Raw genomic sequence first — 57,671 nt, forward strand, 5'->3', positions numbered from 1 at the left:
CCTTAGCATACTCAAAAACATTATGGCAAAGCACCACGTCAAAGGAAGCATCTTTAAATTTCCTTAACTCTTGTAATCCTCCAATAATTTGATTGTATCTACTTTTGCAAAAAGTTTTTCTAACCATTTCACTATTTGGCTCTATTGCAACAACCTCATTATTTTTTGCCAAATGCTCTGCTGTAATTCCAAAGCCACTTCCAAAATCCAAGACCTTAAAGCCTTTCACTTTATTTAGCTGTTGAAAAACCACTTTATAGAAAAGTTTTCCCCACGGCTTTTTTGTATATTCTAAATAATTTTTTAAATTACTATCCATCTTATCCTCCTAAAGCTTCTCTTTTAATTTTACACCTTATTCAGACTTTATTCCATATTTTTTTAATTTGTCTAATTTTTGTATCAGGCTGTTTTCCATTATTTTACTTTTATTAATACTTATCTCATAGTTATTTTCAAATTCTCTGGATAAATCAATAATATATGATCTTGTAGGTGTTTCGCTTATCTCTATAGACAATAAAATCCATCCTGCATCTAAAAGAAGTACTCTCAACTTTTCCTTAAAAAATTTGCATATGTTTTCTAAGGTTGGATTTAGTGTTGTAAAAGGTTCAACTTCGTTTATATATAAATCTTGATATTTTTTAATATAGTCTTCAACATACTTTTCCACGTCATTGAAGATAATAAAATCCTCCTCAAGCTTTATAGTATATATAATAATTTCCCAGGTATGTGGATGTTCTTCCCCTAGCACCCCGTTTATATATATTGAATGAGAGGCATTGAGGTAAAACTTAAATTTATATTCATCATAATGCAAAGCTTACCCTCCCTTACAAATTTACCTTTTCAAAGGCAGATCTTAAATTCATAATAGTTTCTCCATCCTCCTCCTTCTTCACTGAAATTCCAAATCTCAAAGCACAACTAGTTTTCCCCCTAATATCATCCATAAGTTTAAAAGCCTCTTCTCTATTTGTGTTCACCTTTACTACTACGAATTTGTTGTAATCAATTCTTGAAACAATTTCATTACCATACAGTGATTTTGCTGTTTCACATAGATTTCTTTCAGAAGCATTTCTAACCTCAAGTACAATAAATGCTATAGGTAAAAATGCTGATATATTTAGCTTCTTTAAACATTTATAAAAAAATTCCATATTGTATACTCCTGTTAAAGAATCATGTATACTTGCTCTTTTTAAAATGCCTTCTTCCTTTGCTAACTTTTCTATAAATTTTTCTATTTCAATATTTTTATTCCTTAGAGTTTTTTTCATAACCTGAAGATTATTAAATGACACGTATAAATGCATAGCAAAAGCAAAGGAAATACATAGTAAACATGCAGTAAATAATAAAGAAATTATATATATTCTTGTTGTATGCTGATCAAAACAAGTTTCATTCATAAGATAAGTTTCTGAGGTTGAAGCTCCAACAATATAAGTATCATTTCCAACCTTAAAAGGGTACCAGGCTAAAATTTCTTTCCCTACGGAATTATCCTTAACTACTTCATCATATCCTGCTTCTCCCCTTAAAATGCTTCTTTTCATATTAGATAAATCATAACCTCCTTTATACTCAAGCATAGAAAAGAATTGTTTTAAACTTTTATTATTATAACTTGACGTTATGCTGTCATTTCTTTCAAAAATAACTCCTTTACTGCTGTACAAAAACATGTAATTATTTTTAGAATTAACTTCTTTTTTAAGTACTTTTTTTTCTTCTGAGGTTTTAAAGGAAGCTTGAACCTTATCTGATATTTCAACTACTCTTAAGTACTGCTGTTTCATAAATGCCTTTATTATATTGCTTCTACTTGTGTTCACTTCATTTATAATGAAATACCACAGAATAGAAATTGAAATTACATTTATAATAAATACGCTGAATATCTTAACTAAAAATTTTCTTTTCATTAATCATTCACCAAATGCCTTATTTTTTCTATTTTTTTACAAACCAATCTAAAATCTGAATTTACAACCTTTAAAAATGCATCCAGTTCTTCACTTAAGTTTAAAGTTCGCCATCTACTTTTAATTTTTATACTGTTAATCATTCCAGCAAAGCGTATCCAAAATATACAAAAATTATAAATGGGCATTAAAAATATATAGATTTTTTTGCTTTTATAATATTTTCTTATATTTTTATATTGTTTAAGATAACACTTTACATTTAAATAGAATAAAAAAGCCGACATAACATATAGTGCATATATTATGACCATAGATCCTCCCACAAGGTATATTGGATAATTCATAAAAAACAAAAATATTATAGCAAAGTACCATATCATTCTTGGAAAAGCAAAGGTATGATCGTACATAAGCACTCTCACCATAAAATTCCCAAAAAAACCTAAGGAAGATTTCATTTTATCCTTAAAAAACATATGAGAAACTTCGATTTCTCCTCTTTGCCATCTCTGCCTTTGAGTATAGAGCTTGTTTAAATTGTCTATTGGGTCTACAAGAAATATTGAGTTATAAGAGAGATATACTTTTTGTTTAAGTAGCTTTCTAATTTGAAAAGTTATATGGGTATCCTCACAAACAGTTTTGCTATTATAAAGCTGAGTTTTTAAAATGGTTGACTTCCTAAAGGCTGAAAATGCACCAGACAGGGTATATATACTGTCAAGCTCCGATTGAAAATTTCTTCCTGCTAAAAAAGCTTGAGCATACTCAAAAAATTCGCACCTTCTTATATGTTTTAAAAATACTTCTTTCGTGTTTTCTATTGCCCTTATATTGCTTAAGACCACTCCTGTCATGCAGTGAATATTAGCATTATTTTCAAATCTAACTATCATATTTTTTATTGCATCCTTATGGATTATTCCATCACTGTCCACATGAATTATATACTTCCCACTGCTATTAAAAAGAGCTGCATTTAAAGCTTTAGACTTTCCCTGTTTCGAATTCATATATCTCATAGAGAGGTCTTCGAATTCCTTTTGACACTGTGCAAAAACCTGAAAACTATTATCTTGACTCATATTATTTACTATGATTAGGTCTATAAGCTTTGTTGGATAGCTGCAATAATATAGAGATTCAATACATTCTTTTAAAGTATGCTCCGAATTATATACAGGTACTATTATGGTTATTTCAGGAAACGTGCCAACAAAATTCTTCTTATTCACACTGAAGTTTTTTTTATATAAAATAATAAATCCAAAAACCGCCGGTAAAATCTCCATTATAAAGGGTATTATAATCCACGCCATCCAAAACACAATTTCTCTTAAGCTTTTACTTAACAGTATACTCATAAGAAATATTACCTACCTTTTGTCTTTTTATCTGTGCTTTAGTAAATATATGAAAGTATAAAATAATAGAAAGCACATAAAAAATAATTCTTCCAAATATAGTATGTGCAAAATAAAACATACTATCTCCATAAAAATGAACTATGCTGCATATTATAAAAATTCTTAATATATTAGCAAAAAATATCCAAAGGAAGCCTGTTATACTGTACATTATTTTCTCTAGAACGTTGTATAGTGGAAAAAACCACAAAAGAGATAAATACGCAAAAACCTCTATAATTCCAGAGCACTCATAATCAATGTACATGGAGATATTGGAATTAAGTGAGGATATAAATATAAATCCATAATCCGGAAAGGATTTAAAATATCCAGTAACCCCTCCTAAAATCCCTGAAACTGTAGTTATCCAAAGAGTTAAAATATCTACCCCTTCCTTTTGAAATGTTATAAGAATAAAAAAGAATAGAAAAACAGATCCTATCAAGAACTTAAAAAAATAGAGCTTTGCACGTGTTAAAACAGATATAATATAGAGCCATAAAATAAAAAGAATAGTGATTATAACTTTCATAGCCTTCCTCTTATTTTCACAAAGGTAGCAGCTATAGCTATTACTGAACATAGTGCAATTCCTAAATAAGGTCCTGTACTTCCTATTTCGAAGGTAATGTACTTTTCTCCTAGATCAGGTATTTTAAGACTAACATTTTCAATACCCACTGCTCCCTCTTTTTTAAATTCTGTTAAAGGTATTTTAAATTCCGCTTCATCACTAGTTTTTCCATCACTGTTACTTCCACGGACAACATACCCATCTTGTGATACTGCCTTGTACCCTCCATCCATATCATAGACCGTTATTCTTCCAACTTTAGGAGTGTCCGGAACAATCTGAAGATGCTTATCTACATTACTACTCCCATTAAAATGACATTCTACAACATAGTTTTGTAATCTCTGTCCTCCCTTTGTTGCCATTTTTATATACATATATAAGTAATTATCATCTGTAATTTCCTTAACTTGATGAACTTGTTCTGGAACAACACTACCATATCTCAAATAAATTATTGGTTTATCATTCCAATCATCAAAATATCCGTCTAAACTTATTGGTGTTGCCGCAGCACTTACACTTACAGGCAGCAAAATTATAGCTGTTATAAATACACAAAAGAAACTTTTAAGTATTTTTTTCAATACCTTCACCCTTCCCCTTAAATACAAAGCTAATCAATATAATAAATCCAATTATCCCCATAAGCGATACCGCTATTCCCTTCCTTAAATATGGATAATCTATTAAAATATTTGTTACACCCTTTTTATCTACATTTAAAAGATTTTGATCTTTATATATTTTTTTATCTCCTTTATAGGCATCTAAATATGCTAAAGTTGTATTAACATTATTTTTAGGTGAATTTATCCTTATTGAATTTTTACCATAGCTTATATCTATAGGTACGATTTCTCTTTTAGGCGTATTTAAAAAACTTTTTCCTATTATTCTACTCATTATGTCAATGGATTTATGGTCTTCATTTGTCATTCCATTGAACAATAAATTAAAACCCAGAAAATACACATTTTTATTTTTTTTAGTTCCCGTACCCAAAAAAGCAAGCTTCTTATCTTTTACCCATGAAAAGCCTTGAATTTCAGGAAGCTTTTCAAGATAAACTGTATTCCATTTTTTATATTCTTCTTTAAATACAACTTTTTCCTCATATTTTTCTTTATCAAAAAATAAATTAGGCATTCTATTATTAAAGGTTATTGGCTCTGAGGTTACTCCCAAAAATATCATTCTATTTGTAATATTATCAGCTGGTATTCTGTTCATATCTATAATTACTTTAACGCCATTTTCACTTAACTTAGTTATCATTTTCTCAGCTTCAGCTCTAAGGTTATAAGAAAATCCCGATAAATAAATAACTTTATATTTCATAAGCTCCTTTAATGAGTAGTCTTCAATATTATCAGAACTTCCTTTTCTAAAGTCTGGATATAAAAGTGGCAAACTTTCTGATGATTTTCCTATACAAAGCCCCTCGTATTCCGTAATAACGCCAAAGGCTTTAGGTGTATTTAAGTGAAATATATAACTGTCATCATTTTGAAAATAAAGTTTGTAACCAAGAAGTCCTGCTGCATATACTATATCTTTAAAATTATCCTTACCCTTCTTAAGTACAGATTTTCTTAACACTACAGTATCACAGCCCATTTCCATTGATCTGTCAAACATATATTTGTAATATCCATTTTCCATAGCTGTATTTAGTAAAACAATATTATTTGCAGTTGCTGCTCCCTGCCATGCCCATCCATAAGAATAAGTCGATTTATTTTCTCCATTACAAATATAGTATGAAGCATAGGATGCGAAGGTACTATCATCTAAAAGAGAAATTCTTTGCTGTGTTATGTCTTTAGCTTTTGAAAGTACTTTTTCACTATCTAGATTTCTTCCCTCTGGGTATAGCGAAAATCTAAAGGACAACATACTATCAGCTATTATAATAATAATTACTGTTATTTTTATATATTTCTTTAAACTTTTCCAATTCAAAAAACTTATTATAAAAAGTGCATAGGCTATTGGTGCAAATCTTATCATCCAAAATAGTTGATTCAAGGGAAGTTTTGATACTATAGGTAAAAATGCTGTAGTACTGGCTAAAAGAATAATTACTGAGGTTATAAAACCAGGCAAGCTTTTCTTTTTAGAAAGCACTATACCAAACAAAGCCACCAAAAATATAGATAGGCCATAATAGAACATGCCATTTTTCCCATCAGGTGTAAGCCTTATAAATGGATTTAATGCTACTGCAAATTTAGCACTAAAAAACTTCATAACTTCGCTTGTAGCATCACTATTCATAGAAGTAAGACCACCTTTAAGCGCTGGGTAAAGCCACACTCCACAAATTGCAATTCCCATAAACATTGCAATTATACATTGAATAGGTTTTAAGATTTTCTTGAATATAATGGAATAAATGAATAGAAACATAAATGACGCTACGCCTACCATTGCTGATATCATAAGATGTGTGAAAGTAATAAGCGTCATAAATAATGTCATAGGTAGTATTGACCACTTCTTGTCATACTCTACAAAGTCCCACAAGAAGTAAAATAGATAAGGCAATAATACTGTTATTACTGCTCTTGGAATATTTCCCTCATAAAAAAGCACCTTTAAGTTCTCCGGAAGAAAAAACCATAGTATTCCCAGAACAAGTGCAGTAAATACACATTTTTCTCTTATACCCCAGATAAGCCACCCCAAGGCTCCAATCAAAAATAACAAAATAATAAAAATAAGATAAGCATTTAAAGTATTTCCTGACATTAAAAATTCACAAACTGAAAATACATAATATGATAGTGGCGCCCAATACCTAAAAGGCTGAACTCCATTGTACCAATACTTTGTAAATAACGGATATAGATTTCCCTGTCTTAAATTTTTGTATAGAAACTCTCCCTTAAATATATGACCATAAGTATCTATACCCCAGGGATATCCTCCTACGTTCCATAAATAATATAGAAGCGCTACTGCTGAAAAAATAATACAAATTACTGAAATAACTACTCTCTTCTTCACTGAATATTTTTTAGTTATATCATTATTTACTTTTCTATGTGCCCTTACTTCTTCTATTTCTATTTCTTTTTCTCTTACTTCCTCTTCTACTACTTTTTCTTCTCTTTCATGTTCTTTAAATCCTTTAATTAACTCCTCTGTACACAAGGTAAGAATTCCATCTAATATAACTTTTTTTACTTTGTTTTCATGTCTTTTCTTGTCTTTTTTACTATATGAATTTACAACATAAACTCTAGAAGGAGTCTCACTTATTTCTAATTTAATAAGCTGAACTTTTTTCTTATCAAATACTTTTGTAAACTCCTCAAATAAAACATTTCCTATATTCTCTAGAGTAGGCTCTATTTTATTAAAAGGTTCTACTTTATTAAGCTCTTTTTCTTCATATCTTTTTAAGTAATCTTCAACTACTCTCTCCATCTTGTTATATAGTAAAAACGTATCGTAATACACTTTAACCCTAAGAGAAATTATAAAAGTATGCGCATGTACTGTTCCTCTTTTATTATTAATTAAAACACTATGGGAGGCATTTAATTTAAATTTATATATATATCCTTCAAACTCCACTAAAACCTCCTTTAAACATTTATGAATTTTAATTACATATTAACATTATTTTTCAAATTATTCAATCTTAACCCGTCACTATTTTTCATATGATTCTCATTATTTTTCACAGTATTACTTTATTATTATACTTTTTTCAATTTAATGTGGTAAAATAAATTATGTCTTACCCCGCATACAATAAGGAAAATACTTACATTGCATATTAAAAAAACTTTACTTTTTAAAATTTTTTACGAATTACAATGTATAAGCATTTTTACATTATATAAGGAGTAAAATACTAACATTAATATATTCTATTCAAAACAATAAGGAGTTTACGCATGAGACATATTTTCAACATTTTAAAAATATACAAACGTGATCTTAAAAGTATTATAAAAAATCCCATTGCCTTACTAATAATAACTGGTATATGTATTCTTCCTTCACTATACGCTTGGATAAATATAAAGGCTTGTTGGAATCCTTATGAACATACTAGCACTATACCAGTTGCAGTAGTCAATAATGATAAAGGCACTCCCTTTAGAGGCAAAAATTTAAATATGGGAAATCAAATTGTAGAAAGCTTGAAAAAGAATCATAAAATAGGTTGGGTTTTTGTAAATTCAGCTGATGCAAATATGGGAATTGTAGATGGAAGCTATACTGCCATGATTGAGATTCCAAGTAATTTTTCTTCAAGATTTACAAGTATTCTTGATAGCTCTCCAAAAAAGCCTGAAATTATATATAAGGTAAATACAAAAGAGAATCCTGTAGCAGGAAAAATAACTGGAGTTGCCAAGGATACTCTAAGCAATGAAATAACTACAGAATTTATAGCTACTGTCAACAAAACTATATTCTCTTCTCTTAACAAGGTTGGTGGAGAGGCAGAGAAAAACAAGAGCAATATTCTAAAATTAAAAAACAATATAGTAAATGTAAATACAAATATGGATTTTATATTATCTGCACTTAGCAGTATAAATAATAATTCCTCTAACTTGAGCTCTTTTTTAACCCAAATAAAATCTACAATACCAAGCGTTCAAAACAGCCTCGGTATTATTTCAAATACTAACACTCAAAACAAAAATATGCTTAAGCAGACTCAAAGCACTTTAAATAGTTCTCTTGACAATGTAGCTCTTAATTTAAATGGTGCTGAAGCTTCAACTTACAGAGTAAAAACCTTAGCTGATTCACTGAACACAAAATTTACAAGTTATAATTCATCTGAAATTTATTCTAATATATCGAAAGCTAATTCTGAGCTGGAAAATCTAAATAACTCCATAAGTTCAATTATAGATTTTCTTCAAAAAATGAATGAAACAGCTAGCAACAAATCTCTGTCCGATATGTTAGTTCAATTAAAAGACACTCAAACTTCAATTGCAACTGAAAAATCAAATTTAGACAGTCTTCAGAAAAAACTTCTTAATAGTAACGACTTAGACAGTAGCTTGGTTTCTTCTATAACTAATTTAGCTAATAATATAAATACTCAGATGATAAATTCTAACAAACAATACTCAACTAGTGTACGTGGTCCTTTAAATTCTATAGCAAATAATTTAATTTCTAGTACAGATGATGCTTCCTCTATGCTTGGTACTGCACATGATTTGAACAATCAAATAAATAATCTTTTAAAAACCTCAATAGATGGCAGTAATCTATCCTCTAAGGTTTCTTTAGATTTAAAAAATAGACTAGTACAGTTTAAGGATATAATTTCACTTTTAAGCGATAAATTGCAAGAAACTAACAACGATGACCTCGTACAAATTATAAGTATTCTGCAGAGTAATCCAAATTTTATGGGTAATTTTATATCAACACCCTTTAGTATAAAAGATGAATCCATATACAGCATACCAAATTATGGTTCCGGTATGGCTCCTGTTTATACTGTACTTGCAATTTGGGTTGGATGTTTACTTTTGGTATCCCTGTTAAAAACAAAAGTACCACACTTTGAGGGCTACGAAGAATTGACCTTAAGAGAAAAACACTTTGGAAAGATGTTAACCTTTATGACTCTAAGCTTAATACAAGCCTTTATAGTATCTGTCGGTGACCTAGTACTTTTAAATGTTTATACTGTAAATGCCGCTTTACTAATTGCTTTTTCATTAGTATCAGGACTTACTTTCTGCATTATAGTATTCACCTTAGTTTCAGTCCTTGGAAACATAGGCAAGGCAGTAAGTATTGTATTTTTAATAGTTCAAATCGCAGGTAGCGGTTCTACTTATCCTATACAGGTAGATCCTTTAATCTTTAGAATCATGCAACCTCTATTTCCATTTACCTACAGCGTTGGTGGCTTTAGAGAGGCCATTGCCGGTCCTTTAATTAGCCGTGTAATGCTTGATTTTATAGCTTTAATCTTAATATCAATTTTCTTTCTTTTATTTGGTTTCTTCTTTAAACGTCCTCTTAATAGGATAGTTTCAAAGTTTGAATCAGGCTTTAAAAAATCAGGTATAGGTGAATAACTTTAGGAGGGGATTACATGAAAAAAATTTTCAGAGTATTTTTAAGAGACTTAAAGAGCATTAGAAAAAGCCCTTCTGCTATTATAATGGTTTTAGGCTTATGTTTTTTACCTTCTTTGTATGCGTGGATAAACATAAAAGCATGTTGGGATCCTTATGCCAATACGGGAAATATCCCTGTTGCCGTTGTAAATGAAGATCAAGGCGCAATTTTTAACAATAAAAAAATAAATGCAGGTAATGAAATTGTAGCTGAATTAAAAAAGAATAAATCCATAGATTGGACATTTGTAGATGAATGGCAGGGAAATTATGGTTTAAATGAAGGAAAGTATTATGCCCTTTTAGACATACCAAGCAATTTTTCAAGTGGTCTTGTAAGCCTAACAACTCCAACCCCAGAAAAACCTGCTATTGTTTACAGGGGAAATGAGAAGCTCAATGCCATAGCTTCAAAAATAACTAACACTGCTAAGGATCATTTAGCAGAGGAATTAAAGGTTAATTTTGTAAATACCGTTACAAAAGAAGCACTAAAGTTAATAAAATCTAATAGTAACACTCTTAATAAGTCAAATATTGTAGCACTTAAAGAGACTCTAAATGAGGCCACTAAAAATCTTGGTGATACTCAAAATCAGATACAAAATGCAAACAAAAGTGCAGAAAATATAAGTGCCTATTTATCTAGGCTTCAAACAAATTTGCCTAAAATAACAGATCAAATAACTAAGCTTCAAAATGCTGCTGAGAGCAGTAAGGATTTAATATCACAGACAAAGCAGACTTTAACTACTTCCTCTAATAACTTAAATAATGATATGGTAGATGTTCAAGCTAAAAATGGTCAGTTTCAAGCTCTGCTTAGTCAGTTAAAAAATTCGGATGGTTCAACTTCAGATTTAGATAATATAGTAAATCAATTGATTAATATAAATAGTTCCATGAACTCCATTTTAAAATCGGATTTAGATTACCTTCAATCTATTATAAAGACTAATCCAAATCCCAATATAAATTCACTAATAAATAGTTTTCAGGGATTAGATTCTTCTGTTAATAATGCTTCTACTTCTTTAAACCAGCTAAAAACTTCTGTTGATTCAGGTGCACCAAAGGATACAATAAATGGTGAGATTGATGCATTGTCTAATTTGACAAATCAGCTTTCACTTAGCATGTTAAATTCATCAAACAGCCTTTACTCTACAGTATTGCCTGTTTTAAATAACATAGGTGATAATTTAAATAATAACTTGACTGACATAAGCGGTGTTTTAGAGAGTACGAAAGTTGTAGTTCCAGAACTTAATGCCTTAGCAAACTATGGTATAGCAAGTAGTCAGCTTTCTGTAAATCAAGCAAATGAGTTAAACAATAAACTTTCATCCCTATCTTTAGACTTAAACAATATAAACAACAAAATGAATTCTTTAAGTGATGATGATATAAATAGTCTAACTAAGCTTTTGTCCATGAACACAGATGAACTTGCAAGCTTTATCTCCTCACCGCTTATAACAAAAGAAGTTGATGTATACGGTCAGGGAGTATTTGGTGTTGGTTTAACACCTTTTTATTCTGTACTTGCAATTTGGGTTGGAGTTCTACTGTTGTCCTCATTACTTACAACAGAATTTAAAAACTCAACCCAAAAGGATCGCCTAAATATTTGGCAAAAACATTTTGGTAAGATGCTTCTATTTTTAATATTATCACTTATTCAAAGTACGATTATAGTCCTTGGAGATGTATATTTACTTGGTGTAAATCCACAAAATATGCTTATGCTTCTAATCTTTGGATGGATATGCTCAGTTACCTTCACATTTATTATATTTACCTTAGTTGCTATCTTTGGTAATGTAGGTAAAGCTATCGCAGTTGTAATAATGGTATTTCAAATTGCAGGAGCTGGAGGTATATATCCAATACAAACAAATCCTAAAATTTTTGGAATGCTTGAACCTCTTTGGCCTTTTACTTACGGAATAAACGGTTTTAGAGAAGCTATTTCTGGTCCAATATGGAGTACTGTTTATAAAAATATTTTAGCTTTAGGCTGTTTTGTTGTATTTTTCTTCTGTATGACGGTTTTAAAGAAACCTTTCCATAAGCTAACAAAAACTATGGAACATAAATTTAAAGAATCTGGATTGTAAAATATGAAGGACACTGGCTCAAACCCAGTGTCCTATTAATTGCTGTTAGTTTCCTAAATTAAAATACTACTTAAATACTTATTATTATAAATGAAATATAACTTATACCTAAATCTTAACAAAAAAACTTGACTAGTATTCTAATATATGATATATTATTACATGTTGATGCGCCGAAGTGGTGGAATTGGCAGACGCAACGGACTCAAAATCCGTCGGTAGTGATACCATGCGGGTTCGACTCCCGCCTCCGGCACTAAGAATTTTCAAGGCTTTAGAGAGTATTATTAATTTAATGCTCTCTTTTATTTTTATTAATTTGTCATCACATTGTCATCAAATTAAATACTATATATTAAAGCTCTTAAATATCTATAGATATTTAAACAGCTCTAGTGGGTAGCAAATAAATTTTGCTACCCTTATTTTATTTAGAGGAATATTGAACTTTATGTAGAAATTAACTTTATTACATAATTTTTAGGAGGTTATATTATGGCGTTTAAAGAGGATTTACAAAAATTATCAATACAAATTAATGAAAGAAAAGTACATATAACTAATGAGGAAATGACAAAACAAGCTCTTATTATTCCACTCTTACAAGTACTTGGATTCGACGTATTCAACCCATTAGAAATACGTCCTGAATATGTAGCTGATTTCGGAAAGAAAAAAGGAGAAAAAGTCGACTATGCTCTTTTTAAAGATAATGTTCCCATCGCATTTTTAGAAGCCAAGTCAATTGATGAAGATTTGTCTAATCACGACGCTCAACTTTCAAGATACTTTAATGCAGTCCCAGAAGTTAAAATTGGTATATTAACCAATGGAATACATTATAAATTTTTCACAGATTTAACTGCTGATAATATTATGGATGACGAACCATTTTTAGTTTTTGATATAACCAATATGAGTGATTCTGACATTGAGAATGTATCAAAGTTTAAAAAAGAATCTTTTGATACAGATTATTTAGTTAAATATGCAGAAGAGCTTGTATACACTTCTGCATTAAATGATACTCTAAAAGACCTATTCAAAAATCCAAGTGATGAATTTGTAAGATTTTTGATAAAAGATTTTAGTAATATACGTGTAACCAATAATGTATTGGAAAGATTCAGACCAATAGTAAAAAAAGCAATTTCAAATGCTGTATTAGATATTGTTAGTAAAGGCCTACTTCAACAAGAAGCTGCTGCAATAAATGATGATTCTAAAATTATTGATGTCCAAAATTCTAGTGATGAATCTAAAAATAACACATTATCTCGTGAACGTCAAAAAAAAGAAATTATAACCACTAAGGAAGAATTAGAAACATTTGATATTGTAAAATCTATTCTTAAGAATGCAAATAAAAATTTAGATAATATTAATTATAAAGACACCACAAGTTATTTCTCTATTTTTAACAAAAATTCAACCAAATGGTTTATACGAATTCAATTAGATATGGCAAATAAAAACATACTAACTAAATTACCTATCGAAAAAGCTCAGGAACTTGCAGAAGATTTTAAAATAGAACAAGCACCTAAAGGTATAGGTGAATCAAGAATTTATATAAATTCACATTTAGATATAAAAAAACTTGATAAACTAATTATATCTTGCTTCGAGGAATTAGAATAAAATATTAATTCTTTAGGTTTATGTTTTTATTGTATAAAATTATTTTTAGTGTCAATAATTTTAATAGATAACTTAATAGAGTCCCCTCCCCTCTCGTTGAGACAAGCTAATTTCTTAATATTTCCAAAGAAATATTCGGTAGGGTAGGGACTTTATGTATAAATTAACTTAACTTGGAAATAATAAAATAGGTAGAAAAAAAATAAATACTCTTCTTAATTAAATATGTATAGTAAAAAGGACTTAGAAATTAATCTAAGCCTTTTTTCGTTATACTTTAATATTCAAATTCAACCAGATCCTCAATCTTACAGTTTAAAATACTGCATAAAAACATAAGATTCTTAAGTGTTATACTGCAAAACTTTCTCTTATCCCGATAATTTATTAACGTAGTCCTACTTATTCCAGTACGCTTTGACAGTTCTGTATCTGTACGTATTCCTGCCTTTGCTTTGCATACATCCAAATTTATATGTTTAATTTTCATTTCATCACCCACCTAATATAATATATTAAATTGGGCTTAACATTATGATAAGTGAATTAAACATATTGTCTAATTCACTTATCAAATGTTTTTATTTCCCCTTTTCATTCTTAAATATAACTCCTACTCCCGACAATCCAAAAACTACAGATATAATTATAAAAATCATCATAGTTCTTCCTTGCAATTTTGATGCTATAATCGCTGCTACAATACTTATTATAATAAAGACTACACCTAATATTTTCATTTCAATATCTCCTGAAATTAGTTTTATTGTTGTTTAATATGTGTACATATTACAAAAATATTTCTTTAACAAAATACTATCAAATTCATATATTATAATTGAAGATATTTTTCATCCTGAATTTTCATTTCTAATTTTTACTAATTAACACACTTTACAAAAATAACAAATTCCTTAGTGTGCATACTATTTATTTTTTAACACATATTAATTAAGTAGTAAGAATCAGATCTCCAAATATAGTCAGTTCAAATAAAAGCTCCTCATGAATAGGGGCTTTTATTTTTATAAATATTTTTCTATTTTAAAACAAAAGCACCCATAATAGGTGCTTTTCAGTAATCTACTTATATTTATAATCGAGGGATTTGACACGTGCTGAAAACTATAACTTAATAATGAGCAAGTCAGTTGCATACATATTATAAACCTAATACGAATATATTATACGCTATATTAAAATTCATTTCTTATATATTTAGAAAGGTAACCCAAAACAATCAGGTTACCTTTTATATAAAAAATTCAAAAATAAAGGAAGGTTTTTATAAACACTTATATTATACATCTAATACATTTTTATGTAAAATTACATTTATTTATAATTAATAACAAATACAGTAATTTTTCAACTATTAAATCGTATTCGTAATTCAAGTATTTTACATTTAATCGTCGTAGATTGTTTTATTTGGAAAATTACAATAAAATCCAGTTAAATACATGATTTAACATTTATTTTAATAAGTTGTACACTTTATTTGTATTAAAAATACATTTAATCAAATTTAAGGGGGATTCAAAAATGAAAAACTTAAAATTAAAAGCTTTATCTTTAGGAATTGTTTCTACTGTCTTAATTTCTTCTAGTGCTTTTGCTGCTACACCAGCAGTTATACAAAATCATCCTGCTAACAATTCTTTGAATACTATCAAAAATAATTCAAATACGCCATATGTCTCATCATATAATATTATAGGGTATAATGATGATGTGCATTTTAATCCTAAAACGGACTCGCCATATAAAATGAATTCTGTGCATACAGATGGCACACCAAATGACGTTTTTTATTGGGCAAAAGATTCAAGTGCTACTGTATATATAGAAACTTTAACTGTTGGTTATGGTGCTGGTAATCCATATAACACTGTTGATAATTCTTACGATTCTCCAGAGACAGTATATTCTACCTTTGACACTAATCGATCTTATAATCTATTAAGGTTTATTAATATTACACAAGGATATCACACAATAAAAAGTGCACTTGTTAATAATGCCTTTGATGCTCCTATTAAAAGCTTCATTCCTTCAATAAATATAAGAGTATCTAAATTATCAGCTTATGCCTTAAATGGTACAGTACCTAAAAACGTTGAACTTACATTTAAAATGCCTAAAAAAGTAGATCCAAATGTTAATCTCTATGACTATGTTGGAGTTTGTGAAACTAATACTAGTACACCAATAATGACATTAATTACATTAGCGCCAGATGGTCAAACTATAATAGTAGATTCTTCAACTCGTGTATATTCATCAAATACTGATTACATGCTTGAAATTAATCCTGGTATAAAATTCACAGATGGTACTGAATCATTAGAATCAACTCTTCTTGAGTTTGTAACAAATGACACTATCCAACAACCCGCAGCTAATTCATTTATGAATTCAAAAAAATATTCTTCATCATCAATTAACATCAATAGTAAAAATCCTCTATCTACCAAAAACATACGAACAAATTCAAATATTAGTTTAGATAATGCAACAAAATATTTTGATAATTTCAAACAAAAACATCACTCAAAATAGATACACTTTAGTAAAGATACCACCATATTATTTAATTTATGGTGGCTCTTTTATATTATTTTACAGTAATTAACACTGTGTTGAAGTTATTATTTTTGCATTATTAATTTATAAAACTGTGGCTTTTATCATATTATAAATTTCTTAGTCTGTAAGTCCTGTTTCTTCTATTAATTCCAACACTTTGTTATTCTTTAGAATTCCATCCCAGTTAAATTCTTTTCCTATCTGCTCAACGGCAACCATAGCCTATTGTAGCCAAACCACATCCTTATTATATTGTTCAATGCCCATACTTTGATTTAATTGCCTTATTGAAACCTCTAAAATAGTTTCTATAACAGCACCTGGCCATAACATTACTATTTGATTTATAACTATTATAACTAGTTCTTTCATCTCTCATTCCTTCAAAATTTCATTGTACCTAAAAAACACCATAGCTTCCCCTTATCCTAACAATTTTCATTCAATAATTTTTTCCAAGTAACAGTTCCCACAACTCTATACTGAATGTATCATGCCTTTTTGCTTTAAGTAGTCCTCAAACTGCCTTACATTATAGCTTATTTTATCATTACTTTGTCTAAATAAATTCAGGCATTCATGAGCACTGATTAGAAGATAATTTGATTAATTTCAAATTGTCCTCTAATTTGTTTTTTGAGTCAACATATTGAATAATATATAATAAAATTCTTAATGATAACAAATTAATTTTTGTTGTCCATATTTTATTTAAAGAAATATTTAAAATCAATTCTTTCATATCAAGCCAAACAATTTATAGTTATGTTTTAGACAAAATAAAAAGCCCTATTTTTAATACTTTAAATATTTGTACGTCTCTTTTTAATATGGTAATATTTTGTTAAAAGGAGGAATCAATATGCATAATCATACTTATTTACAAGAACGTATTGATAAATTATCAATGCTATATATGGAACATCATTATGATATTAAATCAATGCCAATTGACGAATTCGTAAAGACATTTGATAAAATTTCCAATGAAATAATCAATTTTCTTAACTATTCTAAATAATTGTTATTGCCCTATTGTAATTGATATTTTATTGAGTATCTTTTGCTGAACTAACGGCCATGCCGTTTAATAATTTAACTATTAGTTCAGCAAAAGATATCTCTTTACTATTGAATAAAAGCAAAACACCGTAAAATTCATTTCTGAATATTACGATGTTAAAAATTCTTGTTTATTTATACAAAAAAATATTACATTAAGTTAAAGTTTGAAATGCTTTAGCAACTTTCATCGCAAAATGTAAAGGTGGCTCTACTGACTCAAAATGAATATACATAATTCTTGGATTATCAAATAACCAATGATTATGCACTGCGGTTACAATTATACCTTGCCTTTGGAGTATAGAAGAAAATCTATATATTTCCCTAGGGAGAATTACAGTTTCCCCCAAATTTAATGTATTACCCTGCTGATCCATATCCTCATAAGAGAACATAGCTGCCAAAGTTAACCCAGAAGTGCTAGTCCTCCCTAAAATATTTATCTTTAAATTATCTCTTAAGCGTATAACAGAACATGAGCCATCTTTTGAGTCCATAATATTGCTATTAAGTATCTGAGCAAATTGTCTACAAAGATTATCTGCCATTAAAAACCTCCAGATAATACTAATTACATATTTATAATATGATAAGTTTACACACTTGTGATTTAATTTATATGAATTACAACATTTCTTATATAATAAAAACAAAAGACCGATGAATTTCACTTCACCGATCTCTTAATATTGTATAAGTACTATTCTAAATATTAATTTGTAGCATCATTGTCAACTTTACTCTCTATTACATTTCTTATATTAGTTGGTACTGCTGAAAGGAAATTATAACCTGTCAAAGACTGAATAGTATTCACACTAACTCTGTAGCTAGTCCATGGTTTACTAGAACATGATTGATCATTTGGTATTACTACAGATATTACTCTAGTTGAATTTGTTATTCTGTTAACATCATTAGTTCCATTAGGTAAAACTACAATTATCTTCCATGTCTTTGCTGGTACCACAACACCATTTCCTACGGTAGTCATATATCCATGAGAGCCAGTTCCTCCCATTCCATAGCCTCCATCCATAATATATAACTCATTACCCCCTGACACAAGTGTACGCTCATATTCTTCTAACTTTTCCCAAGTAATTTCATTATTATTTGGAGCTTGAGGAATCATGTTATCCATAAAAAATGTTGCCTGATTGTCGGAAATTGAATTCGTACGATCCCCTGAAGGGCACATATGTCCTCTATCAAATCCAGTACCTGAAAATTCACTTGCTGTAACCTCATACCATCCTAATGGCAATGTAGTATCTGGTCTAAAATCATCTTGACGACGGACACTTCCAAGATTAGATGAATCTAAATGCCAGCTTGTCCAATTAGGTTCGTGTTTACTATTATTATATGAGAAATCATATTGAGGTTTAGCCATCAAATAGTTATTAGAATTTGATATATCGCTAGTGGCTCCACTTGGATTACCTAATAACATATTATCATTATCCTTGCCAGTATTATTGTTGTTATTATTATTGTTATTATTTCCCCCATTGCCTTGTGATGAAGAGTTTTGTGGATTTATATTACTTGTTATATAAAAATCTTCTGAATTATTGTCAGTGTCCCAACCATTACCTTGACCTTGAATTTCTGTTCCATTATCATCTTTACGCTCTGCACATGTGGTATTAGAAAGTGCACCTACTGAAGAAGTTTCTGATTCATCCGCAGAACCATACCCCACAAAATCCACAACATTTGAATCTTCAGGGCCTGATACTGATGTTGTATCTTTCGCTAATGCAACCTTTCCATTAGTTGCACTTAGGTTTATATCTCCTGTTGCATCTGCATTAGGCAAATCTACAGTTCCACTGCCACCACTTGCTTCTTTAATTAAAAAATATTTATGAGCATCGATGCTGCCTGATAAATTTGTAATATTATTGAATGAACCTGAAGTAGAAGCATACTGAACTGACCAGCCTGACAAATCTACTGTTGAGCTAGTGGGATTATAGATTTCAATAAAATCATTTTTGTAGGATGAACCACTGTTACCACCACCACCATAAATTTCACTTATAACAAGGTGTGATGAAGCAGCATAAGTTCTAACATTACTAGATAATCCTTGTATAGCACTAGAGAACACAGAACATGCAAGTAATAATATTGCAATCTTTTTTTTCATTTTTTACTCCCCTTAATAAATTTTATATTTTTTAAATAATTCTAATAAACAAACTAATATCATTTTTTTCATAGTATTAAGCTATAATTATTTCAAATAAAAACAGCGTACATAAACTTATATAAATTTCATTACTACTTGTTTACAATATTCATTCGTTTACAGTATTTATTTACAACTATAGCAGTTTATTGTTACAAATTGATTATTAATACGTTAATTAGACGTTAATTGGATTATTAATTAAATATGCTAATTTTAAAGCAGAACCAATACCATTTATAATTAATTATTGTAAATTTTAGTTTTTTAAGTAATTATAACTTATAATTTAATATATTTCAAGGGTTAAAAATGCGAATATTGTTTAATCTTGCCATATTAATTTGCACATTTCGTAATTTGCATAACTATAAAAGGGGCTGTTGCAAAACTAAAAAATAGTTTTGCAATAGCTCCTTTGTTGTATATAAAAAATGTGAGTTCCGAAGAACTCACATTGATTGTATAATTAAATTATGAACGTAACTAAATTATACACAAAAAATTATAATCAATTTAATGATAATTTGCAACTTATATTACCATTAAATTTAGAAAACTTAATACCAGAAGATGATTCGGTTCGTTTGCTAAGCTATTTGTTGGAGGGATTAAATTATAAAAAATTGTACAAGGCGTATTCTTCCATAGGAAGAAAATCAGCAGTTGAACCCAAAATCATGTTCAAAATAATATCTTATGCTTATTCTCAAAATATTTATTCAAGTAGAAAGATAGAAAAAGCATGCAAAAGAGATATAAATTTCAAATGGCTACTTCAAGGCTTTAAAGCACCTGATCACGCTACTATAAGTAGATTTCGAAAAAAATATCTTTCAAATGAAGTGATTGAAGATTTATTTTATCAACAAGTTAACTATTTAGCTAAAGAAAAAGAATTATTATTTGAAAATGTATTTATCGATGGTACTAAAATTGAGGCAAATGCCAACCGATATACTTTTGTTTGGAAGAAAGCTATTTATAAAAATGAAGGTAAGATGTTTGATAAAATTATTGCTCTTGTTAAAACCATTAATCTTGAAAGATTAATGAAATTCACTATTGAGAGAGAAACTTTGATTGATGATATAAACAAAATTCTTCAATGGCTTTTATTTGAAAAAGAAAAAAGAAATATAGAGTTTGTTCATGGAATCGGTAAAAGAAAAACTGCAATTCAAAAGTGGATAGAACAACTATCACAATATAAAGAAAGACAAGAAAAATATAATTTAAGTAAGAAAATATTTTCAAAAAGAAATAGCTATTCTAAAACTGATACTGATGCAACTTTCATGCATATGAAAGATGATCATATGAGAAATGGTCAATTAAAACCTGCCTATAATGTACAAATAGCAGTTGATAGTGAATATGTAACTGGTGTTGGAGTATTTGATGATAGAAATGATATAGCAACATTAATACCAATGATTACTAATATGCAAGAAAAAATTGGTCATAAATATACTAATGTGATTGCAGATTCTGGTTACGAAAGTGAAGAAAACTATTTGTTTTTAGAGTCTAATAATCAAATACCATATATAAAACCTCAAACTTATGAGAAATGGAAAAAAAGAAGTTTTAAAAACGACATCAGTAAGCGTGAAAATATGAAATATGATGTTAAAACAGATACATATATTTGTCATAATAATAGAAAATTATTCCCATCATATATTATTCATAAAAAATCTGCAAGTGGGTATACGTCTGAGGTTACTGTTTATGAATGTGAAAATTGCGATAACTGCACTTTGAAATCAAAGTGCACAAAAGCAAAGAATAACCGAAAAATGCAGGTTTCAAAGACTTTTATTAAAAAGCGTCAAATTTCATACAACAATATCAAAACTGAATTGGGAACTAAATTGAGAATGAACAGATCTATTCAAGTTGAAGGTGCGTTTGGAATTTTAAAAAGCGACTATGAATTCAAAAGATTTTTAACACGTGGAAAAAATAGTGTAAAAACTGAATTTATTTTGCTTTGTTTTGGATATAACATTAACAAATTACATTTAAAAATCCAAAATGAAAGAACTCAAAAGTATCTTCACGAATTAAAAACTATTTCCTAATTATGGAATAATATAGTTAGGTTTATTTTAGTGCGTCAAAATCTCATGGAAATTCAAATAATTAATATAGTATTTAAAATATTAGGCAATTTTATAGCTTAAACAAAAAAAGAGCATCGCTCATGATTAATTTTAATCATTTTGCGACACTCCCTTTTATAAGCTTATTTTTATATTCAAAAAAAATTCTGACCAATAAGTGATAAAAATGTATATACTATGCCAAATACAACACACACTGTTACAGACAACCATTTGGGATTAAAAATTTCTTTTTCTATAGCTAAGAATATTGATAAACTTAAAAAAGCAAAACCAATAACTCCGTATATAGCTTCAACTAATTCTGCATTATTTATAAATCCACAAGTAAGATAAGTATAAATGAATGTAAATACCAATCCTATTATTAATAATTCTGCATATCTTTTTCTCTTAAATTTCAATCCTGCTGCTATTCCAGTGATAACAACAAAAATTCCTACAATTATTATAAATATTTCTTCAATCATATTCTCCCCCCCAGTATAATACAAAATTATATTTACATTTTTGTCCCAATACCGTATAGTATAAATTTTACCATAAAATACCGTATTATACTTGAAATTATTCCATTTTTATAAAATAATATAATTATATACTAGAGGAGGTAATTCTATTGAATATTACAAAACATAAAAATACAATCTACGAAGTAATTTCAGCTTTATTAGCTTTAACTTCATCTACTATGTTAATTATAGAATTGTCATTTAATTTATCCGTTACAGTTGAATACATATTTGATATTATTGATAATATTATTTTAATCATTTTTGCAATAGACTATTTCTTAAGACTTTACCTTTCAAAAGATAAAAAGAAATTTTTTAAAGAGAATATAATAGATTTACTTTCTATCATTCCTTTTAATTCAATTTTTCAAGGCTTTAGAATACTCAAAATATCAAAATTATTAAAATTTGCAAAGCTGCTTAAATTTCTGAAATTATTTAGAGCTTTTTCTCTATTGTTAAGATTCAAAAAATATTCCAGAAGCTTTATTAAAACAAACAATTTTCAATATGCAATTTACACTACAATGTTTGTATTAATTACTGGAACAATAGGAATGCATTTTGCAGAAGGACTTTCCTTCGGAAATGCTCTTTGGTGGAGTTTTGTTACTATAACTACTGTTGGATATGGAGACATATCTCCTTCTACTACATTTGGACGAATACTTGCAAGTATACTTATGCTAGTTGGTATAGGCTTTTTAAGTATGCTTACAGGAACTATCTCCACCTTTTTCCTTACTAAAAAAACTGATACAAGCTATAGAAATGAGTTAATCGAAAATATAAAATGTAAGCTGGATAATTTTGATAAGTTGAATACTGAGGATATAGATGATATTTGCACTATACTAAAGGCTCTCAAAAAATAATTTTAAAATAAAAACTTTTCAGCTTTTCTAAGTAAATTCCATATATTGAGTTCTACATTTGATAACACTATTTCTGTAATATCTTCTTTGGGATAATATTTTATTGTATTAGATACTCCTGCATTACTTCCATCCTTTGTAATATAAATTATTTCACTTGTGTTAGCATCTAAAACAAACTCAAATCCAAAGCCCATATATTTAACACTGCCATCAATACGCTTCCTATGCATTTCTTTAGGTAACAGAATTTCATTTGTAAAAAGTGTACTTAATAATTTATTACTGATAACTGCCTTCATAAATTTATTTAAATCATAGACTGTTGAGTACGCTCCACCATCAGCTGCACCCTTTGGAGGATATGAATATATATTTTTTCTTAAGCCTATAGCATTTCCTTTATCATCTAGTTTTTTCGTATATCCTTCTGCAACATTTTCATTTATGTCATCCATCGAAAAAAAACCAGTGTCTTTCATACATGCTTTTTCAAATATATTTTTGTTAACATAGTTATAATAGCTACTTCCTGTGATTTTTTCTATAACTAAACCTAATAAAATATATGCACAATTATTATATCTACATCCTTTGCCGGGCTCAAAATTCATTGGTTTTTCAATAAATTGTGGAAGAAAATCTCTAAGTTTTCTTACTGAATAACACGGCTTTTCCTTCCAAATATCTTCATACTTTTCTCCTGCTTCTTCATCTGCATCATCACCAATTCCTGACGTATGTGTTAAAAGTTGATATATAGTTACTTCTTTAGAGATTGTGGTTTCACCTATGTCAATTATATCTAAAACTTTATCATTTAATGAAAGAAGTTTTTTTTCCACTAATTGAAATATACTTACAGCTGTAAAAAGCTTAGTTATAGAGGCTGTATCAAATCTAGTCAGCACATTGTTTTCTACATTGTGCCCTATATGAGAATATCCACATGCATAAGATAATATTTCTTTATCTCCCTCAGTTATTAGTACCGCACCTGAAAAACCACTTTCATCATGTCCTTTTTCAAATACCTGTTTGATTTTTTCATTCATCATATTCAATTCCCCCCAATTTATAACTTATTTTTGTAAAATCTTCATATAAATCGTACCAACTTCCATATCTTTTTTCAACATCCTCATATTTATAATTTTTAAAACTTCTATTATAATATATGTCTGTATTTGGTGATTCTCATTAATACTAAATGATTATTATTTTAACTATTGAACCTAAAATAATAAAGGCAGAAATCTCTCATCTTCTATAAGTGGGAGATTTCTGCCTCTTTTATTAAATTCACCATATTTGTTAATCTCATTAGTAAACTTTATTAAGTATAGTTCTTTCAATTGCAATTTGTTTAAGCATACTTCTTTTAATCTTTCCCGTAGAAGTTAAAGGGAATGTATCTATGAATTCTATATATTTAGGAAATTTATATTTTGATATTCTTCCAGATAGAAAGTTTAATACTTCTTCTTTTGTTAACATACAATATTTCTTTACTTTAATAAAAATAAATACCTCTTCACCAAGAGTTTCATCTGGAATACCTACAACTATTGCATTTTCAATTTTAGGATGCTTAATAAGATTAATTTCAATATCCATTGGAAATATATTTTCTCCACCTCTAACAATTACATCTTTTAATCTTCCTTTTATAGATAAATATCCATCATTATCTATAAATCCAATATCTCCAGTGCGCACCCAACCATCTATTATAGTTTCCCTTGTTGCCAAAGCATTATTATAATATCCTGTCATACAATAAGGGCTTTTTACATAAATTTCTCCTTTCTTATTTACTGGAATCCTTTCACCAGTTATTTGATCACATACTTTTACTTCAACATGTTTAACTGGTTTTCCAACCGTACTTAATTTAGGACTATTCTTATTATATATAATAGTTTGAGTTACCCCCAATGTTTCAGTTTGCCCAAATGTGTAGCATATCTCACGTATATGCATATTTTCCATTATACTTTTTATTAATGTTTGTGATGCAACTGCCCCTGTAATCATTCCCACTCTTAAACTTGATAAATCATATAAATCACATTTACTTAACAAATATTGATACATTGTAGGAACTCCATGAAAGCCTGTACATCTTTTGTTTTGGATTGTTTCAAGAACAACTGAAGTTTTAAAATTCTTAATTAAAACTACTGTACATCCAATTAAAAGACCAAGAAATGCTGTATAATTTCCACCCAATATATGATGTAAAGGTAATGCATCTAAAATCTTATCTTTTGAAGTATAACTATAATTTTCAGCATAAGAAAGCACACCATTTAAAATAGCACTATGAGAAAATATAGCTAATTTAGGTTTTCCTGTAGTACCTGATGTATTTATAATCATCGCTATATTATTTCCCAAAACACTATCTGTAACACTTAAAAATTCATCCTTTGATACCTTATTTTTATATTGAGGCATTATGTTATCTAAATTAAACAAGCTATCCATCTGTATAATTGTGTTGATATAGGTGAATTTATCAAAATTAATTTTCTCAATTGTATCTTCATTACTTGTAATTAATATTGTAGAATCAGATTTTTTTAACAAATAGTCTAGTTCTTCCTCTGTTGAAGCATAATTTAAACAAACTAATACTGCACCTATTTTTAATACTGCTAAAAATACTATCATCCATTCTGGTGAATTGTATGAAAATAAAGCAACATGATCACCTTTTTTTATTGAGATAGATATTAGATTGTAGGCTACCATATCTACTTTTATCTTAAGTTCTTCATATGTATAATGTCTTTCATCATCTACATATATTAAAGCTTCCTTATTTTTGAATTTATCAAAAGCATTATCAATATAGGATCCAATAGAATCACTAATTATATTCATTTTTAACCTCCATTAATTCAAGTTTAGTTTTTTAACTAAAAACTTCTTATTATACAATCCATTAATACCATGTTAAAAATATTTATGAAGATACTTAATAATATCTATTCATTAAATTGTTGCAAGCCTTATATAATTAAAAATAGTTTTTTAGTTATTATATTTTCATTTATATACCTCAATTATTAAATCAAAAGTGCATCTTCATTAATTTGAATTATGTTTCTTTAATAAGTTAATTTTTTTGCAAATACATCTCATAAAGCTTTTTGTAAATTTTACTGTTCTTTATTAAATCTTCATGTTTTCCACTTTCAACTATCTTTCCTTTATCCATAACATATATAATATCCGCATTAATTATTGTCGATAATCTATGCGCAACTACTAACAATGTGTATTTTCCTCTAAGCTTTTCTAATTTTTCAGTTATAAGCTTTTCAGACTCATTATCCAATGCAGAAGTAGGCTCATCCATCAATATTATATTAGATTTTTTCAAAAATGCTCTTGCCATAGACAAACGTTGTTTTTGTCCTACTGATAGATTTTTACCTTTCTCTTCTACCAATGCATTATATTTATTAGGTATTTTAGAAATAAACTCATGAATACAAGCATCTTTAGCAGCTTCCCTAACATCTTCATCCTTAGCATCTATTCTTCCAATTCGTATATTTTCACTGAAACTCCCTTGAAATATATATTGTTCCTGAGGTACATATGCAAACTTTTCTCTTATCTCCTTGAGTGTATATTCACTTAAATATTTTCCATCTATTAAAATACTTCCTTCTTTTATAGGATAAAGCCCTAGTAATAACTTTAAAATAGTACTCTTTCCAGAACCACTATATCCAACTATTGCTACCATTTGTCCTTTTTCTACTTGTAAACTAACCTTATCAATTACCTTTGTATCATCATTATAATAAAAATCTACATTATTTATATCAATAATATATTTATTATTACATTCTTTCTTTTCATTTAATATGTTATATCTCAAAGGTTCCTCTGGTAACTCCATTATATTAAAAACTCTACTAACTCCTGATAGTGCAACTTGTATTTGTGAGACGAAACTACCTGAACGTAAAAACATTGCATTAACACCATTTAATAGTCTAGATATGGCTAACATTGATCCAAAGGTAACATAACCTGACAGCAACATAAATGCTCCTACTGAAATTGTTCCTCCTATACTAAATCCACCTAACATATAGTTAATACCTTCCAAAAATCCATTGTTTTTTCCACGATTAATTGTAGCTAATCTAATTTTACTATTAGTGTATATAGTTTCATCTTTAACCTTCTTCTCAATCATATATAATTTGATTAATTCAAATCCCCCTAATATATCTGTAAATTGTTGTGTTAATACACTGAGATTTTCTTGTATTTTATCACTTATTCTTCTTATAATCCCTATAAATTTAGTATTTACAACCATTGACATCAAGCCTAGTATTATTAAAATGATACTCATTTGCCAGTTTAAAATAAACATCATAATCGTAGAACAAATACCATAAATTATTGTATAAATTAATGTTTGAAATTGGTCAGAAAATGTTTGTTCAAGAACTTGTAAATCATTTATCATATTAGATGTTACATTTCCACTATGTGAATTTTCAAAATAAGAGATTGGTAATTGTTCTATGTGTTTTACTAAAGCAACTCTAAAATCTGCCATAGCCTCTTTCATACATTTTGTATATATATACCTAGTTAAAGGTAAAAATAATACAGCAATAATTATTGTAAAAATAATTAATACAATGGATCTTACTATTAAATAAGAATTTTTTGTAATAGTTCCATCTATAAGGTCTTTAAATACAAAAGCAATTACAATATTAAGTATAGCGTTAATGAAACTGTATGCAGTTATATTAATTATATACATCCATTTCCTCTTTTTTAATATTGAAATAACTCTAAATAATTCATTAAAACTAAATTTTTCAACCATAGTAACTCCTCTCATTAATCTAATTAACATGAAAACTGACTGTTATATAGCTTAGAATATAGTCCATTTAGTTTTAAAAGACTATTATGGCTTCCTCTTTCAACAACCTTACCATTATCAATAACTAAAACTTCATCTGCATGTTCAATAGTTTTTAACTTATGAGCCGCTACTATAATTGTTTTATTTTCCATAATATTAGCTAACGCCTCTTGTACTAAAAATTCCGATTGAGAATCTAGTGAAGCTGTAGGCTCATCCATAATAAGAATTTGAGCGTCTTTTAAAATAGCTCTAGCAATAGAAATAAGTTGTCTTTGACCCCCTGAAAGATTTAATCCTCTCTCACCAATCCGTGTTTTATAATCTTCTGGAAGTTTCATAATAAACTCATGAGCCTTAGCCATTTTAGCTGCATTAACAATCTGCTCATGTGTAGCAGACTCTTTTCCTATCCTAATGTTATCTTCAATTGTAGTTGGAAATAGAAAACTTTCTTGACTAACTACTGCTATCTTAGAACGAATATATGATAGATTCAATTTACCTAAACTATTTCCATAAATTTTTATATCTCCACTTTTAGGTTCATAAATAGTAGAAATCAATTTAAGAATTGTGCTTTTGCCACTACCACTATATCCCACTAATGCCACTTTTTTACCCCTTTTAATTACACAATTAAAATCATTGATTATATTTATATTATTATTTTCATAAGCAAAACTTAAGTCCTTACATTCAATAATATTTTCTACATCCTCACTATCAAAAATCTCACCAGATGTACGCTCTGACTCCCTATCAAGCACTTCAAATATTCTTTTAAATGATTGATTACACATACGTATATCTGCAATCACATTAGGAAACATAGCTATAGGTAAAACCAAATAATATAATAGGCTTGTTATTGCAAGCAAATCACCTGGTGTCATTTGCTTTTTTAATGTTAAATATCCACCATATATAATACACAAAATTAATGGAACAACCTGAAGTATTACTGTAACAGGAAGAATTAAAGAACGTTGCTTCTCTAAAGATAAATTTTTACTCAGCGTATTAGTTACTTGATTTTTAAATTTTTTTTCAAATATTTTGTGTAAATTAAATGCTTTTATTATATATATTCCTCCGAGTATATCTTGGAGTATTAAATTAACACTTCCAAGACTTTGTTGCATTTTTCCCATATATCTTGATAAAGGCTTTGTCAAAATTCTAGTCATATACACCCCAAAAGGCATTATCAAAATACTTAGTAAAAACATTTTATAATTGATATAAAAAAGATAGCAACTAGCCCCTATAAACAATAACGGTAAATACAGTATGTTCATAAATTCATTGTTAAGAAAGTTTTGGATAACAATAATATCATTTGAAAATCTAGAAATTGTATCTCCTGAATTACTTGCTTGTGCTTCTTTTAATGACAAAGTCGTCATATGTTCAACAATTGCTTTCCTTAAATCATATATTAAATCGGCGCCAATTTTCTCCATTAAGTACTTATTAAAAAATATTACTGGGCTGCCAAATACAATTGTACACACCATTATTATTATAATATTTACAACTCCTGATGTATTTTTAGCTAACGCATAATTAAGTAATTTATTCATATAATAAGAAGGTACTAAATTTAAAATTGCAACTCCTACTGATAATAAAGCATTAATGAATATCATGTATTTATAACACTTCATAAATTTTAATATTTTAGAAAACTCAGATTGTAAAAAATTATTACTTTTATTGCTCATTTTTCTTTCCTCTAATTTCGTTTTATAATATAAAAAATTTCTTTTTCTAATTCTACAATTTCTTTAATCAAATTTATACTTAACTCTATTAGATTTTTATTATAACTTTGTGAAAATTTATACCTTGCAATAGTAGCTCGAATATCTTCCCAATTTCCTATAATTTTACCAACAATGTTACCTGCCTTGAGGTATTCACCTCCAATACTATTAAACATAAATAATTGTACTTTTTTATTTTTAATTATATTATTTATAGTTTCTATTAGCTCATCTGCATAAATATTTAATTCATACTCATCTTTAGTAATATCTATATAGTTTTCAACTACTAATTCCCACGACTGTAGTCCCCTATTAATCTCTAAGTTCTTCTCATCAATATTTTTTATTAACTTTTCTTTTAATCTACTAACATAATTTTCTGAATTAGCATCAAAATACTCATTATTTTTTTTAATTTTATAAAATTCATAGTACGGACAATTATTTTTATCATTTAAATTATTAACATAATATTTATATCCTTCTTCAATTTCATTATATGGAATAGTAGTTTCTTCATAAATAAGACTATCTTTATATCTTTGTTCTATAACATTAAATGTCTGATTTTCATCATTATATCCATATACAAGTATTGGATGTATCAAATGTTCCTTTTTGTAGGCACTTGACCTAAATGACAAAAAGTAACAATCAACATATATAATAATTGGTTTTCCATCCCTTATAGATTCTTTTATATTTCCCAATACATTTTGTGACTCATAAATTTTATTTATTCCTATATTCATGCTCTTTAGAACTTCTTCCTCATTTTCAACAACATAACTCTCTATTTTGAACTTAACTCCCTTTTTAGCTTCGTCAAATTGGTAACAATATATATCATTAATTAGTAATCTTAAAATATCTTCATGAAAATGATTAATTATTGGTATAATAGAATTATGCATACAACTCTTGTAAAAAATGTCATTATTGGGTTTAAAATCATCAAGTTTTAAATTAGCCATATTCTCCCTCCAAATCTTTCTGTATCAATTATTAACTATTACATATACAGATACAGATTATCTTTCCATTAAGAATTTTGCTATTTGACTTATAGTTTTTAATTTATAAATATCAGTATATTCAATATTAATATTTTCTTTTTGCATCTCAACTTCTAATTTTATAGCATATAATGAATGACCTCCAAGCTCAAAAAAATCATCATTGATATCTATTTTTTCTCTATGCAATACTTTTTCCCATATTTTCACCAATTTTTTTTCTATATCATTTCTTGGTCCCACATATACTTTGTTATTATTATCTTTAACTACTAACTCTTTTAGTTTAGATTTGTTTATTTTTCCATTTTGAGTTAGAGGTATTTCTTTAATTTGTATAAACTTAGACGGGATCATATAATCTGGAAGTTTAAGCGATAAATCTAATCTTATCTGCTCAGCTTCAATTAATCTATTAGCCATATAAAAAGCATATAACCTTGCATCATCAACCTCTTCCTTATCAACTAAAACGGCAACTTGTTTAATACCATAAATACTCAAAATCTGCTTTTCTATTTCATTAATTTCAATTCTATATCCTCTTATTTTAACTTGTTCATCAATTCTTCCTATATACTCTATTCTTCCATCTGGAAGCCATCTTCCTGTATCACCAGTTTTATATATTCTTTTATTTGAAAAAGTTTCATTATATATAAATCTTTCAGCCGTATAATTATCCATATTCAAATAACCTTTTGCTAGGCCAAAACCTGATATACATATTTCCCCTGGTATCCCGATTGGTACTATATTGTTGTATTTATCTAATATAAATACATTAGTATTCCATATAGGTCTTCCTATAGATAAATCACTCCTTTGTTGAATATTTCTATTAAATGTAGTAATTACACTATTTTCCGTAGGACCATACTCATTTATAATTTCAGCTTCTATTCCTTTTTCAAGAGTTTTATCAATCAAAGATTTTTTAACTTTTTCACCTGCCAAAGTAATTACCCTAATAGATTTTGCTTCTTCTTGCTTTATACATTCCAAAATTGACATGTATAAGGTTGGCACTGCAATAAAATGGGTTATTTTATACTTAGCTATTGCTCTTGATATAGCATACGGATCCTTTGAATCTTTTTCGTTAAGAATGATAATCTTAGCCCCTGATACTAATGCTGTAAAAAAGCTTGATACAAATCCATCAAAAGCAAAAGAAAATAATTGTAGAATATTGTCATGCGAGTTAAATTTATACTCCTTCTTTCTCCATTGAATAGAATTTGTGATATTCTTATGTTCTATCATTACTCCCTTAGGCTTACCTGTAGTCCCTGATGTATATATTATATAGGCTAATTTATCAGTATTATAATGTTCGTGAGAATTATTAAATGTACCTGTATATATGCTATTATTATCTAAATTAATAATTTCTTTATCAAATACAGACTCAGCTTTCTTTTTGTTTTTTTCATTTACTAACAAAATATTAGTTTTGCTATCATTAAGCATATATGATATTCTCTGTTCTGGATTTGAAACATCTATAGGCAAATAAGCTGCACCGGCCTTCATTATTCCTAGTATTCCTATTATCATTTCAATTGTTCTATCTATCATAATACCTATTACGTCGTTATCTTGTACCCCTTTACTACTTAAAACGTTAGCTAGTTGATTAGCTTTTTTATTTAATTCACTATAAGTTATACTATAATCACCAAACAATACTGAAATATTATTAGGTGTTTTATCTACTTGCTCTTCAAACAATTTATGTAAACATTTATCGCTTACACAATCTACACTCGTATGATTAAAATCATGTATTATTCTTTTTTCTTCTTCATCTGAAATTAATTTAAACTCAAAAACTTTGGCATTTGGCTTATCACTAATTTCATTAATTAAATTAGTAAAATAGCCCTTAAACTTTTCTATTGTATCTTTTGTAAATAATTTAGTAGAATATTCAAAAGTAAATTCAATAGTATCATCTTTTTCAAGTGCACTTAATAATAAATCAAATTTTGATACAAGATGTTTAAAATTATAATAATTATATTCAATACCATCAACCTTAACATTTGGTTCGTCTATATTATTTAAAACAAACATCGTATCAAATAATGGGTTTCTACTTAAATCATTTTTAAGCTCTAACTTTTCTACTAATTTTTCAAATGGATAATCTTGATTTTCCTGTGCATCTAAAGTATTCTGCATGACTTCATGAATTAGCTGCAAGAAATTTTTACTACCAGCAGGATAATTTCTTAGTGCAAGTGTATTCACGAACATTCCTACTAATCCCTCTAAATCTGAATGTGTTCTACCTGATACTGGTGTCCCAATTATAATATCTTCTTGACCCGTTAATTTCGAAAGAAAAATATTATATATTGATAAAATTACAGCAAACAAAGTCACATTTTCCTCACGCATAAGTGATTTTAACTTTTTAGTTGCTAAACTATCAATTTGAAATGATATTTTATTTCCCTCAAAACTTTGAGTTAATGGTCTTGGAAAATCAGTTCTTAAATTAAGTAATTGATATTCATCTGAAAAGATATTAAGCCAATATTTTTCTTGCTTTTCTAATTTTCCAGAATTAACCAAATCATTTTGCCAATAAGAATAATCTTTATATTGTATACTTAATGGCTCCAACATTTCACCTTTATAAATACAAAACAACTCTCTTAACAAAATTAGAAATGACATTCCATCACAAATAATATGATGAATATCAATCATTAGAATATTCTTCATATTATTTATTTTAATTAACATTACTCTAATTAAAGGTCCTTCCATTAAATTAAATGGTCTTACATATCTTCTTAATTTTTGCTGAACCTCTTCTTCACTTGAATTTACGTAATCTATTTTAAAGTCAATATTATCATTTATAACTTGAACTGGATTATCATTAACTATTCTAAAATAGGTTCTGAGTGATTCATGCCTTTTAATCAATAATTGAAAAGCAAATTCAAGCTTCTTTTCATCTACATGACCTTTTATTTCTATGGCAGTTGGAGCATTATACCCAATGCTATTACCTTCCATTTTCCATAGTACAAACATTCTTTTCTGCGCAGAAGAAACCGAATAAAAACTCTTTTTTTCTATGGAATTTATTGAAATAAAATTTTCTTTTTTGCATTGACGTATATATTTACAAATTTTATCTATTGTTGCTGTATCAAAAAGTTGTTTTAATTGTATAGAAACATCAAATTCCTTATGAATTCTATATATTAAAGTAGTTGCATTTAATGAATGACCACCTATCTCAAAAAAGTTATCATATACACCTATTTTAGATATGTTTAATATGCTTTTCCAAATATCACACATTCTTTTTTCAATTTCATTTCTTGGTTCTACATACTCTTCCATTGAGCTAAGTTCAATCCTATATTGTTGCAAACTTTTTTTATCTATTTTCCCCACAGCTGTCAATGGAATCTTATCTAATTGAATAATAATTTGAGGTATCATATATTTAGGTAACTTTTGTGACAAATACTCTTGTATTTCATAATGAAATATTTTCTTATCTGCTACAAAAAAGGCACATAAGTACTCATTTCCTACATTATCATTTTTAGCAACAACAACAGCTTCCTTAATATTGTTATATTCTAGAATGTTTTTTTCAACTTCGTCAGTTTCAATTCTATATCCTCTAATCTTTACCTGATTATCTAATCGTCCAATAAGTTCAATATTACCATCTGGTAACCACTTACCTATATCACCGGTTTTATACATTCTTCTTCCTTGGAAAAACGGATTTTCTATAAATTTTTCTTTTGTTAACTTCGGTCTATTAAGATACCCTCTCGCTAGTCCTATCCCTGAAATGCATATTTCACCAAAAACACCTACTGGTTGTAATTGATTAGATCTGCTTAAAATAAAGACATTTGTATTGTATATAGGCTTACCAATTATAGAATTAATAGGTGTATCCTTATTTCTTTTAAAAGTTGTAACTACAGTATTTTCTGTTGGTCCATATTCATTAACAAGTTCAACATTTATGTTTTTATTTTTACTCTTATTATTAATCTCATCACTTGCATGATCACCAGCAAGAGTAACTACCCTTAATGATTTTGCATTCTCTTCATTAAGATAATCAAGTATTGCTAAATATAAAGCTGGTATACATATCAGATGTGTGACCTTATTATCCACAATATATTTTGTTATAGTTTCAGGATTTTTAGCTTCATTTTCATCTACAATTATTACCTTAGAGCCTGATATAATTGGTGTAAAAAAGTTTGTAAAAAAACCATCAAAGTAGTATGCAAATAATTCAATTACAGTATCTTTTGAACTGAAATCATATTCTTTTTTCCTCCAAATTAAACTATTTACTATACTCTTATGTTCTATTAGTACACCTTTAGGCACACCTGTGGTTCCAGATGTATATATTACATAGGCTAAATCATTAGATTTTATATCAATATTCAAATTGCTATTATCTTCATTATCTATTTCTTTCTTATCTATATTTAAAACAGTACACACATTTAATGCTTCATTATTAATGTGTTCTTGTTTTAATAATATCTTTACTCCACTATCTTTTAAAATATATGACATTCTTTCCTTCGGTAAACATGGATCAATTGGTAAATAAGTAGCTCCAATTTTCAGAATGGCAAACATACCAATTATCATTTCAATTGAACGCTCTGAACATAATCCTACTATTGCATTATGTTCTATATTCATCTTTTTTAAAATTCTTGCCAATTGATTTGATTTCTCATTTAATTCTCTATAAGTTAATTTATTGTTCTTAAATAAAATAGCAATTTCATCTGGAGTCTTATCCACTTGTTCTTCAAATAGTTGAACAAGGTTCTTATTTTTTTCATATTTTACTAGTGTATTATTAAAATCTTGTAGTAACTGCACTTTCTCATTATTAGAAATCATACTGATTTTTTCAATACTTTTATTAATATCTTTTGATAAATCTGTAAGCAAGTTAATAAAATGCGCTGCAATTCTTTCGATAGTTTCTTCTTTGTATTTATCAGTTTTATATTCGATAACACCTTCGCAATGATTGTTAAGATTAATAAAATTGAATATTGTTGCTACATCAGAATTTTTAATATATTCTTTATTATGTATTCCCTCTAGCATAATAACAGAGTCATATATTGAAAATTCATTTTTGTCGCTTTTTCCAGTTAATTGACCAATAATTCTATCAATAGGACAATTTTCATTTTTATTTGCATTAATTATTACATTTCTCATATTTAATAAAGCTTCTTTGAAACTCATTTTATCATCTAAAAGTATTCTTAACGGAAGCATTGTATTAATAAAGTTACCTTCAAATCCTTGATTATATATTGGCATACCAATAATTACATCGCTATTACCTGTATACTTATACAATAAAATTGTTAAAGCCGTTGACAAAAACATATGTAGCCTTTGATCTGAATTATTACATATCTTATTTATATTATAAAAAACACTCTCAGGCAAATTATATCTATACTCTTTTTTTTCTCTGTTATTGTTTACGTTATTATTTATATAATCGTAATGAAAAGATGATTTTACAATATCACCTGATAATACCTTTTCCCAATAATTTTTAGCTTGATTAAGTTGCCCACTATCTAATACATTATTTTCAACTAAACTCATTATCACTTCACCTCATTAAATAAAATTAAAATCTCCATCCTCACTAAAATCGTACTTTGCACAATTCAAATCTTTTATTTGCCTATCTTCCCTTATAAGTTCTTTAGAATTTTTAAATTCAACAATTGACGGAACAGCATTTATCTGAAGCTTTTTCCATCTTTCGTCAGCATTATATACCTCTTTTAAACTATATGGAGTTGGAATACCCAATTCATTACAATGCTTAACAAATCTTGATACTCTTGAATAAATTTCTCTTCTTGATGGATTGCCATTAACCACCCAAACTTGATTTAACATATTATTTGCCATTTCCTCATTAAACAATGGACTTATTCCTTTAAGTGCAAGCTTATCTGATCCTACTTGTCCAGAAATAAAGTAATTATATGGATTACATTCCGCTGTATATAAATCATTTTTAAGCTCTTTTATCAAATCCAATGTCATTTGGAAATCTTCTTCTGTTTCACCTGGATACCCAACAACCCAATAAGTCGTAGTCTTTATTCCTGCATATGCTAAACTAGATATTGCCTTTTTAATTTGTTCTGTAGTTATTCGCTTTCCCATTAAATTCAAAACTCTTTGAGAACCGCTTTCAATTCCAAGTCTAGCCCTATAATATCCGCCTCTCCTCCAATTTAATGTATTTTCAATACTACAAACTTCTTTGTCAGCCCTTAAATATCCATCCCAATAGATTGATATATCTTGCTTTGACATTTCGCTAGCTAGGTCTGAAACTATAGGATTTAATAAAGAATCTCCCATTAAAAATATCTGAGTTTTGTATTTATTATGTAATTGCATTAGCTCAGATACAACAAATTTAGCATCTTTCTTTCTATATCTACCCCATTGAACTGTCTCCGAACAAAAATTACATTGGAACGGACAACTTCTTGATGTATAAGCAGATAACTGAATGTAATCATCTAGATTCAAATCTGAAAAATCAGGTAATTCAGCATGCTTAATATCATAAACATTATTATTAATATCTTTAAGAGAAATAACTTTTTGATCTTTTGGAAATTCTCCCTTAAGTAATTTAAGGAACAAAACTTCCCCTTCTCCTACAATAATATTATCTATACAATCTGATTGCTTCATGAAAGCTTTAAAATTAGGAGAATCAATTCTAAGATGATCAGAGAATATACCGCCTCCCATAATAGTTCTAATATTAGGCCATTTGTTTTTAATTAATCTGAAGGTAAATAATGATGGTGCCAATGTTCCAGTAAATACTGATAATCCAACTATGGATGGTTTATTTTCATCTATAAGTTGTCCAATATACACTTCCATTTTCTTGAAAAACTCATTAATGAATCCATTTAAAGTATTAAGTACTTCTTCATCCACTATTGTAAAATAATATTCCTTTATCAAGGTTTTAGTAGTTTTAAGTATTTCAAAATCCTTATCACAATTTATATAAACCATCATATGATTTTGTAATACATTATGTCCAATATTATAGAAATTTCCTCTTTTGTCTTCTGGAATAGCATTTCTTAATACATTAAAGTATTTGTGATAAATATCAGTAAATTCATTTTTTACATTTGCATCATTAGTAGTGACCTTGTACCCATTTTTCTCCAAATAACCCTTAAGGCATGAAATACCTAAAGGTGGAATAAGTGGCGTCCAAAATGGCAATAACACCAATAAAATTTTTTCATCTAAATTTTTTCTTGTTTCATTCATAATAAAATCTACCCCTTATCTATAATTTAAAATCACCATCATCAACATCAAATATTTGTGCCGCCATATAGTTATAAAATATTTGTATGTCTTTTATACATATATCTGAGTTAGCTAAAATTTGCTTAATTATTTCCACATAATTTTTAGCCATTCTTTCTATAGTATCTTTTTTAAATAAACTAGTTGAATATTCAAAAGAAAACCTTAGTCCATTATCAATTTCCATGGCATGAAGTAAAATATCAAACTTAGAGACTTTTAATCCATACTCATGAAAATGTACGTTAAACTTATCGCTAATTTTCATTTCATTATTATCTTTATTAGAAATTACAAAGCATACATCAAATATTGGATTTCTGCTAAAGTCTCTTTTTTTATTCAACTTTTCTACAAGCATTTCAAATTGATAATCTTGTGACATAAGTGCATTCTTAACATTATTTTTTATGCCATTAAAAAAATCCATAAATGATTGTTTATCATCCAAATAGCTCCTAATTGGCAGCATATTAACAAACATTCCAACTACATTATTAATTTCAGGATGCTCTCTACCTGCTACTGGGGTACCAATTACAATATCATCTTGATTTGAGTATTTTGAAATTAATATATTAAACATAGCCAATAATACTACAAATAAAGATGTATTAGTGTCAGACGCAAATTTTCTTATTTGAGAGCATATTAACTCATCTACCTCAACAGTCACTCTATCTCCTATAAAGTTCTGGAATGTACTTCTAGGATAATCTAGTGGCAATTTTAGTGGTACTAATTCATTTTTAAATATATCTATCCAATATTGTTCTTGTTTTTGTATTTGTTCTGATTTAAGCATACTATTTTGCCATACAGCAAAATCTTTATATTGTACAGACAATTGCGGCAATTGTTTTTTTTCGTATATTTCAAAAAATTCATTCTGTATAATCTTCCTTGATATACCATCTGCTACTATATGATGCATATCAATTATAAAAATACTTCTATTTTCTTCTACTTTTAAGAACCCTGCTCTAATTAATGGTGCCTTATTAAGTTTAAATGGTTTTATAAACTTGTTTATTTCATTATCAATCTCTGATTCTTTTATTTCTTTATATACTAAACAAAATTGTAAATCATTATTTACTATTTGAACTGGTTCTCCATTTTTAAATTCAAATGATGTTCTTAGCATTTCATGCCTATTAACTAATTCATCCATAGCCTCTTGAGCTCTTTTAAATTTAAAATTACCATTTACAGACATAACCATAGGCATATTATAACTAATACCTGTATCCATAATTTCATTAATAATAAATATTCTCTTTTGTGCAGAAGATAAAGGATAATATGGTTTTTGTGGCTGTAAATTTATATGCGTATAAATGAATTTATTACAATTAGTAATATATTCTGCTAGCCCTCTTACTGTTGGAGTTTCAAATATTTGACGTAAAGGTATACTTATATTAAATTCTTTATAAACTCTTGAGAAAAGAGTATTTGCTTTCAAAGATTGTCCTCCATATCCAAAGAAATCATCGCAAACACCAATTTTGTCAGTTCTAAGTACATCCTTCCATATTTCTAATAATCTCTTCTCAATTTCATTTTTAGGACTTTCATACTCTTGGGAAACTTTAAGGCTTTCTAATGGATCTGGCAACATACTTTTATCAACTTTTCCATTTGCATTTAATTTAATATTTTTAACCTGTATAAAATATGATGGAATCATATATAGTGGTAATGTGGCCATCAAAAAATTTCTCAAATCCGAAATCTTTACTTCTTTTTCAGCTATAAAATATGCATATAAAAAAGCAACATTATCTTCATCCATACCACTTAAAACTAAAACTTCCTTAATTCCAATATAAGTTAATATAGCATTTCTTACTTCTTGAAGATCTACACGGTATCCTCGTATTTTGACTTGACTATCAGATCTACCAAGTAATTTAATATCTCCATTATCAAGATATTTTCCTATATCTCCGGTTTTGTATAATACATCTACTCCAAATTTTTTCTTTAATAATTTACTAGTGATAAATTTATCTTTATTTAAACTATCATTATTAATATATCCTAAAGCCAATCCATCACCTGATAAATGAATTTCACCATATACTCCTATTGGAGCTGGTAGAAGATTCCTATCCAAAATAAGTACCTTGGTATTATTAATAGGTTTACCTATTACAGGGTTTTTTTCAAACTCATTAAACTTAGTAAAATCTATTGAGTGAAATATTGCTCCTATAGTAGATTCAGTAGGTCCATAGTGATTTACTATATTCACTTTTGGATAAGTTTCTTTAAATTTCTTCACATCATTTGACGAAATCATTTCACCACCTAAAACAATTAATCTTAGTGACTCTAAATATCTTTTTTGGAAAAACAAATGTGAATTTATAATCATGTTAAACATTGATGGCGTTATCTTTATATAGGTTATTTTATATAAATAAATATAAGCTAACACTTTTTCAGCCTCTGAATAAATATCTTTAGAAACTAAATGAAGCTCTGAACCATTTATTATTGATGAATAAATTACTGTATATCCAAGATCAAAGGCATAAGAAGATAGCAGAACTGCCTTATCATGATTAGATATATTAAATTTTCTACTAAACCATAAAACATAATTCACAAGGCTTTGATTTTTAATAGCAACTCCCTTAGGTTTTCCTGTAGTTCCTGATGTATAAATTACATATATAGGTGAATTATTTTGTAAAATTTCTTCTGCATATTTATAATTTTCTTCCCTTTTTGTAATAATCTCATCTATTATTAAAGATTCTACTTCAATACCTGAATTATTTGTTATTTTATCTGTTAGTAACAAATTTATTTTGCCATCTTTAATAATAAAATTAACCCTCTTTTGCGGGAACTCCCTATCAATAGGAACATATATTGCGCCAATCTTAATTACAGCAAGCATTGCTACTATAAGTTTTTGTGTTGGCATCATACGTATTCCTATAAAATCTCCTATTTGAACTTTAGCAATATCTTTCAAATAACTTGATAAATTATCAATTTGTCTATTTAATTCTGCGTATGAAAATTTATCATCTCCACATGTTACCGCTATATTATTAGGATGTTTTTCTGCTTCTGCTTTAAATAAATGATAAATACTCTTATTTTTATCATACTCTTCATAAGTACTATTAAAGCTAATAAGTTCCTTTTCCTCCATTTCATCGAGAATATAAATATCAGCTAACTTGGTTTGTGGATTTTCTGTTATTGCATCTAAAATAGTTATAAAGTGTTTATACATTCTTTTTATGGTTTCTTTTTTAAATATTTTGGTATTATACCTAAACTTAACTTTTATACATTCACTATTTTCAACTGCACTAAGTGTCAAATCAAATTTAGATATATTTTCCTCAATTTCATATGGTTCAAACCTTAGATCACCTAAATCGAATCCCTTTGCATCAAATGTCTGTAAAACAAACATTACATCAAAGATAGGATTTTTGTTCAATTCTCTTTTAATATCCAATTTATTAACTATTTCATTAAATGAGTAATCTTGATTAGTAATTGAATTTAGTGTATTATCTTTTACTTCATCTATAAAATCAATAATTCTTTTTGATGATTTAGGATAATTTCTTAAAATCAAAGTATTTACAAACATACCTACTAATCCACTTACTTCTTCACAATTTCTCCCCAATGTAGGTGAACCAACAATTATATCTTCTTGAGATGTATACTTATATAACAATATATTGTAAGCTGCCAATAATACAATATATAATGTATAATTATTTTCTTTAGAGAACTTTTTGATTTTTTCTGTTAAATTCATTTCTATTTTGCCTTTAACTATATTTCCTTCAAAACTTTGCTTTTGTGGTCTTGGATAATCTGTTGGTAAATTTAATATAGGTAAATCTCCAGATAGGTTATCAATCCAATATTTTTCTTGATTTTTAAAATATCCGTCACTTAACAATTTATTGTACCATTCAGAATAATCTCTATATTGTAGATTCAATTGTGGGATACTTTTTCCTTCATATAACTTTATAAATTCATTGATAATAATATTGCAAGAAGTATCATCTGCAATAATATGATGTAAATCCATTACCATAATATGTTCTTTGGTATTTAACTCTATCATTGAAACTCTGAATAAAGGAGCTTGACTTAAATCGAACTCACAAATAACTCTCTTTATAATATTTTTTATATTGCTTGTATTTGCCTTTATAACTTCAACTGAAAAATCAACATTTTTATGAATAACTTGTACATATTCGCCTTGTTGAAAATCAAATGATGTTCTTAAACTTTCATGTCTATTAATCAATTTTCTAAAAACTTCTTCTATCTTGTCAATTTTAATATCACCAAGTATTTTTAAAATTATTGGTATATTGTAACTTATATTCATATTATAGAATTGATTTAATATAAGAAGCCCTTTTTGACTAGAGGATACTTTATAAATACTTTTATCCTCAACATGTTTTATAACTGATAATTTGTTTTTCTTAGACTTTACTTTAAAGTTATTTTCAAGATATTTAGAAAACTCATATATACTAGAATTTCTAAATAAACTTGCCACATTTACATCAATATCTAAGCTTTTATTAACTCTTCCTATAATGTTATACGCTATAATGGAATCTCCACCTAGTTCATAAAAACTTCTATAAATGTCAACTTGGCTTAACTCAAGAGCATCCATCCAAATTTCAGCTATTTTTTTATACAATCCATTATCATTTACTTTATCTAATCCAATTATTTTTAATTTATTGGTATCAAAATTTTTTACACTTTCACAATTATGAAGCTTAATTCCATTTGATTTTTTTATACTTTTAGAATCAATCCAATATCTTTTATGTGTAAATGCATATGTTGGCAAACTAATTCTTTTAGCTTTTTTAGTATTATAAAATAATTTCCAGTCAATATTAGCACCTTCCACATATAATTTACATATCTCTGTTATCAAATCCATATTTTCATTATTGCTTTTTATTGATTCTCTCACTTTTTCTTCAGCAGCACTAGAAAGTTTTTTTTCTAAATCTTTTACTTTTACTTCTGACTTTGCTAAATAGGCCATATTATTACTTGAATTATTTTCACCATAATAAGCATTTTTATCTTTTCCTACATCTAAAATATTTTTTAATACCTTAATCAAATCCTCTATAGTTTTAGCTATAATAGCTAATCTATAATTATAGTGCCCTCTACCAATATTTGTTGTATAGCACACATCTGTAAAATTAATATCTCTTCTTTCTACAAAAAAGTCATAGTATTTCTTAATAATCGCTTTTAGTGATGATTTACTTTTCCCAGAAATAGTCATTATCCTATATTCATTATTATTATCAGTATTACTATCTATATTCTCAGGAGCTTCTTGCAAAACTATATGGCAGTTTGTTCCACTAAGCCCAAAACAATTAATTGCAGCAATCCTAGGATATTCACCTTTATCCCATTCGCTCAAAGTATTATTTACATAAAATGGAGAATTGCAAAAATTAATATATGGATTGATCTCTGTAAAATTAATAATAGGCGGAATTTTTTTATTTTTTAATGCCAAAATGACTTTTATTAACGAAGTCGTTCCTGATGCACCAACTAAATGACCTATATTTGTCTTCACAGATCCAATACCACAAAATTGTTTCCTTTTTGTAAATTTATTAAATGCATTTGTTAGTGCATTTATCTCAATTGGATCTCCTAATTTTGTACCTGTTCCATGTGCTTCTACATATGATATTTTATCTGGATTAATATTTGCATCCTTCCAAGCCCTTAAAATAACATCTTCTTGTGCTTCTGCATTAGGTGCAGTTAAACCATTAGATGCACCATCATTGTTTATTGCACTTCCTTTAATTATAGAATAAATGTTATCATTATCCTCTATTGCTTTTTTTAATGGTTTTAAAACTAATGCATTAATTCCTTCTCCCCATAATGTTCCATCAGCTCTTCTATCAAATGTCCTTACAATTCCAGATTTTGATTCAATCATTCCCATCATGTTTTTATCATTATTTTGTGTAGGAGAAAAAAGTATATTAACTCCTCCTGCTATGGCCAATTCACATTCTTCATTTCGTAGCGATTGACATGCCATATGAATTGAAACTAGCCCTGAAGAACAAGCAGTATCTATAACAATACTTGGCCCGCGAAAATTATATATATACGAAATTCTACTTGCAAGTATGCTTGTCCATGAACCAGTTAAGATTAACGGATCATTTTCCTCTGATAAGTGTCTATAATTAGATTCATTTGTATGATCTCTTCCAACAAAAACACCAGTCCTACTTCCATAAATCTCATTTCCACCATACCCCGAATCTTCTATAGCTTCCCATGCAGTTTCCAAAAATAATCTTTGAATAGGATCCATCAATTTAGCCTCTTTAGGTGATATTCTAAAGAATTCAGCATCAAAACCATCTATTTCTTTCATATATCCACCTTTGTTATATTTATCACTTGATAGTTCTAAACCTTGTTCTTCTATTCTTTTACTTGGAAAGTCTATTATAAGACTTGATCCGGATTTTAATTTTCTCCAAAATTCATATTTATTATTAGCAACTCCAACCTTCATTCCAACACCAATTATGGCAATATCATGCAAATATGAATTATTCTTATAATTCATTAATTGCAGCAACATTTGTTTTGCCTTTTCTCTTGAAATCTTTTTACTAGAAAGCTGCTCAAATATAAAATTTTGTATTAAGTCCATTAGTTATCACCTCCCATTAATTTGGTCAAATCAACATCATTTATTGAAATTTCTCCATTTTCAACGCCATCTAAAATATTATCTAACATGTTATCAATATCAGAAGTAGAATTAGTAGTAAAAGATTTTTCATTAACTTTGTCTTCTGATTCCTTAATCAAACTCTCTATATACTTTGCCATCTCACTTACTGATGAATAAGTAAAAATATCAGATATATTCAGCATGTCAGGAAATGTTTTATCAATTTCTCTAAATAAATAGGTTGCTAATATTGAATCTCCCCCCATATTGCTAAAATTCTCAAATACATTAATACTATCCACTTCTAAAACTCTTGCCCATATTTTCGCTAAAACACTCTCAACATTCTGATCATATTTGTTTTCAATGTCATTTATCATAAACCTTGTATTACTTTTTTTATAATTTGAATTATCTTTTAGATTTATATTATAATCTTCTTGTTTTTTTATGTTCTTGATTTCCGTTTTATTATGTTCGCCTATAATGTCGATACAACCATCATCTTTCTTTATATTATCCCAATTGAATTCTCCTACAATAACTTGAGAATTATTGGTATTAAGAATTTCTTCAAAAGCTTTAATAGCCGTATCTGTACTTAATCCTTTGAAAATTGTTTTGGAAATATTGACCTTATTATCGACTGCCATGCCTATTTCATCCCATGGACCCCAATTAATTGAAATCGCCTTTTTTTTATCAATATTTAACTTCTGCACATAAGCATCTATATATGAATTTGCAGCTGTATAGTCCACCTGACCTTGTCCTCCGAACACAGCATTAACAGAAGAAGAAAATACACAAAAATCTATTTGTTCATCCTGAACTAGCTTACTAATTATCCATGTTCCATAAATTTTGGATTTAATAACTCTATCAATTTCTGTATCGGTTTTATTAAATATAAGACCTCTTCCTGCAACTCCAGCACAATGTACCACACCATTAATTTTTCCAAACTTTTCTTTAGCATATATAATAGCATTCTTCATATCATTAAAATCAGAAACATCTGCAGACAAACACTCTACATAAGATCCTCCTTTAACTATTTCATTGATTCTTTCAATAATTTCACATGTTTTAATATCATTTTTAGTACTAAGAATATCTCCCCATTCTTTGGGATTTGGAAATTTAGAACGACTAATTAAAACTAGATTAACCTTCTTCTTGCTACTAATATATTTAGCGATATTTAAACCTATTGCTCCCGTTCCACCTGTTATTATGTATACTCCATCACTTCTAAATAAATTATTTGTTTCCTTTTGTACTACCAATTTTAATGGCTCTATTACAGGAATATATCTTTTTCCATCTCTATATGCTATTAATTCAGGTGATTTTTCCATACAAATTTCACTTAATATTTCATTTAATTCTGTTGTTTTATCAATATCTATGCATCTACATCCAATCTGCGGATATTCTTGTTTAATCACTTTTCCTACACTTATATAAGCAGCATTAATTGCATTTATTTCAGTATCAAAATCTGTCACCTTAAAGGAATTACTAGATATTAAAATTAATTCTATTCTTCTTGCAAATTTCACTCTAGGTAATATCTGCAACATGTAAATTATATTATATAATCCGAGTTTAACCTTGCTTTTTAATTCAATTAAGTTTCCTACTTCTTCATCATTTTCTAATGCCGCAACATGTAGTATCTTATATATTTTTTCGTTCTTTATGTCTTGAAAAAGTTTCTCATAACTATCTCGAGAATTATCAATTTCATATTTATTGGTTTGTATTTTTTTATATTTACTTGATATTTGAACTTCAATAATCTCTATATCCTTACAGGTGATTTTGTCAATTATCTTCTTATAAATTTCATTCATATATCCCATTATCAAAACTTTTCCTTTAGATTTTAATTGATCTAAATTGTTTTTTTCATCTATTTCATTTTGTCTCCACGAAATCTTATGATAAATAGCTTGTTTTTCATTTTGACTATCTAAAAGCGTAATTTGCTTTATTGAGTAATCCGAAATTTTAGTAAATACTTCATTATGCTCATTAATTAACAAAATATCAAATGAAATTACATTTAACCCCCCATGTGATTTATTCTTTAATTTTATATAGCTAGAAAACTTTCGAGGCATTTTGTCATAAACTTCAACTTTTCCGTATGAAAATGGTAAAAATGGGTTGTGCTCAATTCCCTTATTTAGTACATTTGCAGCTACATCTAACATGGATGGATGAATATAGTATAAATTCATATCATTATAGTATTCTTTAGGTATCTCTAGTAATACTACGCTTTCTTGACCATTAGAATATACTTCTTTTACTACATTCCACCTTGGACCTGTTTCAATAACTCCTTTATATCCTTCTTTATAATTATTAATATCCGCCTTCTCTAATTTATTCAATACCATTTGAATATCAAGCTTTTCTAAGTTGTGGTCAATCTGCTTAAATTCACCTTCAACATGTTTAATCCAGTCATGTTTTTCACTTTTACTAGCCACTATGAATTTATAACAGTTACTTTGTATATTTATAATCATATGAGTTTTAACATCTTCATTGCTATCAATTTTTAAAGGACTAATGAATATTATATTTCTTAACTGTACGCTTTTTTTTATATTTAATTTTTTACATACTTCACATACCATCTCAATATAAGTTGTTCCTGGAACAGTTCTATATTTATTAACTATATGTTCATCTAATATCCAGCGATTATTTTCATTAAAATCAACATTATAAATCTTAATATTCATAGAATCTACTAACATTTTTGAGAATAATGCACTTATTCTATAGTCGTTTTTATAATTGTAACTATCATTATCATATACTTCCTCTTTTACCCAACACCTTTTAGGTTCAAAGGAATATATTGGTATACTAATCTTTCGAACACTTTTGTTTTTATATAACTTATTCCAATCCGCATCTGCCCCTTTAATATATAGTTCACAAATTTCTTCAATTATTTTTCCATAATTACAGACTATCTTTTCAGCTAAGACTTCTAGCTTTCCGTTTATTTCATTACTAAATATTTGTTTTTCACTTTCAGTTACAGCATTTATATTGTTATTCTGAATTTTTGTTGAAATAATTTGATGATTTGCATAATATATTGAGGATTCTTCAATACTTTGTACTCCAATATCTGTTAGTTTATTCAATTTATAAATTAACTCTTTAATGTTTTCGAATACAATAGCCAATCTATGTGTATAATGTTTTCTTCCGGTTAAAGCTGTATAACATAAACTTTCTATATTTATATTTACATTTTCAACTAAAAAATCTCTATACTTTTTAACTAAGTTGCATAATGAATTCAAACTCTTAGCTGATATTGCAATAATATATTTATTATATTTATTACTTTCTATATTTTCTTCATAGTTTGGTGCTTCTTCTAGTACAATATGACAATTAGTGCCACTTAAACCAAATGCGCTAACACCACATCTACGTGAATTCTTACATTCATCCCATTCAATTAATCTATTACTTACATACACAGGAGAATTTATAAAATCTATTAGTTTATTAGGTTTATTAAAATTAATATTAGGTGGTATTTTTTTATGCTTCAAAGCCAATACAGCCTTCACTAAGCCTGCCATTCCCGAACAATTATCTAAATGACCAATATTAGTTTTTACAGCACCTAAAGCACAAAATTGTTTTTTATTTGTATATTTTTCAAATGCTTTTGTTATAGCCGATACTTCAATTGGATCCCCAAGCTTAGTTCCTGTGCCGTGACTTTCAATGTATGTAATTGTTTCAGGATCAATATCTGCATTCTTCCAAGCTGTTGAAATAACCTCCTCTTGTGAAACTAAATTAGGAGCAGTTATTCCTATTGACGCTCCATCTTGATTTACCGCACTTCCTTTTATAACCGCATAGATATTATCATTATCCTCAATAGCTTTAGCTAATGATTTTATTAAAATAGCTGCAGTACCTTCTCCAAACCCTGTTCCATCTGAATTATCACTAAATGATTTAGTTTTATTATCAGAAGATGCAATTCCAATTCCATTTTTTATTTGATCCAGTAATGGAATTATATTGATTTTTACTGAACCAACAATTGCCATCGTACACTCTGCGTTTCTAATTGATTGGCAGGCAGTATGAATTGCAACAAGTGAAGATGAACATGCTGTATCTATAAGCATACTTGGTCCTTTTAAATCTAACAGGTAAGATATTCTGCTAGCTATAATTGATTTTATATTACCTGGTATTGATAATGCTTTGCTAGCTGGATTAAAATCATTTACTATACCTTTATAAAAATTTTCAAAATCACTACTATAACCAACAAAAACACCTGTATTGCTTCCTTCTATTTTATTTCCTCCATATCCAGCATCCTCAATTGCTCCCCATGCAGTTTGAAGAAATACTCTCTGATTAGGATCCATTAAATTAGCTTCCTTATGTGAGATATTAAAAAAGCTATAATCAAATTTATCTATTTCTTCCAAATACCCTCCAATATAATATTTTATTTCATCATCAGTTAATCCCTTTTTCTGCAAATACTTATCTATATCTACTCTTCTACTATCAGGGAATACATCTATGCAATCTTTACTATCTTTTATATTATTCCAATACTCGTTTATATTATCTGCTTTAGGGAACTTACAATCAATACCAATTATAGCGATATCCTTATCCGAAATTTCTTGAACTTTTACTTTAAAATTTTCTAAGGAATGTAAATCTCCAAGCACGTCATTGTCAAAAAAATCCATTTGTAGCACACTTCCTCCCAAAACACCTTAATTAAATTATCTATTAAAGCTAAATTAGTTCATTTTTAGAAAACAACTCAAAGGTATTACTATCAGTTAGTATCTTTGTGATTCTGTTCTTCACTTCTTCTTGCGGTACTTTTTTCGTATCTAATATAATTTTCAACATATTCAAGGTCTTTTCGGCTAATTCATACGTAGGCAAAATATTATCTGACTCAATCTGTTCCTGAATTTCTTTTATACTATTATATGGTTTGATAACACCTTTTTTATATTCATCTTCGTCCCAATTTCTATTACGTGTACAAACTGCTGTTGTCAAGCATAAATTAATTAAATGTATTATATTTTTTTCACTATTCAGAATCTTAGGCAAATAATTATTATCTATAATTTTTTTTAAATCCTCATCTTTATCAATAGCATATGCTACAAATTTATAACCATTTTTATTAACTAAATTAGTAAGAACATTTTTAGGACCTATTTCCAGAGCAGCTTCTACCCCCTCATTTTCTAAATATCTCATTGTTTCATACCATCTTACTGGCAATATCATTAATTGTGATAATTTATCTGGAATATCATCTTCATTATTATATGGTAACGCATTAATATTAGAAATCACCTTATATTCAGGGGTCTTAAACTCATACTTTCTAAGTTCTTCTTTGAATTTATCAGCTGCAGATTGCATAAGTGGACTATGAAAAGCAGCAGCGACATTTAAATATACTACCTTAGCTCCTAGTCTTTCTAGCTCTTCAGTGGCCTTATTAACAGCGGACTTAATTCCCGAAATAACAGTTTGTTGTACAGCATTATAATTAGATACAATTACAAAATTATCTCCTTCAGAACAATTATTACATACCTCTTCTACTACAGATTTATTTACTCCAATTACTGCTGCCATACCACTAGATTCTGAACTCGCATCTTGCATAAACTTCCCTCTACTTTTAACAATTTTAAGTCCTTGAGAAAAATCTATACTATTAGCACATACTAATGCTGTAATTTCACCTAAACTATGCCCTGCCATATAACACGGTTTAATCCCTAATACTTTTGAACTTACTCTATAAGCTGCTAAAGATGTTGTAAAAATAGCAATCTGAGCATTCTCTGTTTTATTTAATAAATTTGTCTCGTCCTCAAAACAAATTTTACATAAATCAATATTTAAAATATCACTTGCTTCTTCAAATATTGACTTTGCTATTTTAAATTGACTACACAATTTTTTTCCCATTCCAAAATACTGTGATCCTTGTCCTGGAAATAAAAAACTTATTTTATTCAATTAGATCATCTCCACTTTTCATTGTTAATAATAACTTCAAGTAATTTAAGATATTGGTAAAAAAATTCTTCAATTTTCTCACTATTTAGTTTTTTACAATTATACTTAAAACTTAATACTATCTTTTTTCCACCTTTATAGGTTTTTAAAATTACGTCATAGAAGTTTTCAATATTATCATTAGAATTATTTCCACTTACAAATAGCGGTAATATCGATTTTTCTAATTTAGGTGGCATACATTCCAATAATAATTTTTCATCCATTTGTTCATTACTATAAAAAATCACATCATTTCCAATTGCTTTAATTAATTGGTTAAACTTTTTAAATTTATTCAAATCCACATTAACTATAAACGCTTTATCAGATATATTACTATAATGGATATTAATATTTTGTTTATTACTAGTTTTAGCTAATGTATAGACATATATAGAAAAAATTATATCCATTTTATTAACATTGATTTTTTCACACAGTAAGTTCAATTTTGCAAACATGTTTTTATCTATCTCTGTAGTTATAATCTTGCAACTGTTAGCTAAACCACTATTTAAATAATACGATTTTGGAAATTCAATATAATCCATATTTGTTTTTAAAACTTCTAATTTATTTTGCTTTTCTATAAAACTAATAACTTTATATAGTGTTGGGTTGGCAAAAATATCTGTAACACTAATTTTACCAGGATACTTTTTTTCAATTTCTGCATGCATAGCAACTAATGATAATGAATCCCCACCTATTTCAAAGAACCTATCATTTATGCGTATATTATCTTTATTAAGTATTTTTACCCATATATCATATATATCTTTTCCAACACCAGATTCAAACAAGGAATTTTTTATATCTTTACATGAAGATTTAATCTCCAGACTAAGTAATGCTTTTTTATTTATCTTTCCATTTGGAGTTAATGGAAATTTATCTATTCTTATATAGTCATGAGGTATCATATAATCTGGAATTATATTAGATAAAAAAGCATAAATTTTAGAATTATCAATTTCTACATTAGAAGTATAGTAGCTAACTAAATATTTATCTCCATGGTTACCTTCCTTTGCAATAACTGCACTATTTTTAATATGAGAATACATATTGAGTGATTTTTCAATTTCATCTAGTTCAATTCTATATCCTCTAACTTTAATTTGATTGTCTAACCTTCCAACAAATTCAATATCCCCATTTTCAAGCCATCTTGCACAATCACCAGTCTTGTACATTATTTTTTTTCTATTAACTATATCTGTAACAAATTTAGTTTTTGTAAGTTTATCATTATTCAAATAACCTCTAGATACACAATCTCCTGAAATACATAATTCACCGTTGACTCTAATAGGCTGTAAATTATTATTTTTATCAACAATATAAATTTGGGTATTAGCTATAGGCTTTCCAATATTAATTTCATTAGTATTTGTAAGCTCTTTAATCGTAGACCATATGGTTGTTTCAGTAGGCCCATACATATTATAAATTTTTGCCTTAGTATAATTCTTTATTGTTACTAATATATTTTCATGGAGTGCTTCACCTCCAATCAATATAACCTCTAAGTTATTCAAAAAATCCAAATCCAAACCAGAATTAATAAGCAATTGCAATCTAGATGGTGTGGTTTGAAAGATTTTCACATTATTATCTATTATAAGTTTGCGTAATAATTTAGGATCAATTTTCTCTTCTTCACTCGCAATAACAACTTCTAATCCTTTTGTAAGCGGTAATATAATTTCAAGTATAGAAATATCAAAAGAAATTGTCGTTAACGCTACAATTCTGTCATTATGTTGTAATGTTATACGTTGATTAATAGCATTTATAAAATTAATCAACGATTTTTCTTCAATCATAACGCCTTTAGGTTTACCTGTTGATCCAGAAGTATATATAACATAAGCTAAATCATTTATATCACCATGCAAATTCAAATCATCAAATTTTTCTGAATATAATGATTCATCTTGTATATCTACTATATGCCCATCAAATGCGAATTTATTTTTTAAATGTTTTTGTGTTAACAAAATGTTAGTATGGCTATTCTCTAAAATATACTTTATCCTCTCCACAGGATGTGTGCTATCTATTGGTAGATATGCTCCACCTGCTTTAAAAACAGCTAAAATTCCAATAATCATATCAATAGAACGTTCTACCATAAGCCCTACAACAACATCACTTTTAACTCCAATTTTAACCAACAAATTTGCTAATTGATTTGATTTCTTATTTAACTGTTTATATGTAATACTTTTATTCTTGAAAGAAACTGCTATTGAATCTGGATTTCTTTTTACTTGACGTTCAAATAATTCATGTACTTTTACATTTTGCTCATATTTTGTATCCGTATTGTTAAATTCCTTTATAATTAGATTTTCTTCATGATTAGATAAAATGGAATGATCTTTTATTACCTGATGTGGTGTAGTCAATAATTTATTCATTAGAGCAAATACTCTATCAAATAATACTTTAATATCATTTTGTGAAAATATATCTATATTATAATCAATTTCTAATCTTAATTTTCCATCACCTTTTCTTGAATTAATATGAATAGCAATATCATTTTCTTCATACCCACTAAAATTCCACTTTGTTTCAACCCCCTTACAATATTGGGCATTCTGATATGATATTAAAACATTAAATAAGCCCATTACCCCATTATGTTTTTTTCTCAAATCATCTATTAACAAATCATAAGGATATTTTTGATGCTTCATTATATCTTTAAACTCTTTTGTAACAATAGCTAAAAACCTTATAAAATCTAAATTTTCATCCACCTTAACTCTAAATGGTACTGTACTAGCAAACATACCTACCATTTCTTTTTCATCAACTTCAAATCTATTATGTATTAATGTACCAATACATATGTCATCAGAACAAGTTATTCGAGATATGTAAATAAAAAAACTAGCCATAAATATTCTGAAAACCGAAGTTTTGTTTAATTCACAGAATTTATATATAATATCATTCAACTGTTCTGGAACGGAAATACCTTTTCTGCAAGCATGCATACTGGATACATTTAATTTATCCTGTTTTAATTTTGTTACATTGGGTAGTGTTTCAAATTTATTTAACCAGAAATTTTTATCATCAATAAATAATCTTGTATGTTTATAATAATTTTCTCTTTCAACATATAAAAGATATGATGGTCTTTTATCTACAGTAATATTAGTTTCATTCACTAAAAGATTATAATTTTCAATAATCTGATTTATTATCAAACTCATTCCCCAAACATCAGCTACTATATGGTGAATCTTCATAAATAGAACATACTCGCTTTTATTAAATCTACCCACAGCAAAATAGAATAAATCCGAATCCTCTAGAATAAAAGGCTTATGTGCTTGATTTTGCATCCATCTTTCAGCTTCCATCTCGTCAGCAAAATCAAAATATTCAATTTTAATTGGTTCATATTCTTTTATATACTGTTTTACAATGTCATTTTGTTCTATTATTCTAATCCTTATCGCATCATTTTGAGATATTGTAATATTTATTGCCTTTTTCATGATTTCCAAGTCTGTAAAATTTTCAATTTTTATGTTAGGTGCTAAATTATTAATTCCTGTTGAATTGAATAGCTTGTCCATATACCATATTCGCTTTTGTGCATGAGTCAAATCAAACATTGTGTTTTCTCTATCCATCTAAATTTTCTCCTTCTAATATATTTTACAACTTCATGCATATATATTGTTGTAAATCCTAAATACTTTTAATTAATATATATAATACATATTAATTAAAAGTATTGCTGTACTATGTTAAAACTCACTTACAACTTTAAATATACAATAATTTATTGAACTATGTTTTAGAAGACATATATTATAACCTTAACCATGAGGTTACTATAATAAATTATTAATTATCTTTGATACCTCATTTACATATGGTTGCCTAAAAATCGAAAAATGACTTCCATTTACATTGTGTACATTAATTTTAGTATTACAATATGATTGCCATTCCTTATCAATTATATTTACTGACTTGGTAGCTTTTATATAATTAACTTCGGTACTTATATTACTTTTAGGAATATACCTTAAACATGCACAATTGATGCTTCTTATTATATTTATAAATCGAATTTTTTCAATTCCACTCATTTTATTATAATTAGGCATATTTTCCATAATTCCCCTGTACTTTATATTTTCAATTATAATATTTAAATCTTCTAATTTATTAACAACCAAAGAATATATGCTTTCCAAACTAATATTATTTTTTGCTAATTGCTCAATATCAAATTTATCAATAACTTTTCCTAAAAATTTCTTTTCTGTATCCACATTAAACTTTGGAATCTTTTTAGATAAATATATATTTGGAGGAACAGAATCTATTACAAAAAATACTTTTACACTTTCACCCAATAGTTCTATCTGTCTTACAATTTCATATGCTATAGTACCACCATTGCTCCATCCAGCAATATAATATGGTCCGGATTTTTGTATATTTTTTATAACTAATAAATACTGATTTGCCAATTCTTCAATATTAATATTCTTTGGATAATATTCCTTATACTCCCTAAAATTTAATCCCCAACAATTATATTGCGAAGAAATTTTCTTTACAAGTTCTATATATCCGTCTACTTGTCCAGTTCCATCATGTATAAAAAATATGTTTTTATCTGCGCTATCTGATTTCTTTAGAAATACAAGATTCTCATCCTGCCAAAAATCCTCTTGTATTGAATTTTTTTTAACAAATTGAGAAATGTTCCTTATATTCTTAAATACATACACATTGCTTACAGATATTGATACATTCAATTTCTGTGCTATTTTACTTGCAACATTAACTGCCCTTATAGAATCACCACCTATTTCAAAAAAATTATCATCTATTCCTATATTCTTTGTTCCTAAAACTTTTTCCCATATCTCAACTAATTTATTTTCTACTTCGTCCCTTGGAGCTTCATATTTTACCCCTGTATTTATCTTCCACTCTAATTTTGGTAGTGCTCTTCTATCTATTTTTCCGTTTGTTGTTACTGGCATATTATTTAACTTTACAAAGTATGATGGCAACATATATTCTGGAATTTTTTCACTTAACTTCTCTCTTATTTCTCTTACGTTATAGTCTTTTTCTCCTACATAATATGCGCATAAATACTTATTATATCCTTCATCTCTTGCTATTACTATACATTCTTTTATTCCTTCTATTTTAAGTAAATTACTTTCTATTTCCCCTACTTCTATTCTAAAACCTCTTATTTTAACTTGATGATCTATTCTCCCTAAATATTCTATATTCCCATCTGAAAGCCATCTTGCTAAATCTCCTGTTTTGTACATTCTTTCTTGTGGATCATATGGATTTACTACAAACTTCTTATTTGTTAATTTTTCATTGTTTAAATATCCTTTAGCAAGTCCTTCTCCACTTATACATAATTCACCTGCCACACCCACAGGAACTAATTTATTATTTCTATCAACTATATATATTCTTATATTGTCTATTGGTTTCCCAATTGGTATATTATTGGGTATATCACCTAAGATATTATTTAATGAATACTTTGTTGCATATATACTAGCTTCTGTTGGTCCGTATAAATTCTCAATATTAGTAACTTTAATTAGCTTTTGAAAAATATTGTTGTTTTTAATTTTTAACGCTTCTCCTGCTGTTAAAATATATTTTAATCTCTTTAATTTTTTTACATTGTCCTCGTTAATTTCATTTAAAAACAAATTGAACATACTAGATGTAAAATTAACATGACTGACTGAATTATCTATTATCGTTTTAATTACATTCTTAGCATCTTTTTCATATCCCTTCCCAAGTATTACTAATTTTCCACCGCCTATAAACCAGCCAAATATTTCACTTATTGAAACATCAAAGGAATAATTTGTTTTTTGAAGGTATGCTCCATTTTGATCCATTGTATAATGCTTTTGTAAAAACATTAGTGTATTCATCATACTACTGTGTTTTATCATAACCCCTTTAGGTCTACCTGTTGTACCTGACGTATATATTACATATGCTAAATTGTCTTTACCTGCTATTTCACCCAAGTTATCAACATCATACTTGTATAACTCTTCATTATCTATGTAACATATTTCTACTATTTTATTTTGTATTCTACCTTCAAATTTTTTCTGTGTTATCACTAGTTTTGTTCCACTATCATCTATCACATAGTTTATTCTATCCTTTGGGTACTCTGGATCGATTGGTAGATAAGCTCCTCCTGCCTTTAGTATTGCCATTATTCCCACTATCATCTCTATTGATTTCTCTATCATTATCCCTACTATAACGTCTTTTTCTACTCCCTTTTCTCTTAAAACTCTTGCTAATGAATTAACTTTTTCATTCAATTTTTTATATGATAATTTTTTATTTTCAAATATCAAAGCTGTATTATCTGGTATTTTTTTCACCTGATCCTCAAACAATCCAG

32 protein-coding genes and 1 tRNA gene (2 of these 33 cut by a window edge) are annotated in these 57,671 nt (G+C 27.7%); 8 read left to right on the forward strand and 25 right to left on the reverse strand.

What is annotated here, in order from left to right; translation table 11 throughout:
* The 7 genes in view from CLFE_RS16240 to CLFE_RS16270 are tightly spaced (at most 36 nt apart) and all read right to left on the reverse strand, a layout consistent with a single transcriptional unit that may run on beyond the window.
* Positions 1–319 carry the start of a class I SAM-dependent methyltransferase gene (locus tag CLFE_RS16240; protein ID WP_077894439.1) on the reverse strand. Its footprint begins 398 nt before the window's first position, so only the first 319 of its 717 coding nucleotides appear in the window; it begins with the start codon at positions 317–319; the stop codon falls past the left edge of the window.
* A gap of 36 nt (positions 320–355) precedes the next feature.
* Positions 356–826 carry a 6-carboxytetrahydropterin synthase gene (locus tag CLFE_RS16245; protein ID WP_077894440.1) on the reverse strand — a complete coding sequence of 157 codons (471 nt, stop codon included), beginning with the start codon at positions 824–826 and terminating at the stop codon, positions 356–358.
* Between the two features lie 13 nt (positions 827–839).
* Positions 840–1,937: a GGDEF domain-containing protein gene (locus CLFE_RS16250; RefSeq protein ID WP_077894441.1), complete on the reverse strand. Its 1,098-nt coding sequence runs from the start codon at positions 1,935–1,937 to the stop codon at positions 840–842.
* On the reverse strand, positions 1,937–3,304 hold the full coding sequence (locus CLFE_RS16255) for a TIGR03111 family XrtG-associated glycosyltransferase (protein ID WP_077894442.1): 1,368 nt from the start codon (positions 3,302–3,304) through the stop codon (positions 1,937–1,939). The genes CLFE_RS16250 and CLFE_RS16255 overlap by 1 nt, the downstream gene beginning before the upstream one ends.
* Positions 3,285–3,881, reverse strand: coding sequence for an exosortase family protein XrtG (xrtG, locus tag CLFE_RS16260; protein WP_077835455.1), 597 nt, complete (start codon positions 3,879–3,881; stop codon positions 3,285–3,287). The genes CLFE_RS16255 and xrtG overlap by 20 nt, the downstream gene beginning before the upstream one ends.
* A complete protein-coding gene (locus tag CLFE_RS16265; RefSeq protein ID WP_432706052.1) occupies positions 3,878–4,519 on the reverse strand; it encodes a Firmicu-CTERM sorting domain-containing protein in 642 nt (213 codons plus the stop codon). Before CLFE_RS16265 ends, xrtG begins: the two co-directional genes overlap by 4 nt.
* A complete protein-coding gene (locus tag CLFE_RS16270) occupies positions 4,494–7,508 on the reverse strand; it encodes a 6-pyruvoyl-tetrahydropterin synthase-related protein (RefSeq protein WP_077894444.1) in 3,015 nt (1,004 codons plus the stop codon). Before CLFE_RS16270 ends, CLFE_RS16265 begins: the two co-directional genes overlap by 26 nt.
* Positions 7,509–7,834: 326 nt before the next feature.
* On the opposite strand from CLFE_RS16270, the gene CLFE_RS16275 reads away from it, so the two are divergent.
* The 4 genes from CLFE_RS16275 to CLFE_RS16290 all read left to right on the forward strand — a co-directional run bounded on the left by CLFE_RS16275 (position 7,835) and on the right by CLFE_RS16290 (position 13,806).
* Entirely contained in the window at positions 7,835–10,003 is a 2,169-nt protein-coding gene (locus CLFE_RS16275; RefSeq protein WP_077894445.1) for a YhgE/Pip domain-containing protein, read from the forward strand.
* A 17-nt stretch (positions 10,004–10,020) separates the two neighbouring features.
* Positions 10,021–12,165, forward strand: a complete 2,145-nt coding sequence (locus tag CLFE_RS16280) for a YhgE/Pip domain-containing protein (RefSeq protein ID WP_077894446.1) — start codon at positions 10,021–10,023, stop codon at positions 12,163–12,165.
* 172 nt (positions 12,166–12,337) lie between these two features.
* A tRNA-Leu gene (locus tag CLFE_RS16285) sits at positions 12,338–12,421 on the forward strand.
* Between the two features lie 239 nt (positions 12,422–12,660).
* Complete coding sequence (locus CLFE_RS16290) at positions 12,661–13,806, forward strand: type I restriction endonuclease (RefSeq protein WP_077894447.1); 1,146 nt, start codon at positions 12,661–12,663, stop codon at positions 13,804–13,806.
* A gap of 277 nt (positions 13,807–14,083) precedes the next feature.
* On the opposite strand, the gene CLFE_RS16295 is transcribed toward CLFE_RS16290, so the two are convergent.
* Together CLFE_RS16295 and CLFE_RS16300 are read right to left on the reverse strand one after the other, a co-directional pair.
* Positions 14,084–14,296, reverse strand: coding sequence for a helix-turn-helix domain-containing protein (locus tag CLFE_RS16295; protein WP_077894448.1), 213 nt, complete (start codon positions 14,294–14,296; stop codon positions 14,084–14,086).
* A gap of 91 nt (positions 14,297–14,387) precedes the next feature.
* Positions 14,388–14,546: a hypothetical protein gene (locus tag CLFE_RS16300; RefSeq protein WP_169850985.1), complete on the reverse strand. Its 159-nt coding sequence runs from the start codon at positions 14,544–14,546 to the stop codon at positions 14,388–14,390.
* An 805-nt stretch (positions 14,547–15,351) separates the two neighbouring features.
* Between CLFE_RS16300 and CLFE_RS16305 the strand changes: the two genes are divergently transcribed.
* Positions 15,352–16,368 carry a hypothetical protein gene (locus CLFE_RS16305; RefSeq protein ID WP_077894449.1) on the forward strand — a complete coding sequence of 339 codons (1,017 nt, stop codon included), beginning with the start codon at positions 15,352–15,354 and terminating at the stop codon, positions 16,366–16,368.
* A gap of 249 nt (positions 16,369–16,617) precedes the next feature.
* On the opposite strand, the gene CLFE_RS16310 is transcribed toward CLFE_RS16305, so the two are convergent.
* Entirely contained in the window at positions 16,618–16,767 is a 150-nt protein-coding gene (locus tag CLFE_RS16310; RefSeq protein WP_169850986.1) for a hypothetical protein, read from the reverse strand.
* Between the two features lie 490 nt (positions 16,768–17,257).
* On the opposite strand from CLFE_RS16310, the gene CLFE_RS16315 reads away from it, so the two are divergent.
* A complete protein-coding gene (locus CLFE_RS16315) occupies positions 17,258–17,416 on the forward strand; it encodes a hypothetical protein (protein WP_139355976.1) in 159 nt (52 codons plus the stop codon).
* A 196-nt stretch (positions 17,417–17,612) separates the two neighbouring features.
* On the opposite strand, the gene CLFE_RS16320 is transcribed toward CLFE_RS16315, so the two are convergent.
* Both CLFE_RS16320 and CLFE_RS16325 read right to left on the reverse strand, forming a co-directional pair.
* Positions 17,613–18,008 (reverse strand): DUF1259 domain-containing protein, encoded by a 396-nt coding sequence (locus CLFE_RS16320; protein WP_077894450.1) that lies wholly within the window; start codon positions 18,006–18,008, stop codon positions 17,613–17,615.
* 164 nt (positions 18,009–18,172) lie between these two features.
* Positions 18,173–19,618: a DNA/RNA non-specific endonuclease gene (locus CLFE_RS16325; RefSeq protein ID WP_077894451.1), complete on the reverse strand. Its 1,446-nt coding sequence runs from the start codon at positions 19,616–19,618 to the stop codon at positions 18,173–18,175.
* Between the two features lie 518 nt (positions 19,619–20,136).
* Here CLFE_RS16325 and CLFE_RS16330 point away from each other — a divergent pair.
* The gene (locus tag CLFE_RS16330) at positions 20,137–21,747 is read left to right on the forward strand and encodes an IS1182 family transposase (protein ID WP_250944646.1); all 1,611 of its coding nucleotides are present in this window, start codon (positions 20,137–20,139) and stop codon (positions 21,745–21,747) included.
* A gap of 176 nt (positions 21,748–21,923) precedes the next feature.
* Here CLFE_RS16330 and CLFE_RS16335 read toward each other — a convergent pair whose 3' ends face one another.
* Positions 21,924–22,259: a hypothetical protein gene (locus tag CLFE_RS16335; protein ID WP_077850848.1), complete on the reverse strand. Its 336-nt coding sequence runs from the start codon at positions 22,257–22,259 to the stop codon at positions 21,924–21,926.
* Between the two features lie 149 nt (positions 22,260–22,408).
* Here CLFE_RS16335 and CLFE_RS16340 point away from each other — a divergent pair, with 149 nt between their 5' ends.
* Positions 22,409–23,179: a potassium channel family protein gene (locus tag CLFE_RS16340; protein ID WP_077895230.1), complete on the forward strand. Its 771-nt coding sequence runs from the start codon at positions 22,409–22,411 to the stop codon at positions 23,177–23,179.
* A 2-nt stretch (positions 23,180–23,181) separates the two neighbouring features.
* Here the strand turns inward: CLFE_RS16340 and CLFE_RS16345 are convergent, their stop codons facing one another.
* From CLFE_RS16345 to CLFE_RS16400, 12 genes are all read right to left on the reverse strand, one after another.
* Entirely contained in the window at positions 23,182–24,237 is a 1,056-nt protein-coding gene (locus CLFE_RS16345; protein WP_077895229.1) for a serine hydrolase domain-containing protein, read from the reverse strand.
* Between the two features lie 265 nt (positions 24,238–24,502).
* A complete protein-coding gene (locus CLFE_RS16350) occupies positions 24,503–26,068 on the reverse strand; it encodes a class I adenylate-forming enzyme family protein (RefSeq protein ID WP_077895228.1) in 1,566 nt (521 codons plus the stop codon).
* A gap of 235 nt (positions 26,069–26,303) precedes the next feature.
* On the reverse strand, positions 26,304–28,052 hold the full coding sequence (locus tag CLFE_RS16355) for an ABC transporter ATP-binding protein (protein WP_169851023.1): 1,749 nt from the start codon (positions 28,050–28,052) through the stop codon (positions 26,304–26,306).
* A gap of 23 nt (positions 28,053–28,075) precedes the next feature.
* Positions 28,076–29,821, reverse strand: a complete 1,746-nt coding sequence (locus CLFE_RS16360) for an ABC transporter ATP-binding protein (protein ID WP_077895226.1) — start codon at positions 29,819–29,821, stop codon at positions 28,076–28,078.
* Between the two features lie 11 nt (positions 29,822–29,832).
* Entirely contained in the window at positions 29,833–30,840 is a 1,008-nt protein-coding gene (locus CLFE_RS16365; protein WP_077895225.1) for a BtrH N-terminal domain-containing protein, read from the reverse strand.
* Between the two features lie 57 nt (positions 30,841–30,897).
* A complete protein-coding gene (locus CLFE_RS16370) occupies positions 30,898–36,543 on the reverse strand; it encodes a non-ribosomal peptide synthetase (protein ID WP_077895224.1) in 5,646 nt (1,881 codons plus the stop codon).
* A gap of 15 nt (positions 36,544–36,558) precedes the next feature.
* Positions 36,559–38,265 carry a B12-binding domain-containing radical SAM protein gene (locus CLFE_RS16375; RefSeq protein WP_077895223.1) on the reverse strand — a complete coding sequence of 569 codons (1,707 nt, stop codon included), beginning with the start codon at positions 38,263–38,265 and terminating at the stop codon, positions 36,559–36,561.
* Between the two features lie 19 nt (positions 38,266–38,284).
* Positions 38,285–45,058, reverse strand: a complete 6,774-nt coding sequence (locus CLFE_RS16380) for a non-ribosomal peptide synthetase (RefSeq protein WP_077895222.1) — start codon at positions 45,056–45,058, stop codon at positions 38,285–38,287.
* Positions 45,058–49,857: an SDR family NAD(P)-dependent oxidoreductase gene (locus tag CLFE_RS16385; protein WP_077895221.1), complete on the reverse strand. Its 4,800-nt coding sequence runs from the start codon at positions 49,855–49,857 to the stop codon at positions 45,058–45,060. Before CLFE_RS16385 ends, CLFE_RS16380 begins: the two co-directional genes overlap by 1 nt.
* 49 nt (positions 49,858–49,906) lie before the next feature.
* Complete coding sequence (gene fabD, locus CLFE_RS16390) at positions 49,907–51,166, reverse strand: ACP S-malonyltransferase (protein WP_077895220.1); 1,260 nt, start codon at positions 51,164–51,166, stop codon at positions 49,907–49,909.
* A gap of 5 nt (positions 51,167–51,171) precedes the next feature.
* A complete protein-coding gene (locus CLFE_RS16395) occupies positions 51,172–54,867 on the reverse strand; it encodes a non-ribosomal peptide synthetase (protein WP_077895219.1) in 3,696 nt (1,231 codons plus the stop codon).
* Between the two features lie 204 nt (positions 54,868–55,071).
* On the reverse strand, positions 55,072–57,671 hold the 3' portion of the coding sequence (locus CLFE_RS16400) for a non-ribosomal peptide synthetase (protein WP_077895218.1). The gene runs 1,615 nt beyond the window's last position; the window shows 2,600 of its 4,215 coding nt (coding positions 1,616–4,215); its start codon lies beyond the right edge, outside the window — the gene reads right to left on this strand; its stop codon occupies positions 55,072–55,074.

It is taken from the genome of Clostridium felsineum DSM 794, assembly GCF_002006355.2.
Taxonomy (GTDB): Bacteria; Bacillota; Clostridia; order Clostridiales; family Clostridiaceae; genus Clostridium_S; species Clostridium_S felsineum.

What these genes read in the sequence shown, in the direction of transcription:
- CLFE_RS16250 (WP_077894441.1), bottom strand. Translation starts at nt 1,937, where the DNA reads ATGAAAAGAAAATTTTTAGTTAAGATATTCAGCGTATTTATTATAAAT.
- CLFE_RS16255 (WP_077894442.1), bottom strand. Translation starts at nt 3,304, where the DNA reads ATGAGTATACTGTTAAGTAAAAGCTTAAGAGAAATTGTGTTTTGGATG.
- xrtG (WP_077835455.1), bottom strand. Translation starts at nt 3,881, where the DNA reads ATGAAAGTTATAATCACTATTCTTTTTATTTTATGGCTCTATATTATA.
- CLFE_RS16275 (WP_077894445.1), top strand. Translation starts at nt 7,835, where the DNA reads ATGAGACATATTTTCAACATTTTAAAAATATACAAACGTGATCTTAAA.
- CLFE_RS16280 (WP_077894446.1), top strand. Translation starts at nt 10,021, where the DNA reads ATGAAAAAAATTTTCAGAGTATTTTTAAGAGACTTAAAGAGCATTAGA.
- CLFE_RS16290 (WP_077894447.1), top strand. Translation starts at nt 12,661, where the DNA reads ATGGCGTTTAAAGAGGATTTACAAAAATTATCAATACAAATTAATGAA.
- CLFE_RS16295 (WP_077894448.1), bottom strand. Translation starts at nt 14,296, where the DNA reads ATGAAAATTAAACATATAAATTTGGATGTATGCAAAGCAAAGGCAGGA.
- CLFE_RS16300 (WP_169850985.1), bottom strand. Translation starts at nt 14,546, where the DNA reads ATGAAAATATTAGGTGTAGTCTTTATTATAATAAGTATTGTAGCAGCG.
- CLFE_RS16305 (WP_077894449.1), top strand. Translation starts at nt 15,352, where the DNA reads ATGAAAAACTTAAAATTAAAAGCTTTATCTTTAGGAATTGTTTCTACT.
- CLFE_RS16310 (WP_169850986.1), bottom strand. Translation starts at nt 16,767, where the DNA reads ATGAAAGAACTAGTTATAATAGTTATAAATCAAATAGTAATGTTATGG.
- CLFE_RS16315 (WP_139355976.1), top strand. Translation starts at nt 17,258, where the DNA reads ATGCATAATCATACTTATTTACAAGAACGTATTGATAAATTATCAATG.
- CLFE_RS16320 (WP_077894450.1), bottom strand. Translation starts at nt 18,008, where the DNA reads ATGGCAGATAATCTTTGTAGACAATTTGCTCAGATACTTAATAGCAAT.
- CLFE_RS16325 (WP_077894451.1), bottom strand. Translation starts at nt 19,618, where the DNA reads ATGAAAAAAAAGATTGCAATATTATTACTTGCATGTTCTGTGTTCTCT.
- CLFE_RS16330 (WP_250944646.1), top strand. Translation starts at nt 20,137, where the DNA reads ATGAACGTAACTAAATTATACACAAAAAATTATAATCAATTTAATGAT.
- CLFE_RS16335 (WP_077850848.1), bottom strand. Translation starts at nt 22,259, where the DNA reads ATGATTGAAGAAATATTTATAATAATTGTAGGAATTTTTGTTGTTATC.
- CLFE_RS16345 (WP_077895229.1), bottom strand. Translation starts at nt 24,237, where the DNA reads ATGATGAATGAAAAAATCAAACAGGTATTTGAAAAAGGACATGATGAA.
- CLFE_RS16350 (WP_077895228.1), bottom strand. Translation starts at nt 26,068, where the DNA reads ATGAATATAATTAGTGATTCTATTGGATCCTATATTGATAATGCTTTT.
- CLFE_RS16355 (WP_169851023.1), bottom strand. Translation starts at nt 28,052, where the DNA reads ATGGTTGAAAAATTTAGTTTTAATGAATTATTTAGAGTTATTTCAATA.
- CLFE_RS16360 (WP_077895226.1), bottom strand. Translation starts at nt 29,821, where the DNA reads ATGAGCAATAAAAGTAATAATTTTTTACAATCTGAGTTTTCTAAAATA.
- CLFE_RS16365 (WP_077895225.1), bottom strand. Translation starts at nt 30,840, where the DNA reads ATGGCTAATTTAAAACTTGATGATTTTAAACCCAATAATGACATTTTT.
- CLFE_RS16370 (WP_077895224.1), bottom strand. Translation starts at nt 36,543, where the DNA reads ATGAGTTTAGTTGAAAATAATGTATTAGATAGTGGGCAACTTAATCAA.
- CLFE_RS16375 (WP_077895223.1), bottom strand. Translation starts at nt 38,265, where the DNA reads ATGAATGAAACAAGAAAAAATTTAGATGAAAAAATTTTATTGGTGTTA.
- CLFE_RS16380 (WP_077895222.1), bottom strand. Translation starts at nt 45,058, where the DNA reads ATGGACTTAATACAAAATTTTATATTTGAGCAGCTTTCTAGTAAAAAG.
- CLFE_RS16385 (WP_077895221.1), bottom strand. Translation starts at nt 49,857, where the DNA reads ATGGATTTTTTTGACAATGACGTGCTTGGAGATTTACATTCCTTAGAA.
- CLFE_RS16395 (WP_077895219.1), bottom strand. Translation starts at nt 54,867, where the DNA reads ATGGATAGAGAAAACACAATGTTTGATTTGACTCATGCACAAAAGCGA.